Origin of the sequence: Bacillus sp. CDB3 (genome assembly GCF_002081505.1) — a bacterium.
Lineage (GTDB): Bacteria > Bacillota > Bacilli > Bacillales > Bacillaceae_G > Bacillus_A > Bacillus_A cereus_AT.
In genome coordinates this window covers 1-57671 of sequence record NZ_ALBR01000015.1, presented here as the reverse complement: position 1 = coordinate 57671, position 57671 = coordinate 1, and the positions used below count along the sequence as shown (strand labels likewise).

Genomic DNA, 57671 nt, shown 5'->3' with positions numbered 1-57671 from the left:
AGGAAGACGATCTTTTTGCCCTATTACTCGGACTTGTACGTTTTCTTCAATCAATTCTGGTAAAAATGTACCTAAAAATTCTTCTGGAAGCCTCATTAAATAGTCAACTTCCTTTTTCGGTCTTTTCCAGTTCTCAGTTGAAAAAGCATAAAGAGTTAACACTTTCACATTAAGCTTACTTGCAAATTTTGTAATTTTCTTTACAACTTGCATGCCTTCATGATGTCCCGCAATACGAGGCATAGCTCTCCTCTTTGCCCATCTTCCATTGCCATCCATAATGATGGCAATATGTTCTGGTATATATCCTTTTTTCACTTCTTCAACGAGATGATCAAACGATGCGTCCTTTTACTTTTTAAAAAAGGAAAGTTTTTAAACATCATTCATACCCTCCAGCAAGCAGACGTATGCCTAAAAGTGTAAAAAGACCCCCTTAAGAAGAGGGTCATATTTGCGAAGTTATCGCTATTACACTTCCATGATTTCTTTTTCTTTGTTTTTTGCGATTTCGTCAACTTTTGCAATATATTTATCTGTTTCTTTTTGGATATCTTCAGTATATCCTCTTAAATCATCTTCCGTAATATCGCCAGCTTTTTCAAGCTTCTTAAGATCATCGTTACCGTCACGACGTACGTTACGAACCGCAACTTTTGCTTCTTCAGCATATTTTTTCACAACTTTTACAAGATCACGACGACGCTCTTCTGTTAATGCAGGGAATGCAATACGAATTACAGTTCCGTCATTAGAAGGGTTTAATCCTAAATCTGCTTTTAAAATTGCTTTTTCAATATCACCGATAGAAGTTTTATCATAAGGTTGAATTACAAGCAAACGTGCTTCTGGAACTGTAATGTTCGCTAATTGCACAACTGGTGTTGGTGCACCGTAGTAATCAACTTGTACCTTATCTAATACAGACGAGCTTGCACGACCAGCGCGAACTGTTGCTAATTCACGAGAATAAGCAGCAACTGCTTTTTCCATTTTTTCATTTGAAGACTTCAATACTTGTTGTCCCATATTTATTTCCCCCTTACAACTGTTCCAATATTTTCGCCTAAAACGGCACGTTTAATGTTACCTTTTTCCATAACTGAGAATACAATTAATGGAATATCATTGTCCATACATAAAGAAGAAGCTGTAGAATCCATTACACCTAAACCTTCTTTTAATACATCTAAGTAAGTAAGTGTTTCGTACTTCGTAGCAGTTGGATCAATAGATGGATCTGCACTATATACGCCATCTACATTATTTTTTGCCATTAAAATAACGTCCGCTTCGATTTCCGCTGCACGTAATGCTGCTGTCGTATCTGTAGAGAAGTATGGGTTACCAGTACCTGCGGCAAAGATAACAACACGTTTTTTCTCTAAGTGACGAATTGCTTTACGTCGAATGTAAGGCTCTGCCACTTGACGCATTTCAATTGAAGTTTGAACGCGAGTTTGAATTCCAATATTCTCTAAACTATCTTGAAGAGCTAGTGAATTCATAACTGTTGCTAACATGCCCATGTAATCTGCTCCTGCACGATCCATACCCATTTCGCTTCCAATTTTCCCACGCCAAATGTTACCGCCACCAACAACAACAGCAACCTCTACATCAAGTTCTGCAATTTCTTTCACTTGTTCCGCAACTGACTTAATAACAGCTGGGTTAATTCCAAATCCTTGCTCGCCAGCTAAAGCTTCTCCGCTCAGCTTTAAAACGACACGATTATATTTCGGTTTACTCATAATGAACCTCCAATTGCTTACATCTTTATTTTAAAAAAGGGAACACAATGTGTTCCCTAATCTGTATTAGTTGTTACCTTTTACTTGGTTCATTACTTCTTCAGCAAAGTTGTCTTCGCGTTTTTCGATACCTTCACCAACAGCGTAGCGAACGAATCCTTTTAATGTTCCGCCTTTAGACTCAACGAACTGACGAACTTTCATATCAGGGTTTTTAACGAATGCTTGGTCCAGTAAGCAAATCTCTTCGAAGAATTTGCCTAGACGGCCTTCAACCATTTTTGCAACGATTTTTTCAGGCTTGCCTTCGTTTAAAGCTTGTTGTGTTAATACTTGACGCTCATGCTCAACTTCTTCAGCAGTTACAGCATCGCGGTCGATGTATTTTGGGTTAACTGCTGCGATGTGCATTGCTACATCTTTAGCAGCAGCTTCGTCAGTAGAACCTTCAAGAACTGTTAATACACCAATACGTCCACCCATGTGTAGGTAAGCGCCGAATGCATCAGCATCAGTTTTTGATACGATTTCGAAACGACGAAGTGTAAGTTTTTCACCAATTTTAGCGATTGCTTCGTTGATGTGCTCTTCTACTGTTTTACCGCCTTCAATTGTTTGAGCCATAGCTTCTTCAACATTAGCTGGTTTGTTAGTTAATAAGTGAGCAGCTAATTCTTTAATTAAAGCTTGGAAACCTTCGTTTTTCGCAACGAAATCAGTTTCAGAGTTTAATTCTAAGATTAAACCGTCGTTACCGTTTGTTTCGATGAAAGTTAAACCTTCAGCAGCAATGCGGTCTGCTTTTTTAGCAGCTTTTGCAATACCCTTTTCACGTAAGAAGTCAATTGCCTTCTCCATGTCGCCATTTGTTTCAGTTAAAGCTTTTTTGCAGTCCATCATACCTGCGCCTGTTTTTTCACGAAGTTCTTTTACCATTTGTGCAGTGATTGCCATATTTTTCATCCTCCTAAAAATATGTATTTATACCTTTTTAAAAAAGGTGTTTATACCTTAAAAAAGGTGATAAAAGGCCGAACCCCTTATCACCTTTCCAAATTTGTTACGCAGTAACAGTTTCTTCACCTTGTTTTGCTTCAAGGATCGCGTCTGCCATTTTAGATGTAAGAAGTTTTACAGCACGAATTGCATCATCGTTTGCTGGGATAACGTGATCGATTTCGTCTGGATCACAGTTTGTATCAACGATACCGATGATTGGAATGTGTAATTTGCGTGCTTCAGCAACTGCAATACGCTCTTTACGAGGGTCTACTACGAATAATGCACTTGGAAGACCTTTCATATCTTTAATACCGCCTAAGAATTTCTCAAGACGCTCTAACTCTTTTTTAAGTTGAACAACTTCTTTCTTAGGAAGTACTTCGAAAGTACCATCTTCTTGCATTCTTTCGATGTCTTTAAGGCGCTTGATACGCTTTTGGATTGTTTGGAAGTTTGTTAAAGTTCCACCTAACCAACGTTGGTTAACGAAGTACATACCAGCACGAGTTGCTTCTTCTTTAATAGCTTCTTGTGCTTGTTTTTTAGTACCTACGAATAAAATGTCTCCACCTTCAGCAGCGATGTCGCGCATCGTTCTGTAAGCTTCCTCAACTTTTTTCACAGTTTTTTGTAAGTCGATGATGTAGATACCGTTACGCTCTGTGAAAATGTAACGCTTCATTTTTGGGTTCCAACGACGAGTTTGATGTCCGAAATGAACACCAGCTTCAAGCAATTGCTTCATAGAAATTACTGACATAATTTAGTTCCTCCTAAATGGTTTTTGATATCCTCCGTTTACTTCATCTCTAAGCGAAACTACAAACGTAGCACCAACACTTAAATCAGTAAACGTGTGTACTTTGTACTGACACCACTGCTTACTATATCATACTGAAATATTACAATCAAGTCGAAAATGCGAACAATGTAAAACTTTCTTTTTTTCACGCTCAAATTCTAGTATTCCCAACCTCCACTTCCTTTAAGCAAGGAGGTGAAGGCTAATTAATAGTTTTCTAATGGACGTTGTCATGACGCCTTACGTAAGCAAAATCATTCTCTTAAAAAACAAAAAAACTCTCCTCAGCCGAGGAGAGTTTTTATATAAATTAGTTTGTTTTTAATTTAGCAAGTTCCTGTAGAAACTTGTCGTTTAGTACTTTAATGTATGTTCCTTTCATACCTAAAGAACGAGACTCAATAACACCAGCACTTTCTAATTTACGTAGTGCATTTACGATTACAGAACGAGTAATTCCTACACGATCAGCAATTTTACTTGCAACAAGTAAACCTTCTGTTCCATTTAATTCTTCGAAGATATGCTCGATTGCTTCTAACTCACTGTAAGATAATGAGCTAATCGCCATTTGAACAACAGCTTTACTACGTGCTTCCTCTTCGATTTCTTCTGCTTTTTCACGTAAGATTTCCATACCTACTACAGTTGAACTGTATTCAGCAAGGATTAAATCATCGTCTAAGAACTCTTGACCAAGACGAGCTAACACTAATGTGCCTAGACGCTCACCGCCACCAACGATTGGTACGATTGTAGTTAAACCTTGACCGAATAATTCTCTATTTTCTACTGGGAATGCTGTGTAAGCACTGTTTACATCTAAGTTAGAAGATGTTTCTGTAATGTTGAATAAGCTTTGTGTGTATTCTTCCGGGAATTGACGCTCTGCAAGCATTTGTTTCATACGCTCATTCTCAATTTGTTGGTGAATTGCATAACCTAGTAATTTACCACGACGGCTTACTACGAATACGTTCGCTTCGATTACTTCACACATTGTGTCAGACATTTCTCTAAAGTTTACAGGCTTTCCTGCTGCGCTCTGTAATAACGCATTTAATTTTCTTGTTTTTGCTAATAATTCCATTTCAAAAGTTCCTCCTACATATTACTCACATATTTTTTCATCACTTGGAAACTAGGGCGAGTCACCTGATGACACAATTACAAAATAAACTGGCTCACATCTTTATTTTTAGCAATCGTTGCTAATTTCTCCTCAACGTATTGAGGTGTTATCGTTATTTTCTCTAACGTAATTTCAGATGCTTCAAACGATAAATCTTCAAGGAGCTTCTCCATAATCGTATGAAGTCTTCTTGCTCCAATATTATCTGTATCCTGATTAACTTGATAAGCAATCTCAGCAATCTTACGAATAGCTTCGTCTGAAAATTCAATTTCTATACCTTCAGTCGCTAATAAAGCCATATATTGTTTAATTAACGCATTGTCAGGCTCGATTAATATTTTAACAAAATCATCTGTCGATAATTTTGTTAATTCTACTCGAATCGGAAATCTCCCTTGCAATTCCGGAATTAAATCCGACGGTTTAGACATATGAAACGCTCCAGCTGCAACGAATAAAATATAATCCGTTTTTACTGATCCGTATTTTGTCGCAACATTCGATCCTTCTACAATTGGTAAAATGTCACGTTGCACACCTTCGCGTGATACATCTACGCTATTCGACTGCTTACCAGCAATTTTGTCAATTTCATCGATAAAAATAATCCCGAGCTGTTCAGCACGATAAACAGCCTCTTGTGTAACTTCATCCATATCAATTAAGCGCTGTGCTTCCTCATTTGTCAAGAGTTTTCTTGCTTCTTTTACAGAAAGTTTACGTTTTTTGTTTTTTTCGGCATAAAACTTCCTAATGCATCTTGGAAATTCATTCCCATTTGTTCCATGCCAGTTCCTTGTAACATATCGAACATGGAAGACTGTTGCTCAGTCACTTCAATCGATACAATTTCATCTTCAAGAAGTCCTGCAGCAAGCTTTCTTTCCACGTCTTGACGTTTCTTTTCGATTTCAACATCTTCCTGTGCATCAGATGTTTGATTCGAACTTTGAGCACCGCCAAATAGCATTTCTAATGGATTTTTAAATCCAGATTGTTTCTCCGGACTCGGCACTAAAATTTCAACAAGACGTTGGTTCGCTTGTTCTTCTGCTTTGTCTTGCACTTTAATTACCATTTCTTCTTTCACGATACGAACTGACGTTTCCACAAGGTCACGTACCATCGATTCTACATCTCTACCCACATATCCAACTTCTGTAAATTTCGTAGCTTCAACCTTAATAAAAGGTGCTCCAACGAGTTTCGCCATTCGTCGTGCTACCTCTGTTTTACCAACACCTGTCGGTCCAATCATTAAAATATTTTTAGGCGCAATTTCATCACGTAGATTTTCAGCTAATTTACTTCGACGATATCGATTTCTTAAAGCTACAGCAACCGCTTTCTTCGCATCTTTTTGACCGATAATGTATTGATCTAATTTTTCCACAATTTGACGCGGAGTAAAATGTAAATGCATATAAAATGCCTCCCTTACGATTCTACAATTCTTCCACAATTATATTGTGGTTCGTATAAACACAAATATCGCCAGCAATGTCTAAACTCGCTTTCGCAATTTCCTTCGCTGTTAAATGTTCACTTGCATATTGCTTTAAAGCACGACCTGCAGAAAGCGCATAATTCCCGCCAGATCCAATTGCTAAAATACCATCATCCGGTTCAATCACTTCTCCTGTACCTGAAACAAGAAGCATAGTTGTTTTATCCATGACAATGAGCATCGCTTCCAGCTGACGTAACATTTTGTCGCCACGCCATTGTTTTGCCATCTCAACTGCAGCACGCTGCAAATTGCCATTGTACTCTTCTAATTTCCCTTCAAACATTTCAAAAAGAGTAAATGCATCTGCAACTGAACCTGCAAAACCAGCTAAAACTTTCCCTTGGAAAAGTTTGCGGACTTTGCGAGCTGTATGCTTCATTACAACAGCATTTCCCATCGTCACTTGACCATCTCCAGCCATTGCACATTCTCCATTATGATGAACTGCAAATATCGTTGTAGCGTGGAAATTTCCCATAGAAAAAACTCCTTTATATGTTTTTATAGCTCTTAAAGCAATTTATGCCCTTGGGTGATGCTTCATGTAAACAGAACGCAATCTTTCTTTAGAGACATGCGTATAAATTTGTGTCGTCGACAAATTCTCATGGCCTAATAGCTCCTGGACAGTACGTAAATCCGCCCCTTCATCTAACATATGTGTAGCAAATGTATGCCTTAACATATGGGGACTTATCCGCATTGTCAGCGAAGCCTTTTTAATGAGTTCGTTTAAAACATAACGAACTCCACGACTTGTTAGCGGCGTACCTTTCGCATTTAAAAATACCATATGAGAGTCTTCATCAGTCTTATTAACTAACTGTTTTCTCCCATTCTCTATATAAGTAACTAAAGAATCTTGCGCATAGCTTCCGAACGGAATATACCTTTGTTTTTTTCCTTTTCCCATTACTAAAACTGTTCCCACCGCAAAGTCAATATCGGTAAGTTGTAAATTGACACATTCACTCACACGGATACCAGTCGCATACATCAACTCTAATAATGCTTGATTCCTTTGACCTAATGGTGTTTCCGCGTCAGAAACTTCAAATAATTCCTCTAATTCTTCAGCATATAAAAACTTTGGGATTGACAATTCTTTTTTGGGGAGTGACGCAAGTGCAAACGGATTATCTTTTTGATAACCTTCTCGCATCAAAAAACGATATAAACTTCGTAAGCTTGATACTTTTCTTGCGACAGATTTACGGGCTAACTTTTCATCGTGCAACGTCGTTAAGTATAAACGCACATCCGCGTATGTAACATCTAAAAAAGAGGATATGCCTTCTCGCTCCATAAATTGCACAAAATGTTCTAAATCATTTTGATAACTTGCAATTGTATATTTTGAATAATTTCTTTCAATTTGTAAATATCCTACGAATAATTGTAACAATTTCTTCACATTCACATAACTCACCTCAATAAAGGCTACTAAATCGTATCACAACTCAGTAGCCTTTGCAAGAAATTTAACTAAATATTTACAAAATTTTGAATTGTTTCTAAAGCGCGTGTAGCATACGCTTCATTTCGCTCTTGTTTCTTTTAATTTTCTTCTCTAACGGTGCAAATAGACCGAAGTTTGCATTCATTGGTTGGAAGTTTTTCGCATTAGTCGCTGTAATATAATTTGCCATACTTCCCATTGCCGTTACAGATGGTAGTACAACTGGCTCTTCACCTTTTACAAGTCGAGCAGCGTTAATACCTGCCAATAATCCTGATGCTGCTGATTCAACATATCCCTCTACTCCAGTCATTTGACCGGCGAAGAATAAATCATCGCGTTGTTTATATTGATATGTTGGACGAAGTAAGTTAGGCGAATTAATAAACGTATTACGATGCATTACACCATAACGTACAATTTCTGCGTTTTCTAGTCCTGGAATTAGCTGTAATACTTCTTTTTGTGGCCCCCACTTTAAATGTGTTTGGAAGCCTACAATATTGTATAACGTTCCTGCTGCATCATCTTGACGTAGCTGAACAACTGCATATGGTGTTTTTCCTGTTTTCGGATCTTCTAAACCAACAGGTTTCATCGGTCCAAATACTAACGTCTGTCTTCCTCTACTTGCCATAACTTCTACTGGCATACAACCTTCAAAGAAAATTTCTTTTTCAAATTCTTTTAAAGGCACTGTCTCAGCAGCAATTAATGCTTCATAAAAGCGATCAAATTCTTCTTCTGTCATTGGACAGTTTAAATATGCAGCTTCACCTTTATCATAACGAGATTTTAAATATACTTTATTCATATCAATGCTGTCTTTCTCAACAATTGGTGCTGCAGCATCATAGAAATAAAAATAATCTTCACCTGTTAATTCTTTTAATTGTGCAGCAAGATCAGGAGACGTAAGTGGACCTGTCGCGATAACAGTAGGTCCTTCTGGAATTTCAGTGATTTCTTCATTCATCACAGTTACGTTTGGATGATTTTTCACATACTCGGTTACCTTTGCCGCAAATTCATGACGATCTACAGCTAAAGCTCCTCCTGCTGGTACAGAGCACTCATCAGCTGCACGAATAATAACAGAGTCCATTAGGCGCATCTCTTCTTTAATAACACCAACAGCATTTGTTAATGTGTTTGCGCGAAGCGAGTTACTGCATACTAGCTCTGCAAATTTATCTGTGTGATGAGCTGGCGTTTGCCTTACTGGTCTCATTTCATATAATCTTACTTGGACACCACGTTTTGCAATTTGATAAGCTGCTTCGCTTCCTGCAAGACCTGCGCCAATGACGTTTACTACTTGTGTTGTCATATATATCACCTTTCCTTTTCTTCCCGAAAAAAATGTGAGCAGTTACGCTCACATTTGTTGTTCTTCTTCATAATCACACGAAATACATTGTACTTGCACGCCTTTTTTCAACTTCTTCTCTACAAGCATACCTTCGCACTTCGGACATTTACGGCCAATTGGCTTATCCCAAGATACAAAGTCACACTCTGGATACGTACCGCACCCATAGAAAAGACGTTTCTTTTTATTACTTCGACGTTCAATAATCTGTCCTTTATCACACTTCGGACAAGTAACACCGATTTCTTTCACAATCGGCTTTGTATTACGACAATCAGGGAAATTCGAACATGCCATAAACTTCCCGTATTTACCCATTTTAAAGACCATTGGGTGCTCACATAATTCACAGTCTTCCCCAGCTGGTTCATCTTTAATTTCCACTTCACGCATTTCTTTTTCCGCTTTCTCTAAGCGCGGTTCAAATTCTACGTAGAAATCATCAACAATTTTCACCCAATTCGCATTTCCTTCTTCTACTTCATCAAGGCTTTGCTCCATATTGGCAGTAAATTCAATGTTAATAATTTCCGGGAAAAACTCTAAAATAAGTTCGATTACTATTCCACCAAGTTCAGTCGGAACGAAGCGTTTATTATCTAAACCAACGTATCCACGTTTTTGAATCGTTTCAAGTGTCGGTACATATGTAGAAGGTCTCCCAATTCCAAGTTCCTCAAGTGTTCTTACTAGACGAGCCTCTGTATAACGCGGCGGAGGTTGTGTGAAATGTTGCTTCGGTTCTATATCTTTTGAAAATACAGTTTCCCCTACTTCTAAAAGTGGCAACATTTTATCTTTTTCTTCCGCACCATCATCTTTCGACTCTACATACACTTTCATAAATCCTGGAAACTTTACAACCGATCCACTTGCACGGAACTGAACATTGTTATTAATGAGTTTCGCTGTAACAGTATCCATTATAGCAGATGCCATTTGACTTGCAACAAATCGCTCCCAAATCAGTTTATACAAACGTAATTGATCACGACCTAAGAAACTTTTTAGTTCCTCTGGCTTTCTCATTACCGAAGTAGGACGAATCGCCTCATGCGCATCTTGTGCATTCGACTTTTTCGTTTCTTTCTTCTTCTCTGTCCCTATGTATTCCGCACCAAACGAGTCTGTAATATAAGCACGAGCCTCTGTTTGAGCTGTTTCTGAGATCCTTGTTGAATCGGTTCTCATATACGTAATAAGACCTACAGTCCCTTGCTTTCCAAGATCTATCCCTTCATACAATTGCTGCGCAAGCATCATTGTTTTCTTTGCTCGCATATTTAATTTACGTGCAGCTTCTTGTTGCAAGGAAGATGTTGTAAACGGTAATGCCGGATTACGCTTTCGCTCTTTTCGCGTTACATTTTCAACCGAAAACGCATTATCTTTCATCTTTTCGATTATTTCGTTCACTTGTTCTTCGTTCGTTAATTGAACTTTTTCACCATCTACACCGTAAAAGCTTGCTTCAAATGTGTCTTTACCTTTCACAAATTCTGTTTTAATTGTCCAGAATTCTTCAGGTTCAAAGTTTTGAATTTCTTTTTCACGTTCGATAATTAGACGAACTGCTACAGATTGTACACGTCCTGCACTTAATCCTTTTTTTACTTTCTTCCATAATAAAGGACTAATATTGTAACCAACAAGACGATCGAGTATACGCCTTGCTTGTTGCGCATCTACTAAATCCATATTAATTGCCCGAGGATGTTTAAATGATTCTTTTATTGCATCTTTTGTAATCTCATTAAATACCACTCGACAATCTGATTCAACGTCCACATTTAACGTATTCGCTAAATGCCAAGCAATTGCTTCCCCTTCGCGGTCTGGATCGGCCGCGAGATAGACTTTCTTTGCTTTTTTTGCCGCTGATTTTAAATCTTTTAAAACGGGACCTTTACCACGAATGGTAATATACTTCGGGGTGAAGTTATTCTTTACTTCTATCCCCATTTGGCTTTTAGGTAAATCGCGAACATGTCCCATGGACGCAACGACTTTGTATTTTTTCCCTAAATATTTCTCAATGGTCTTCGCCTTAGAAGGCGACTCCACGATTACGAGGTAATCTGACATGCTAGTGCCTCCTTAAGAGGTGGATTCAAGTCTTCATCAATCTTATTGATTTCTCTTGTTTTTGTCAATCAAGAATGAATATACCATACAGTGACAATCTACCATTTGTCAATAATTGTTTAATAAAAACATAAAAATATAAGGCTAATTTATAATTTCCTCCAGGATATCTTCTGCATTTCGTACTAATTTTGCACCTTGTTGAATAAGATAATTCGTTCCTGATGCACTATCTATAAATATTGGTCCAGGAAGGGCAAATACCTCTCTATTTTGCTCTAATGCAAGGTCTGCAGTAATAAGTGATCCACTTCTCGATTTTGCTTCTACAACTAAAACCCCTTTACTTATTCCACTAATAATTCGATTTCTTTTTGGAAAATACCATTTTTTCGGTGCATAATGCGGAGGATACTCTGTCAATAACAATATATAGTCTTTCCACGTGTCATATAAACGTCTATTCTCTTTCGGATACATATAAGATAATCCATGTCCTAAGATTGCAATAGTCGGGCAATGCTGACTTACTGTAACTTCGTGAGCAATTGTATCTATCCCTCTTGCAAACCCACTAACAATAAGCCATTCCTTTTCAAGTAAAGGGTGTAAAATAAATTTCATACTCTTCTTTCCGTATAAAGACGGATCTCTCGTCCCAACAATCGCTAATTTATTTACTTTACTAAGAAAATCCCTCTCCCCTTTTCCATATAAAACAAAAGGGGGGTCTTGTATTTCTCGCAATAATTTTGGATAATCCTCATCCCATATAGTCATATAAAACATTCGATTTTTTTCTAAATAGGAGATATATTGCGGGAGACTTGCATTCTGAAGAAAATTTACTAGTTCTGAAGATTTTTTCGAGGATATTCCAGCGTAATGTTCAAATTGCTTTGCACTAAACGTGTACATCCTATTCAATTCCGGATCAACATATAGTATCCTCTCCATCGCTTTCCAATGATCTGCCAACACGTAATGTAGGTGCAATAATCGTTCTCTTTTCATCTTAATTCTCCTTACCCATAATTTTTATTATGTAAACAGGAAAAGTGTAAAAAGACACCCTCAAATAAGAAGGTGTCTTTCAAAAAGATTAATAGTTTTTACAAGTTTCAAATAATCCCTTTTCTTTTAAAACAGAGATTAATGTTTCACCCATAACAGCTGGCGTTTCAGCTACTTTAATACCACAAGCTTCCATTGTTTTAATCTTTTCCGCAGCAGTTCCTTTACCGCCAGAAATGATTGCACCGGCATGGCCCATACGTTTACCTTCAGGCGCAGTTTGGCCACCAATGAAGCCGACAACTGGTTTTGTCATATTAGCTTTTACCCACTCAGCTGCTTCTTCTTCTGCCGTACCGCCGATTTCACCAATCATAATTACAGCATGTGTTTCTTCATCTTCATTAAATGCTTTTAACGCATCAATAAAGTCTGTACCGTTAACAGGGTCCCCACCGATACCTACAGCAGTAGATTGGCCAATACCTTCTTGTGTTAACTGATGTACAGCTTCATACGTTAATGTACCAGAGCGAGATACGATACCCACATGACCTTTTTTATGAATGTATCCTGGCATAATACCAATTTTACATTCATCAGGTGTAATGACACCAGGACAGTTTGGTCCAAGTAAACGTGTATGTTTACCTGCCATATATCTCTTTACATTTACCATATCTAATACAGGGATTCCTTCAGTAATACATACTACTAAATCAATCTTTGCATCAACTGCTTCCATAATTGCATCAGCCGCAAAAGCGGGTGGAACGTATACAACTGAAGCATTTGCGCCTGTTGCTTTCACTGCATCTTCTACAGTATCAAATACTGGTACACCTTCAATATCAGTGCCACCTTTACCTGGCGTTACACCACCGACAATTTTCGTACCGTATTCAATCATTTGTTTTGTATGGAATAATCCTTGAGAACCTGTAATACCTTGAACAATAACTTTTGTATCTTTATTAACTAATACGCTCATTTTTCTCCCCCGCTTTCTATTAGCCCACTAGTGAAACAATTTTTTGTGCACCGTCTGCCATAGATTCTGCTGCAACAATATTTAAGCCAGACTCATTTAAAATCTTCTTACCTAACTCTACGTTTGTACCTTCAAGACGTACAACTAAAGGTAACTCAAGACCTACTTGCTTCGTTGCTTCAATAACACCTTCTGCAATAACATCACACTTCATAATGCCACCAAAAATGTTAACAAAGATACCTTTTACATTTTTGTCAGAAAGGATAATTTTGAATGCTTCTGTAACTTTTTCAGCTGTTGCGCCGCCACCAACATCTAAGAAGTTAGCTGGGTCACCATGGTAATGCTTAATGATATCCATTGTAGCCATTGCTAAACCTGCACCATTAACCATACAACCGATATTTCCATCTAAAGGAATGTAGTTTAAGTCATATTTAGAAGCTTCAATTTCTTTTGAATCTTCTTCATCAAGGTCACGAAGTTCTAAAATGTCTTTATGGCGATATAACGCATTAGAATCAAAGTTTAATTTCGCATCTAAAGCCATAACTTTACCGTCACCTGTTGTAACAAGTGGATTAATCTCAGCGATAGAGCAATCTTTTTCGATAAACGCACTATATAAGCCCATCATAAACTTCACAGCTTGTCCTACAAGCTCTTTTGGAATATTGATGTTAAACGCGATTCGACGTGCTTGGAAACCTTGTAAACCTACTGCTGGATCAATATATTCTTTAAAGATTTTTTCAGGTGTTTTTTCTGCTACTTCTTCAATTTCTGTTCCACCTTCTTCAGATGCCATTAAAACAACTTGAGAAGTTGCACGATCTAACACAAGACCTACATAATATTCTTTTTTAATATCGCAACCTTCTTCGATAAGTAAGCGTTTTACTTCCTTACCTTCAGGACCTGTTTGATGCGTCACAAGTGTAGTTCCTAAAATGCTTTCTGCATATGTACGAACTTCTTCTAAATTTTTCGCAACTTTTACTCCGCCAGCTTTGCCGCGTCCACCAGCGTGAATTTGCGCTTTAACTACACATACTTCCGTTCCTAATTCTTTAGCTGCTTCTACAGCTTCTTCTACTGTAAATGCAACCTTCCCGTTCGGAACGCTAACCCCATAGCTTCTAAGGACTGCCTTACCTTGGTACTCATGGATATTCATGGTCCCATCCTCCCCTGTTTTCCTGTTTTACTCGAAAAGTTTTTTAATGTTTAAAAAACATCACATTGCCATTGTATAAGATGATTGGCACGCTGTCTACAATAAAGTGTCAGAAAACTGAAATCGCTTTATTCTTTTTTAAAAATAATAATGTTCATATACCAAAATAAAAAAATAAGCTGTATATTCACAGCTTATTTTTAAATCATATCTTTAATTGGCGCAAATGATTTCCGATGTTCCTCTAACACTCCATGTGATTCAATCGCTTCTAAATGCTGTTTCGTCCCATATCCCATATGTTGTTCAAATCCATATGCAGGATACTTTTTACCTAACTCTTTCATCATACGATCTCTTGTCACTTTCGCAATAATAGATGCAGCTGAAATAGATATACTTTTCGCATCACCTTTAATAATTGATGTTTGCGGAATTGATGTAGGCAACTTCATCGCATCGATTAATAAATATTCTGGTGTACATGATAAATTGGCAACTGCATCTAACATCGCTTGCTTCGTTGCTTGATAAATATTGATTTCATCAATAATTTGTGGTGATACAATTCCAACTCCAATTGCAATTGCATGCTCTTTAATTTCATCATAAAAACGCTCTCGTTTCGCTTCACTCAACTTTTTCGAGTCATTTAACCCTGGAATATAAAACTCTTCTGGAAGGACAACAGCAGCCGTCACAACAGGTCCAGCTAACGGTCCTCGTCCCACTTCATCAATGCCAGCAATATACGTGATTCCTTTTTCACGCAAAGCATGTTCATACTTAGACATTTCTAGAAATTTTTCTTTTTCCTTGTGTGCTAACTCTTTTTGTTTATACCACTTCAAAATTAACTTTTGAACACCTTTTCTCTCGTCTTTCACTAACATTTGAAAACGCTCATCTTCTTCATTTATAATTTCTTGTAGCAAACATTCGGCTTCTTGTATAGTCATTTTTTGCATCTATCTATACTCCTTTTTAAACGTATCCAAAAAGAAAAGACGCACAAACGCACGTCTTATACTTCTTCTACTTTTTCCACATCTTCTACCTGCTCTGCAAACTCTTCTGGTGTTTCAAACGTCATTTTTCCAAGTTTACCACCACGAAGCTCACGAAGTATAAGTTCAGATGTTTTATCATAATCAATCATACCGCCACCCATTAGGCAACCTCTGTTTTTTCCGATTGCATCAAATAACTCCACAATATCTTCTGGAATGTCATTTAAATTATATCGCTCTTTTAATCGTTCTGGATAATGTTTCTCCATAAAACGTAATGCATAAACAGCTACATCTTGTAGATTCAAAATAGAGTCTTTAATTGCACCAGTCGTAGCTAGACGTAAACCAACTAATTGATCTTCAAATTTAGGCCACAAAATACCTGGTGTATCAAGTAGCTCCATTTCTTTTCCAACTTTAATCCACTGCTGAGCTGTAGTTACTCCAGGACGATCTCCTGTTTTCGCGATATTCTTCTTCGCTAATTTATTAATCAAAGTAGATTTTCCAACATTTGGAATACCCACAATTAAAGCACGAATCGCTCTCGGTCTAATACCTTTAGCAACCATTTTATCAAATTTTTCTTTAACAAGTATTTTACAAGCTGCTGCAATTTCTTTCATACCTTGTCCAGCTTGCGCGTTAATTGAAATTGCCTTATGGCCCTTTTCTTTAAAATACGCGATCCATTGTTTCGTTAAACGATCATCTGCCATATCCGCCTTATTTAAAACAACCAGTCTCGGTTTATGTGTAATAATTTCATCAATCATCGGATTTCGAGAAGATAAAGGTAATCGAGCATCTACAAGCTCAATTACAACATCGATTAACTTTAATTTTTCTGTTACTTGGCGTCTAGCCTTTGCCATATGTCCTGGGAACCATTGAATTGCCATGTTGCCACCTTCTTTTTCTGTTATTTCACAATACGTGCATCTTTTAACGGCCAATACAACATATTTGCATTACCAATTACTTGGTCCACTGAAATTGTACCAATTGTCCGGCTATCTTTACTAAAACGGCGATTATCACCTAAAACAAATAATTGACCTTCTGGGACAGTTTTCTTTCCAGTCATTTCTTCCAGAGTAAAATCATATGTAAGCGGTCCGTCAGAAATTTGTTTTTTCTGTTTGTCTAAGTATGGCTCCTCATAAGCTTTTCCATTAACGTATAGTTTATCATTACGATATTCGATTTCATCGCCTGGTAGGCCAATAATACGCTTAATATAATCTTTTTCTTCCGTCGCTCGAAATACAATAATATCAAAGCGCTTCGGATCACCTATGTGATAACCTATTTTATTAACAATCATTCGATCACGGTCATGTAAAGTTGGTGACATCGATACACCATCTACGAGAATTGGCGCAAAGAAAAACTGTCTAATAACGCCCGCTAATACAATTGCAATCAAAATTGCTTTGATCCATTCCCAAAGTGAACTCTTTTCTTTCTTCATGCATTTCCCCTCCACAGTTATGTAAGCTGCTCGTATTATATCAAAATTTTATATAGATTGGAAAAAGGGAGCTTGCGCATTTACAAGCTCCCATACATGTCTTATCGAATTTCTTTAATACGTGCTTTTTTACCGCGAAGGTTACGTAAGTAGTATAACTTAGCACGACGTACTTTACCACGGCGAAGTACTTCGATGTTCGCGATTCTTGGCGTGTGAACTGGGAATGTACGCTCAACACCTACGCCGTAAGAAATCTTACGAACTGTGAATGTTTCACTGATTCCGCCACCACGACGTTTGATTACAACACCTTCGAAAAGCTGAATTCTTTCACGAGTTCCCTCAACTACTTTTACGTGTACACGTAAAGTGTCTCCAGGACGGAATGAAGGAAGGTCAGTTTTTAATTGGCCTTTTGTAATTTCTGCGATTAATTGTTGCATATTAAATTCTCTCCTTTAAACAGATGCTCTTATAAAGTCTTAATAAATTACAGCGGAACATCGTTAATACGGCTACTGATTTCAGTAGCACAAATGTTATAATAGCATATTGCTAGGACTGTTGCAACAGAAAATATATCAAGCCCTTATTGGTCTTTTTTAATTTGCTCCAGCCATTTCTCTTCCTGCTTAGATAATTCTCGCTCTTCTAGTAAATCTGGTCTACGCGTATACGTACGACGCAAGGATTCTTTATGGCGCCATTCATCAATGTTTTTATGATTTCCTGACATTAATACATCCGGTACCTTCATACCACGAAAATCAGCAGGACGTGTATAATGTGGGTGTTCTAACAAACCTGTGCTAAAAGAATCTTCCACTTGTGACGTTTGATTCCCTAGTACTCCTGGCAGGAGACGTACAACACTATCAGTAATCACCATTGAGGCTAGTTCTCCACCCGTCAATACGTAATCACCAATAGAAATCTCATCTGTTACAAGATGTTCACGAATTCGTTCATCGTACCCTTCATAATGGCCACATACAAAAATAACATGCTCTTCTTCAGCAAGCTCTTCTGCCTTCCTCTGCGTAAAACGCTCTCCTTGTGGACACATTAAGACGATTCTCGGTTTACGGTCTGTTTCCTTCGTTAACTCTTCCACCGCATCAAAGATAGGCTGAGGGGTTAATACCATCCCAGCGCCCCCACCATACGGATAATCATCTACACTATTATGCTTACTAGTTGTATAATCACGGAAATTGACAACACGAAGCTCTACCGCTTCTTTTTCTTGTGCTTTCTTTAAAATTGAAGACCCAAACACACCCGTAAACATATCTGGAAACAATGTTAAAATGTCAATCTTCATTATAGCAATCCTTCCATTACATGAATGGTTACTAATTTATTCTCAATGTTAACTTGAAGTACAACGTCATCAATATAAGGAATTAAAAGATCTTGACCTTTTGGACGTTTAATCACCCATACATCATTCGCACCAGGAGATAAGATCTCTTTGATCGTTCCTAACGCTTCTCCTTCTTCCGTTACAACACTGCAACCAATAATTTCATGATAGTAGTATTCACCTTCAGCTAGTTCGCCTAACTGCTCTTCTGGTACTTTTATTAAAGAACCTTTCAACTTCTCTACTTCATCTACATTGTTGTATCCTTCAAGTGTTAATAAATCAAATGTCTTATGTTGACGATGAGAAGTTACCTTCACTGGAAGATAGTCTGTACCTTTCTCATTACATATGTATAACGTGTTTCCTACTTTATATCGCTCTTCCGGAAAATCAGTACGAGAAATCACACGAATTTCTCCTCTTACGCCATGAGTATTTACAATTTTCCCTACGTTAAACCATTTTGTCATAAATAGTATGTCACCCCTGGTTTCTATATAAATTAAGCATCTCCATTTCATATATGGAACATGCAACTTCTCTTTAAATGTTAAAAAAGGGAGAGGAATTAACTCCTCGCCCTTTTTACGTTTATTGAATTTCCAGTGTTACTTTTTCATCATTATGATGTCCCACTGAATACAAGAGCATTCGAATTGCTTTCGCAACCTTCCCTTGCTTTCCAATGACTTTTCCAACATCCTCAGGATGTACAGTTAATCGATACTTTATCTCTCCGTTGCAAAGTTCCTGTGTAACTTTTACATCTTCAGGATAATCGACAAGAGGCTTGACAATCGTCTCGACTAACTTCTTCATAGTCATTGCCTCAATTACTTACCTTGTTTAGATAAGTGGAATTTCTCCATGATACCTTGGTTAGAGAATAGGTTACGAACTGTATCAGATGGTTTAGCACCGTTTCCTAACCATTTTAATGCTGCTTCTTCGTTGATCTTAACTTCAGCTGGTTGAGCAACCGGATTGTAAGTACCGATTTCCTCAATGAAACGTCCGTCACGAGGAGAACGAGAATCTGCAACAACTACACGATAGAAAGGAGTTTTTTTAGCTCCCATACGTTTTAAACGAATTTTAACTGCCATTTATAAAGCACCTCCGAATTTATTTCACACAGATAATTATATTAGCAAAAAGACTATTGCTTTGTAAAGTATTTTTTCTTAACAGAGCCATCTTTTTTTCCTTACATGAATGGAAACTTCAATCCACCTAGTCCTTTTTTCTTACCTTTTTGCATTCCAGTCATCGTCTTCATCATTTTTTTCATATCATCAAATTGCTTGATTAGACGATTAATTTCTTGTACGGTTGTACCGCTACCTTTGGCAATGCGTTTTTTACGACTAGCATTGATTATTTCCGGTTGTTCTCGCTCTAATTTAGTCATAGAACGAATAATTGCCTCAATATGCCCAATTTGTTTTTCATCAACTTGTGCATTTTTCAGCCCTTTAATTTTATTTGCACCAGGAAGCATTCCTAACAATTCGTCAAGCGGTCCAAGTTGACGCACTTGTCCAAGTTGTTCTAGGAAATCGTCAAGCGTAAACGAAAGCGTACGCATTTTTTGCTCAAGTTCTTTTGCTTTCTCTTCATCAACTGTAGCTTGCGCTTTTTCAATTAATGTTAAGACGTCACCCATCCCTAAAATACGGGATGCCATACGTTCTGGATGGAACGCTTCAATCGCATCTAGCTTTTCACCCATACCAGCAAATTTAATTGGTGTGTTTGTTACAGCCTTAATAGATAATGCCGCACCACCGCGCGTGTCACCATCTAATTTCGTTAATACAACACCTGTTAAACCTAACTGCTCATGGAAACTTTGTGCTACATTTACCGCGTCTTGTCCTGTCATCGCATCGACAACAAGGAAAATTTCATCCGGTTTCGCAACTTCTTTAACTTTCGCTAATTCATCCATTAGTTCTTCATCAATATGCAGGCGACCCGCTGTATCAATTAAAACATAATCGTGATGATCTTCTTTTGCTTTTGCAATCGCTTGTTTCGCAATTTCAACTGGACTTACTTGATCTCCTAAAGAGAAAACAGGCATGTCCAATTGCTTCCCTAATGTTTCAAGCTGTTTAATCGCTGCTGGACGGTAAATATCTGCTGCAACAAGCATCGGTTTACGATTATACTTTTTACGAAGTAAATTCGCAAGCTTACCTGTTGTCGTTGTTTTACCCGCACCTTGCAGACCAACCATCATAATAACAGTCGGTGGCTTATTAGCAACAGCAATTTTGCTTTGCTCTCCGCCCATAAGTTCTGTAAGTTCTTCCTGCACGATTTTAATTACTTGTTGTCCAGGTGTCAAACTTTTCATTACATCTTGTCCGACAGCACGCTCAGACACACGCTTTATAAAATCTTTTACTACTTTAAAGTTAACATCTGCTTCTAAAAGAGCTAGACGAACTTCTCTCATCATTTCTTTCACATCGGCTTCAGAAACTTTTCCTTTGCCGCGGATTTTTTGCATTGTCTGTTGAAGTCGGTCGGCTAATCCTTCAAATGCCATATTGCCGCCCTCCTAATCTAATTTTTCGATAGCTTCAACAACTTGTTTCATTTCTTCATTCACATGCTCTTCTTCGCTGATTAGCTGTTTTAGCTTTGCAACAAGTCGCTGTCGCTCTTGAAACTTTTGAAGTAATACTAATTTATCTTCATATTCTTCAAGCATCGCTTCAGTCCGTTTAATGTTATCATACACGGCTTGGCGGCTTACATCAAATTCTTCCGCAATTTCACCAAGAGATAAATCATCTAGATAATAAAGCGACATATAACTTCTTTGTTTTTGCGTTAACAACGATTGATAAAAATCAAATAAATAGTTCATTCTCGTTGTTTTTTCGAGCATGTTGGATCATCCTTTGTTAAGTGATTTCCCTTTACATGAATTAGTTTACATGGAGTATAAAAGAGTGTCAAGTTTTTTTCTTAACATCACATATTTTTTATAGAAAAAAAAGCGGAAATACCGCTTCTTTCACTTACACTTCTTCAGTTTCTACCAAGTTCGCGAATAAACCATACACATATTGTTCTGGATCAAATTGCTGCAGATCATCCATTTGCTCTCCTAGTCCAACAAACTTCACCGGTACATCCATTTCGTTACGAATTGCTAATACGATACCACCTTTAGCAGTTCCGTCTAACTTCGTTAAAACAATACCAGTAACATTCGTTGCTTCACGGAATGTTTTCGCTTGACTTAAACCATTTTGTCCTGTTGTTGCATCAATAACAAGTAATACTTCATGAGGAGCTCCTGGTACTTCACGCTCAATTACACGCTTCACTTTCTCTAACTCTTTCATTAAGTTGACTTTGTTTTGCAAGCGTCCTGCTGTATCACATAGCAACACATCCACTTTACGAGCCTTCGCTGCCTGTACAGCATCGTACATAACAGCCGCTGGGTCAGACCCTGATCCTTGTTTAATTACTTCTACACCAACACGATCGCCCCATACTTCTAATTGTTCAATCGCCCCAGCACGGAATGTATCTCCTGCCGCCAATAGGACAGACTTACCTTCCGATTTAAATTTATGTGCAAGCTTACCAATTGTCGTCGTTTTTCCTACACCATTAACACCAACAAATAAAACAACTGTTAATTGACCCTCTTGTATATTAACTTCATTACTAAAGTCGCTATCACCTTTGTAAATTCCCACTAACTTCTCAGAAATCACAGCCTGTACTTCTTTTGGATCTTGAATGTTACGACGTTGCACTTCTTCTTTCAACTGATCAATTAATTCCATCACTGTCGAAACTCCAACATCTGCACTAATTAATATTTCTTCTAATTCCTCAAAGAAGTCTTCGTCTATTTTACGGTAACGATACACTAAATCATTTACTTTATCAGCAAATGAATTTCTTGTTTTTTCCAATCCTTGTTTAAACTTCTCTGTTACTGTATCCGTTTGTTTTGAAATCTTTTCTTTTAATTTTTTAAAAAAGCTCATACTTCCCATCCTTCCTATTTACTTGCTACAAGTTCTTCGCCATCACCTAAACGAACAGAAACAAGCTTAGATACCCCTGATTCTTGCATTGTTACACCGTACAATACATCAGACTCTTCCATTGTACCTTTTCGGTGTGTAATTACAATAAACTGCGTTTCATCACTAAATTTCTTTAAATACTGCGCAAAACGAGCAACATTAGCCTCATCAAGAGCCGCTTCTACTTCATCTAGCACACAGAATGGGACTGGGCGTACTTTTAAAATACCAAATAAGAGCGCAATTGCCGTCAAAGCACGCTCTCCACCTGAAAGTAAACCTAAGTTTTGTAGTTTCTTCCCTGGCGGTTGCGCCACAATATCAATACCAGTATTTAATAAATCTTCTGGATTTGTCATTACTAAATCCGCTCTTCCGCCTCCGAATAATTCAGAGAATACAGATTGAAACTCCGTTCGAATTCCTTCGAATGTAGTAGAAAAGCGTTTTTTCATCTCTTCATCCATTTCCGTAATAAGTTGATGTAACGTCGATTTCGCTTCTTCCAGGTCGTCTCTTTGCTCTAGTAAGAATGTATGACGTTCTGCTACACGTTCGTATTCATCAATTGCCCCTAAATTTACTGCGCCTAACTCTTCAATGGATAGTTTAATTAATTTCACCTTTTTACGCGCATCTTCTGCAGGCATCGTCATTGTATACTTCAGTTTTGCTGCTTCAAATGAAATAGTATATGTTTCACGTAAATGTTGCAATCTATTTTCCAACTCTACATCAAGTCGGTTAATTTTCACTTCTTGATCTTTCAACATCTCAAGAATATATTTATGTTTACCTATTGTTTCTTTCACACCGCGTTCTAAATGCTCCACTCTCTCTTGCAATGATACGCGTTGTTCACGACGCGAACGAATTAAATCCGAAGTTTGATTACGATCATACGCTTTCTTCTCTATCATATTCGTAATTTGGTCTTCGCCACTTGAATTAGACGTCATCTCTTGTTTTAAGAACGCTAAATCTTCTTTCGTTTTTACAAGTGTCGTATCAGTCTCTTCTTTTTCCTTCGTTAATCGTTCAACTTTTTCTTTTTGATTAGATAAACGTTGTTGTTGTTCAGCTGCTTGTACTTTTAGCTCAGTCATTTCCTTTTGAACTTTTTCTTTTGAAGAATGTTGCTCACTTTTTTGTTTCGTTAATGCGACGATTTTGCCATCTAATTCCGAAATCTCCGCTTGAAGAGTTGCTAAAATCTTTTCTAACTCTCCTTTACGCCCTTGCATTTTCACTTGATCTTGTAAAAATCCTTCTATCTCTAAATCGTATATAAATAAACGATCGTTAATTCGATGTTCTTCTAATTCTAATCGATTAATTTCTTCTCTTAATTTCTGTTCATCTAAACGCTCAGTTTCTACGCCTTGGCGTAGTTCGCGTATTTGTACTTCTTTTTCTTGAATCTCTTGCTTTACTGCTTTAACAAAGTTTTCTAGCTTCGTTGTTTTTTCTTCCATATCAGCTAGCTTTTTAGTCCATTCTTCAAGTTCACGCTGGCGCCCTAATAAAGAAGATTTCGCCTGTTTTACAGCTCCACCAGTCATAGAACCACCAGGATTCACTACGTCACCTTCAAGCGTTACAATACGATAGCGATATTGTAATTGTTTCGCTAATTCATTTGCACCGCGTAAATCTTTCGCAACAATAACAGTACCTAATAGGCTTGAAACTACATTCTCATATTTATTGTTGTACTGCACAAGTTCTGCCGCCACACCGACAAACGCTGGATGTTGATTCACAATACGTAATTGTTCAAATGATAACGATCTACTTTTAATAACAGCTTGAGGTAAAAACGTTGCACGACCATGTTTATTTTGCTTTAAAAATGCAATTGCATTACGAGCATGTTCTTCTGTTTGTACTACGATATGTTGCATCGCTGCCCCAAGGGCGATTTCCATTGCAATTTCATATTCTTTCGGCACAGTCAGAAGTTCTGCAACAGCTCCCTCGATACCTTGCAATCTATTTTCTCTAGCCTTTAATACTTCACGTACCCCTTGATAGAAACCAGAATAGTCCTCTTGCATTTCTTCTAGCATTTCTTTTCGAGAACGCGCCTGTTGCACAAATTGATACGCTTGATACAGTTTCGTTTCATTTTCACTATACTGAGACTTACATTTCCCAAGTGCCGTTTCTGTCTTCTGTATGTTAGAAATAATGCCAGCTACTTTCTCCTTCACTTGCTCATAACTTTCTACAAGTTTCGCTTTTTTCGCTGTAATTTCCATACGCATCTGTACATATTTTTCATTTTCTTCATCAAGGCGTTCATTTTTAGAATTTTGCTGTTTAGATTGTTCTTCAATCATAGATAATTCATTACGAAGACTTGCTTGTTGATTTAAAAGTTCAATATAATCACCTTTTAAATTCTCAATCTGTTCCTCTAGATTCACGGCAAAAGTTGCAAGTAGTTGCTCATTATCATGCAATTTCTTCTCCAACTCTTTTACTTGATTCACAAATTGCATTAACGCTTCGGTACTTGTTTCAATTTCGCCATCATAACTTTTAGCTTTCTCTACCAATTCAACAATTAGCTTTTCAAGCTGCGCACAATGTGTCGTCGCATTTTGCTTTCTTTCCTTTAACAACTCACGCTGCCCTTCTAGCTTTTCTAGCTCTTTACTAGAAAGAAGAAGAACTTCTTGTAAAGAGTTTACAGATTCATCAACCGCTTGTAATTGTCCGCGTAATTCCTCAAGCTCTTCTTCACTTTTTTGTAAATTCGTCGACATTTTAACTTCTTCATCTTTATTATGCCCAAATTGATTTCGAAGCGCTTCCCACTTTTCATGTAATTCTTCAATTTCATGTACAATAAGCGCCGCTTCTACTTTTTCTAATTCTTCTTTTTTCTCAAGAAAATCTTTCGCTATAGAAGCTTGTCTTTCTAGCGGTTCTACTTGACTACTCAATTCATGTATAATATCTTGCACACGATTTAAGTTTTCTTGTGTTTCTGCTAATTTCCCTTCGGCTTTCTTTTTACGAAGTTTGTATTTCAGCACACCCGCAGCTTCCTCAAATACCCCTCGACGTTCTTCCGATTTACTACTTAAAATCTCTTCGACTTTCCCCTGGCTAATAATTGAAAAAGCTTCTCTTCCCATACCAGAGTCCATAAATAAATCAATAATATCTTTCAGTCTACAAGATTGTTTATTAATATAAAAATCACTATCACCCGAACGAGATACACGACGTGTTACACACACCTCGTTATATTCAATCGGTAATCGTTGGTCTTCATTATTTAAAGTTAATGTTACTTCAGCAATATTAACCGCTCTTCTCGTATCACTACCTGCAAAAATAATATCCTCCATTTTTGCACCACGTAATGACTTTGCAGATTGTTCACCAAGTACCCAGCGAATCGCATCAGTAATATTACTTTTCCCGCTCCCGTTAGGTCCTACTACAGAAGTTACACCTGGAACAAAATCGACAGATACACGCTCAGCAAAAGATTTAAATCCTGCTATTTCTAATCTTTTTAAAAACACGAAAGGCCTTCCTCCTATTCTCCGTTGTTGTAAACATTGTCTGTACGAAAACAAGCTACTATACGGATTTCCCACTCCTTTTATTTATAAACAAAAGGAAAGTTTCATTCTATGCATAAGGAATCCCCCTCATTCAAAGGGGGATTCCTTATAATTGTTCTTTTAATTTTTTCAATGCTTCTGCAGCAGCTTGTTGCTCTGCCTCTTTTTTTGACTTACCACTCCCAAGACCTAATGCCTCATTATTTAAAGTTACACGTGACACAAATTCTCGGTTATGGGCCGGTCCTTTTTCTTGCAAAATTTGATACTCAATGTTCCCACTACCATCACGCTGAATCAATTCTTGCAATTGACTCTTATAATCCATCACATGAGAAAAAGCACCTTCATTAATTTTCGGATATACAACTTCTTTTAAGAATCCCCAAACTGTTTCAAGCCCTTGATCAAGATAAAGGGCACCAATAAACGCTTCAAAGACATCCGCTAATAAAGCTGGTCGTTCACGTCCACCCGTCATTTCCTCACCTTTCCCTAATAAAACAAGGCTACCAAATGACAATTCGTTTGCAAAACGAACAAGAGATGGTTCACATACAATAGCTGCACGTAGTTTTGTTAACTCTCCTTCGCTCATTGTCGGATATTTTTGAAACAGATACTGTGATACAGTGAGTTCCAATACAGCATCACCAAGAAATTCAAGACGCTCATTGTCCTCATGCGGTTTTTTTCGATGCTCATTCACATACGATGAATGCGTAAATGCTTGAATCAATAATTTTTCATCTGAAAACGTAATACCTATCTCTTCTTGAAATACTTTAAACGCTTCACGATATTTTATTTCGTATTTTTTTTCTCTATGTTTTCGGTACGGCATAGGTCCCTCCAGATATAAGCCGAGAAGCCCCGCTAAAAAACGGGACTTCACTTAAGCATTATAGATGACTCTCTATGTAAGTCACAGCATCGCCAACAGTAGCAATCTTTTCAGCATCTTCATCAGAAATTTCCATTTCGAATTCATCTTCCAATTGCATTACAAGTTCTACTACATCTAGGGAGTCTGCGCCTAAATCTTCTTTAAAGCTAGCAGCCGGTACTACTTCAGTTTCTTCTACACCTAAACGATCAACGATGATTTTTGTTACACGCTCTAAAACATCTGCCATTCCATTCACCTCCCCTCAAATATTATATAAAATATTGTCCAAAAAAACTAGGTGAAATCGATTCTTTTATTACATTACCATTCCGCCATCAACATTTAACGTTTGTCCTGTAATATATTTGCTTTGATCAGCAGCAAAAAACGTTACAGTATTTGCGATATCTTGCGCTTCACCAAACTGAGCTGCAGGAATTAACTTTAACATTTCGGCTTTTATATTTTCATCTAATACATCCGTCATATCAGTCGCAATAAAGCCTGGAGCAATTGCATTTACAGTAATATTTCGGCTCGCTAATTCTTTTGCTGATGTTTTTGTTAATCCAATTACACCAGCTTTAGCAGCAACATAGTTTGCTTGTCCTGGGTTTCCTGTTACTCCGACAACAGAAGCGATATTAATAATACGTCCATGACGTTGACGCATCATATAACGAGATACTGCCTTCGTACATAAGAAAACACCTTTTAAGTTTGTATTAATAACTGTATCCCATTCTTCTTCTTTCATACGCATTAATAAATTATCTTTTGTTACACCAGCGTTATTTACAAGAATATCTACTTGTCCAAACGTATCTACAGTTTGTTTCACCATACTCGTAACATCTTCAGCATTTGCAACATCTGCTCTTACTGCAATAGCATCTGAACCTAATTTCTTTATTTCATCGACTACTTCATTCGCCTTTTGCTCATTACCAGCATAATTTACTACAACATTTGCCCCTTGTTTTGCTAAATCAATCGCAATCGCACGACCAATTCCACGTGAAGCGCCAGTTACTAATGCTACTTTCCCTTTTAACATCAGTTTTCTCCTCTCAAATTTGAAATGGTATCTTTTAATGTCTCTTCGTCATATATCGCATATGCTTTCACAGAAGAGTCAATCGACTTCATAAGACCAGCAAGTACTTTTCCAGGGCCGATTTCAATAAATGTATCTACCCCTTGATTCACCATATACTCAATGGATGGATACCATAATACAGGCGAATAGAGCTGTTCAATCAGCTTTTCTTTAATATCTGTACCACGTGTAATAACGTCCGCTGTAACATTTGCAATAACAGGAATATTCGTGTCTTGAATTGTAATTTCATTTAAAACACTTTGGAATCTCTCAGCAGCTGGCTTCATAAGTGAGGAATGAAATGGTCCGCTTACTTTAAGAGGAATTGCTCTTTTAGCGCCATTTTCTTTCGCTCTTTGAGAAGCAAGTTCTACTCCTTGATTTGTTCCAGAAATAACAATTTGCTTCGTGCTATTCATATTAGCAATTTGCACCGCATATCCTTCACTTGTTACTTCTTCTGTAACTTGTTTCAGCATTTCCGGATCAGCACCTAAAATAGCTGCCATTGCACCTTCCCCGCCCGGAACTGCTTCTTCCATATATTCCCCGCGTTTCCTTACAGCGTATACAGCATCTTCAAAAGTTAATGCACCTGCTGCTACAAGAGCGCTATATTCACCTAAACTATGTCCCGCGACAAAATCCGGTATAATATCATATTCCTTCAAAGCCGTTAAAATTGCAAAACTCGTTGTTAATAAAGCAGGTTGTGCATTTGTCGTTAATGTTAGTTTTTCCTGTGGCCCCTCAAAAATCACTTCTGAAAGTGAATCTTGCAGCACCTCATCCGCTTTTGCAAACACTTTCGCAACCTCGTTATTATTCTCCGCTAACTGTCTACCCATTCCAACTGCCTGTGAACCTTGGCCCGGAAAAAGAAATGCTAGTTTTCCCATTTCAAATCCTCCTCTTATTGAAGCGGCTCTTTCTCCATTACATTTGAAATTGTAGGAATTACTTCTTTCGCTACCATTTCTCTTGTTTGACGAATCGCACTAAATATCGATTGGTCATTTGAAGAACCGTGAGCCTTAATGACAGGAGCTTTTAACCCAAACAATGCCGCTCCTCCATACTCCGAATAATCCATTTTATCTTTTAATACCATAAGTTTTGGTTTTAATACCGCTGCTGCTAATTTGCTCGTAAACGAACTCATTAATTGCTCTTTTAACATAGAGAATAATGCAAGTGCTGTTCCTTCTAATGATTTTAGAGCTACGTTACCTGTAAAACCATCACATACAACAACATCTGCTACACCTTGCAATAAGTCTCTTGATTCAACGTTTCCAACAAAATTAATTGGTGCATCCTTGAGCATAGCAAAGACTTGTTTTGAAAGCTCGTTTCCTTTGCCATCCTCTGTTCCAACGTTTAAAAGTCCAACGCGAGGATTTTTAATTCCTCTTACCTTCTCTGCATAAACAGAGCCCATTACTGCATATTGATATAAATGGATTGGTTTTGCATCAACGTTTGCTCCAACATCTAACATCACAAAACCTTCTCCATCAACAGTTGGCATTGTAGGTGATAAAGCTGGTCGTTCAATTCCTTCCATACGGCCAACAACAAATAATCCAGCTGCCATTAAAGCTCCTGTACTTCCTGCTGATATACAAGCATCTGCTACGCCGTTCTTTACTTGCTCTGCTGCCAGTACCATTGAAGCTTGTTTTTTTCGGCGAACCGCTCTTACTGGTTCATCTGTCGATTCGATTTTTTCGTCTGTATGAAGTATAGTAATTCGCTCTTCACTCGTTAAGTATTGACGAATTCCCTCTTCTTTCCCTACTAACGTAATATGTAAATCTGGGTATTCCTTAATAGCTTTCATTGCTCCTAATACTACAGCCTTTGGAGCATGATCGCCGCCCATTGCATCTATTGCGATTTTCATAAGTTGTTACCTTCCTCACTATAATTACTAGATCGATACATTTCAAAAGTGCCTGTGAAAACAAGTTCTTCTCCAACAAAGCTACGCACTTTGACAACCGTCCGTCCTTTATCATTCTCTACATCTTCAACACGTGCTTTTGCAACAACACGCTCTCCTAATTTTACAGGACGAATGTATCGAATGGTAGACTTTGCAGTTAAAGCTAATTCTTCATCAATAACTGCAACAGCTAGTGAGTTTGCTTGTGCAAACAAATGATGCCCACGAGCAATTTGATTTCTTTTAAATACATGTTCTACCTTTACTTCAAAGATAGAAATCGCATGTCTATCTAATTCTATATCGATAATTTCTCCGACAACCTCTTCTAACGGTAAAGATTTCACATCTTCTTCATGTTGTTTTGTAGCCACATGCTTAATTCGTTCTCTTAATTCAGGAATAGATAATTCCATACGATCAAGACGAACAGTTTGTATGCTCACTTGAAATTTTTCCGCTAAATCTTCATCCGTTATAAAAGGATTCGTTTCTATTGTTTGTTGTAATAATTCTTGTCTTTCTTTTTTACTTCTTCTTTTTTTCATACCGCACCATCCATTTTTATGACTAGGTACTAACAGTAGTATATAATCATTAAAAGTAGAATGCAACAAAAACTTTTGCACACTACTCTTAGTCGAGCTTCTCTCCCTGGAACACACCTGTTCCGTCAAGATAAGTACGCAACGAAGCATACTGATCATTGTGCCAAAACGCTTCTGAATCAACTAGTATCGCCGCATCTTGTCTCGCTGTTTCTAACGCTCGATAATCATGTACCATATCAGCAACCTTAAACTCTGGTAGACCACTTTGCTTACTTCCAAAGAAATCTCCAGGACCTCGTAACTCTAAATCTTTTTCTGACAATACAAATCCATCATTTGTTTCAGTCATAATGCGCATTCTTTCTTTTCCCGTTTCTGATTTCGGGTCCGCAATTAATAAACAATATGATTGTTCACTACCACGCCCAACGCGCCCCCTGAGCTGATGAAGCTGCGATAAACCGAAACGCTCCGCGTCATAAATAACCATAACAGTCGCATTCGGTACATTCACACCTACTTCAACAACTGTTGTCGATACAAGAATTTGCACTTTATTTTCACTAAACTGTCCCATTATCTCTTCTTTTTCTTGAGATGATAGTCTCCCATGCATTAATCCAACTTGGCATTTCCCTTGATAATGATGAGTCAGCATACTATGTAAGTCGATAGCATTTTGTACATCAAGCTTCTCAGACTCTTCAATTAGAGGACAAATAACATATGCCTGTCTTCCTTTTTTTATCTCTTTCTCCACAAAACCGAGAACACGATCTAACATATCATGTTTTGCCCAGTACGTTTCGATCACCTTTCTACCAGCTGGCATTTCATCGATAATAGAAACGTCCATCTCTCCAAATGCAGTGATAGCTAACGTACGCGGGATTGGGGTCGCCGTCATAAACAACACATCTGGACTTTCACCTTTCTCACGTAAAACCCGGCGCTGCGCTACACCAAATCGATGCTGTTCATCAGTAATAACGAGACCTAACCTATGAAATATAACTTCATCTTGAATTAAAGCGTGCGTCCCAACAAGGATATCTACTTCCCCTTGCTCTAATCTCGCCAAAATTTCTCGACGTCTCGCACCTTTAACAGAACTTGTTAGCAGTTCAACCTTCATACCGAAATGTGAAAACGTCTCAGCGAGCGACTGATAATGCTGTTCAGCTAAAATTTCCGTAGGAACCATCATAGCACCTTGATAATGAGCTAATTTCGCTCCATAAAGGGCAATCGCAGCAACAACTGTTTTCCCAGAGCCTACATCCCCTTGCAATAATCGATTCATGCGATAGGGAGATGTCATATCTTTCATTATTTCATCTACAACCCGGCTTTGTGCGCCAGTTAACGGAAACGGAAGTGCATCAGTAAACTCTTGCAATTCTACTGACGAAATTTCTTTTTTCGTGCCCTTTGAATTTTCCCTTTCCATTTTCCGTAACGTTTGCATTTTCAACTGGAACAAGAAAAACTCCTCATATACAAAACGGCGCCGTGCTTGCTTTAAGTCTTCCTGTCCCACTGGAAAATGTAACGCCCTGAGCGCTTCATAACGTGGTAATAATTTATACCTACTTAACAAACCGTCAGGTAACACTTCAATTATAGAGTCTCCATATTCCTTTAAAGCCTGGGCAATAAAACGGCGCATCTGCTTTACTGTCAACTTCCCTTTCACTGAATATACTGGCTCTACTTCTTGTTGACGCACAACCGGTCCAAAGTGAAGTTCTGATACAGCGATCGTTTGGCGATGCTGATCCCATTTACCAGTAATCGTTACCGTTTCATCTAGCTTTAACTTTTGTTTATAATATGGTCTATTAAAACATACGGCTGTAATTAAATAACGCCCGACAAGAACACGAACTGTAAGACGCGACTTTTTCTTTCCATAATATTGAAGTAAAGGAGCACTATGCACTTTCCCTTCAACCGTCACACGCTCATCATGCTTCACTTCAGCAAGATCTTTCATCGCATAGTCTTCATAACGGTACGGAAAATGTTCTAATAGATGAGAAACTGTATAAATTCCCATCTCGTGTAATAACTCAGATGTTTCTCCTCCGATTCCCTTTACATCCGTAACAGGAACTTGTACAACTTCATTCAAGATTCTCACGCTCCGTCACATTATTTTCTTCGATTCATTCTATTGATTCTCCATTAACATCATCGACATCTATAATCGCTCTCTTTCACCCTATATATTCTATCATAGGCATTCTAAGAGAAACTACTCTAATCCCTCTATATAAAGTGAAACTATAATCAGTAAGGGTTTTGTTCATCCCCCACTGATTATTAGCCCTCACCAATCGGGCTTTTACGGGCAGTTAATCTCCCACCTAACTTCTTTGCTCCAGCCGAATTTAGGGGTGGAAATTTTACTGCCCACAAATAGAGGGACAAAACAAAGATATACAACACGTAAGAAAAGAGCCTCACTATTAGCAGCAAGGCTCTTTTCTATCATCAATATGCTAGCCTTTTGAATAAAAACTAGTAATAAATTTCATATCACTACTTTTCATCCATTAGCAAGTAAGTAATCCATTTATTTTTAAAACGAATCTTTTCTTATTCTACAGAGAAGATGAAAGAATACACCGGTTGGTTCCCTGCATGTACTTCTACTTCTGCATCTTCAAAGTTCTCTTCAACAAACGCAACCAATTCAGCCACTTCTTCGTCTGTTGCATCTTCACCTTGTAGAATCGTTACGATTTCAGAATCCTCATCAATTAGTGCTTCTAGTAATTGCTTCGCAGCCCCTACTTTTTCAGCGTTTGTTGATACGATTTTTCCATCTGCAATACACATGAAATCATCTTTTTGAATTGCCACACCGTCAATTTCCGTATCACGAACAGCATACGTAATTTGACCTGTTTTCACATGAGATAAAGCTTCGTTCATGTTTTCTTTATTCTCTTCTAACGTTCCAACTGGATTAAATGCTAACATTGCAGCCATACCTTGAGGAACTGTTTTCGAACGAACAACAATCACTTCTTGATCTACTACTGAAGCTGCTTGTTCTGCTGCCATTACGATATTCCCATTATTCGGTAAAATGATGATCTTTTCAGCATTCGCCTCTTCAATCGCCTTCACGATATCCTCCGTACTTGGATTCATCGTTTGGCCACCTTCGATAACTTTCGTTGCGCCAATGCTCTCAAATAAAGTTTTAATACCAGATCCCATAGCTACAGTCACAATACCATACGGTTGTTTCTCTTTTGGTTGATTCGTTTGTTCAGGCACCATAGTAGGTTCATCTAATAAAGCCGTATGCTGTTCACGCATATTTTCTACTTTAATCTTAATTAGACTACCGTAGCGTTGTCCATAGTTCATAGGATCTCCAGGATGTTCCGCATGAATATGAACCTTAACAACCTCATCATCTGATACAACAAGTAGTGAATCTCCGTACACACTAATATCTTCACGGAATTTTTGTTCAGAGAAATTATGTTCCTTCATTTTTTCAGGCTCTAATTTCACCATGAATTCCGTACAATATCCATACTTAATATCTTCTGTACTCAATTGGCTTTGTACACTACGGTGATGTTCTGCGCGTACCATGTCATTCATAGATGGTTGCGTCTGCACATTAGAAGAAATCGTTTCTCCTTTTAAGTCAGCTAAAAATCCTTCATATACAACAACTAGACCTTTACCACCGCTATCTACAACGCCAACTTGTTTTAATACAGGTAATAAATCTGGCGTACGATTTAACGATGCATTCGCTTCTTTTACAACGTCTTCCATAAACAAAACAAAGTCGCGCTGTTTTTTCGCAACTGTCACTGCATATTTACCCGTTTCTCTTGCAACCGTTAAAATCGTTCCTTCAATTGGTTTCATAACCGCTTTATATGCTGCCTCTACTCCAGCTTCTAAAGCTGCAGCAAAATCAACTGTTGTTAATTCTTCTTTTTGTTCAATGGATTTAGAAAAACCACGGAATAACTGAGATAAAATAACCCCAGAGTTACCACGAGCTCCCATTAATAATCCTTTGGCTAAACTTACGCCGACTTTACCAGCATGCTGTGAAGGATTTTCTTTCACTTCACGTGCGCCTGAAGTCATTGATAAGTTCATGTTTGTACCGGTATCGCCATCTGGAACTGGAAATACGTTTAATGCATCAACAAGCTGAACATTATTTGTTAAATTATTTGCTCCTTGAATGATCATTTGTGATAAACGTTTTCCATCAATTTTTTGAATTGACACAGATTTTCCTCCTTAATGCACATTACAAGTTTATTACTTTAACTCCTTGTACGTAGATGTTTACAGAATCTACTGCTAGTCCTACAGTTTGATCTAATGTATATTTCACTTTAGTCTGCACGTTATGTGCTACTTCTGAAATTTTCGTACCATAGCTCACAATAATATACATATCAATATGTACTTCATCTTCATCTTTACGAACAATAACACCTCTAGTGAAGTTTTCTTTTCGTAAAATGTCTGTTAATCCATCTTTTAACTGATTTTTTGATGCCATACCTACGATACCGTAGCAATCTACTGCGGCACCTCCAGCAATTGTTGCAATTACATCTGTACTAATATCAATTTGACCGTACTTCGTTTTAATTTCAATTGACATCTCGTTTCCCCCTTCATAAATGGTGAAAGTGAGCTAGACTACTTTAGTTACTATCATATAATCTTTTTAAAGAAAATTCCATCGTTCTTTCTTTTCACTCTCATATTTTATGTTTATACTACACTTTTCTATGATGAGCAAAATAGTCCATTGTTATTATACAACATGTACCACTATAATATGTCAAGCAATTTTTCTTGATTTCAGCTTTTCTTCATTGATATATGGTGTCAAGTAATTTTTCTTGATTTCTTTTTTCTACGGTGTTGCATTCTCTTTTTAGTTGTGTTAAATTATAGTAGTGTTTTTAGCATCGCAAAAAAGACTAACATTGAAAAATTACGCATGGTAAGGTATCAAGGGAGGGAAATATAAATGGCTCGTGTTTGTGCTATCACTGGAAGAAAAGCTCGTTCTGGTAACTCTCGTTCTCACGCAATGAACGCTACAAAACGTAAATGGGGCGCTAACCTTCAAAAAGTTCGCGTACGCATCGACGGAAAAGTTCAACGTGTTTACGTTTCTGCTAGAGCATTAAAATCTGGCAAAATCGAACGTGTTTAATAATAAAAAAAGAGCCGCTAGGCTCTTTTTTTATTATACCAATGGAAAAAGCACCGGTAATAGGTGCTTTTTTTAGTCTTTTTTGAAGGTATTTAACATCGCACGTACAATTCCACCAAGAAATTTAGGTAACTTAATTGTATAAAATCTCATGGTTTCCCTCCTAATCCCCATTACTCCACTTGTTTACTATATGATGCAAGGAGCAAAATTGTTTCTTCAATCAGTGCTTCTTATCATCATTAATATGCCAGAAGTAAATGAAAAATTACCTTTTTCCACAATGAGTTCATTACTAATACAAAGTGTCGATCCCCACTCTATTGTTTTGTTAGTAAGTGAGTACTTAAATCCACGTAATGTAATACCTTCAACTGTTTCAGTAACCGGTACAAAGGATACATAAGGAAAGTTTTCATTTTCTTCAATTATATGTTTACCAACTTTTTTTACTGTTATTTCATTTTTATTGTCTACAATACACATTTCTATCTCTGCCGCTAAACCTTTTAAAAGCATTTGTATATTTGCCAAACCATGATCAAGCCTTCCACCAGTCGCGCCAAAAATACGAATGAATTTCGGTTTTTGTTCTAAAGCCCAGCTAATTGCAATTTCTAAATCTGTTTGATCTTTTTCTCGCGGAACAATATGTAACTCATTTGTTTGCTGCCTCATCCATGCTAACTCATCCTCAGTAACCGAATCGTAATCCCCAAATGCAACGGCCGGAGTGATTCCACTTTTTAACAAACGGTACACTCCCCTATCAACCGCCGCCCACACTACTTCTTCATTTTCATATCGAGAAAAATCTGCGCAGTATTCTACAGGTCCTCCTGCCAAAATATGAATAATCATTTTTTCTTCCCTTTCTATTGTAAAAAGGCAATCTGCCATTCGGTAGATTGCCTTTCTCCTTATTTTTCGCTCTATCCTGTATAAAATAGTGAAGTCTTAATTAACTAGATGCTTCACTAGAATAAAGGCCATTCATTCTTTATCCACGAATTATACGAATTGCTTCACCGCGGTCTTTTTGATTGTATACTGCTGATCCTGCCACAAGAACATTCGCTCCTGCTTCAACACAAAGTCTTGCCGTTTCAGCGTTTACACCACCATCAACTTCAATTTCTACTTCTAGATTTCGCTCTTTAACCATTTCTGCAACTTCTTTAATCTTCGGTAATACAGAATGAATAAACTTCTGTCCACCAAATCCAGGATTTACTGTCATTAGTAATACCATATCTATATCTTCTAATACATGTTCAATCACCGAAACTGGCGTATGCGGATTCAATACAACCCCTGCTTTAATGCCATGAGATTTAATTAACTGAATTGTACGATGCAGATGAGGACACGCCTCTACATGAACAGTAATAATATCCGCTCCCGCTTTTGCGAAAGTCGGGATATAGTTATCAGGATTTTCAATCATTAAATGTACATCTAATGGTAATGATGTAATCGGACGGATAGCTTCTACAATTAATGGTCCAATCGTAATATTTGGTACGAAATGTCCATCCATTACATCGACGTGAATGTAATCCGCTCCACCTTTTTCTACATCTTTAATTTCTTCCCCTAATTTTGAAAAATCTGCTGATAAAATCGATGGCGCAATTTTAATCATGACTAATACCTCGGCTTTCTCTCTCTAATTTCTTCTACGAATTGTTTGTAATTCTTATAACGATACTCGGTTATCTTTCCTTCTTCAACCGCAACTTTCACCGCACATTTCGGCTCAGAAAGATGTGTACACCCTCTAAATTTACAGTATTGGCTCGCTTCTTTCAACTCTGGAAAACAATATGTAAGATCTTCTACCTCTATATCTATGAAATCAAGCGAACTAAAACCAGGTGTATCCGCAACAAGTCCGCTCCCAACTGTAATTAATTCCACGTGTCTTGTCGTATGTTTCCCGCGCCCTAAATGTGAAGAAATATCATTTGTTTTCAATTCTAAATCTGGACGTAAAACGTTTAACATTGAAGATTTTCCAACACCAGATTGTCCTGCAACGACAGAAACACAGCCTTCTAAGAATGGTTTCAAAATATCGATACTTTCCGATGTATTTATAGAAGTAAATAATACATCATAACCCATTTCACGATAATCATTTGCAAAAGCTTCAACAGTTTCCTTCATTTTTTCATTCACTAAATCCATCTTACTAATACAAATAATCGGCTTAATATTATGATATTCAATCTGTACTAAAAATCGATCTAACAGTCCGGGATTAAAATCTGGTTCTACTGCAGAGAAAACGAGAATCGCTTGATCAACATTAGCAATAGGAGGTCTAACAAGTTCGTTTTTTCGATCAAATACTTCTAACACATATCCTTCACTCGGATTATCTGCTTGAAAAACGACTTGGTCTCCTACAAGTGGCGTAATTTTATTCTTTCTAAATACACCACGCCCGCGACATTGTGTAATTCCTTCTTCATGCTGCACATAATAAAACCCACTTAGAGCTTTTACAATTTTTCCTTCTGGCATATAATTCTCCTTTATTTTGTATAAAGTGAAACTGTAATTAATAATGAATTGACTAGAGTTCTTTAAACAATTATTTAAAAACTAACTAAATATACACCCAGTTAATATATTTAAACTACCATCACATTCAAAATATTATTCACAATCATATCACCTTTATAGCTTTTGAATCATATATTTTTGCCTGCTATACCATCCATTATATAGACAGATAACAGGCAAAAGTAATAAAGTGAAACTTTAATCATTGGGGTTTATCGATCCCCTCTGATTAGTAAAAGCCCTCACCAATCGGGCTTTTACGGCAGTCAATTCCTGTCTACCTTCTTTGCTTTACAGCCGAATTTTGAGGCGGGAGTCTTACTACCAACAGATAGCAAGACAAATTCCATCCTCTATTAAACAAGAATGGAATCCATTATTATTGAGCTGGATATGGTACTTCTTTTTCTATAATCGTTACTCCATCTCGAACAATTTTATAATGTCCCTTTGAACCTTCTTGAATTACAAATTCTAAAGAAATAGTCGCTGACTCAGTAATCGTTCTCGTTTCAACTGGTCTATCCATTTTTTGCTGCATATCTTCTTTATAAATTTCTATTGTTTGCGGTTTTTTCTCACCTGTTGCAGAAGCTTCATACGGGATGGAAATATTATCCACTTTTACTGTTTTCGTCACTTTGGGCTTCGGACCATCAGAGATAACAATCGTTACTTTATCTCCTTCTTTTAAAGGTGTCCCAGGTTTTGGAAATTGAGAAATAACAAGTCCCTTTTCAACAGTATCTGAATACTCCCTTTTTATATCAGAAACAAGCTTTCTTTCATTTAAGTAACCTTTTACACTATTTTCAGTCCATCCTGAAAAATCACCTGGCCTAATTTGATAAGGCCCTTTACTTACCCAAATCTTCAGTTCTTGTTCTGCCTCTATAACCATTTGATCAGGCGTTGGTATTTGCTCTACGATTTCACCTTTCGGCTTATCATTTTCAATAAAATTAATGGTAACCTGTTTATATTTTTCTTCTAACTCAGCTCTTATACTCTCGAAATCTTTTCCTGTGAAGTCACTCATTTTACTTTTCTTTTTTCCACCTGATTGATAGATAGTGATTTTAGAGCTTTCTTTCACTACTCTTCCGGCTATTGGATCTGTTTTTATCACTTTTCCCACTTCAACATTATCTGTATATACAATGTTAGGTTCTGTAACTTCAAAGCCTTTTTCAACTAATGTATTTACAGCTGTCGTATACTTCATACCAGCCACATCAGGAACCTTCACATCTTTCGGAATAAAGAAGCCTGGAATAACAGTAAGCGCTAATGTTATCCCTATCGCTAAAAGTAAAAATGTTGTAATTAAAACCTTCAGCCATTTGTTACTGCGCTTTTTCTTCTTACCTGGTTCGGTCTCTTCTTTTCTTGCTTGTTCATCCACTTTACTTCCTTTTAGCACAATTGTTTCATCACTCACATTTTGGAATAATTGTTCTTGTTGAATGATTGGAATCGCTTTCGTTGCTTCCATATCTTCTGGTATGTAAAATGGTTGTTCATTTATTCTTTCTGGATATAGCGCTGTTTCAATATCCCGTTTCATCGCGTTAGCAGATTGATATCGATGGAACGGATCTTTCGCAGTTGCCTTTAATATAATATTTTCAACACTTTGTGGAATATTTTCATTCCATCTTTTTGGAGATGGTATTTCATTTTGTAGATGCTTTAAAGCTATTGCAACAGCAGATTCACCCGAAAACGGTTGTCTTCCTGTTAACAATTCAAACATAACAATCCCAAGTGAATAAATATCTGATTGTTTATTCGCTATACCACCACGTGCTTGTTCTGGTGATAAATAATGTACAGAACCGAGCACCGAATTTGTATGTGTAATTGTTGTTGCACTTGTAGCTGTCGCAATTCCAAAGTCTGTGACTTTTATCACTCCATCATCTCGAATCAAAATATTGTGCGGCTTTATATCACGATGCACAATCTCAAAATGATGGGCGTGTGCCATGGCGGACGTTAACTGCTCCATTATATCAAGAGCTTCTCCTATCGGTAACATCCCTCGATCAATTATGTATTGCTTCAATGTTCGTCCAGGTACATATTCCATTACAAGATAATATATACCATCCTCTTCCCCAACATCATACATATTCACAATATTTGGATGCGACAACGTTGTAACAGATTGCGCTTCTCGATGGAAACGTTTAATAAACTCTTCATTATTTGAATAGTCGAGTCTTAATATTTTTACCGCTACATCTCGGCCAAGTATTTCATCATGAGCTAAATATACATTGGCCATTCCTCCACCGCCAATCATTTTCAGCAGCTTATAACGGTCATTTAAGCGTTTTCCAATCAGCACGTTGCACTTCACCTACTTTCGTTTGCCGAATCCGCATAATCAATAATAACGAGGGTGATATTATCTTCTCCACCACGATCATTTGCTAATTGAATGAAATGCTCTCCCTTCGCCTCGAGCTGTTCATTCAATTGTAAAATTTGTTGCATATCAGCCATAGGGACTTTGTTAGACAATCCATCAGAGCAAAGAAGCAATTGATCATCTTCTTCGAGAACTAATGTTTTAACATCTAATCCGACTGTTTCTTCTGTACCTAACGCTCTTAATAGAACATTCTTTTTCGGGTGATATTCTGCATCTTCTTTTGAAATTTCACCGTGCCTAACAAGTTCATTTACAAGTGAGTGATCTTCCGTTATAAGCGATATTTCTCCCTCTGATACCATATAACAACGACTATCTCCTATATGACCTATTGTTACAAAACTAGGTGTACAAATCGCTACGATAACCGTTGTTCCCATGCCATTACATTCTACATGCTGCTTAGAGTAAGCATATATACGCTCATTAATAATTCCAACGTTAGTATGTAACCACTTTTCTACTTTTTTAGGCTCATTCATATTATGCGTTTGCTTCCAATAATCATGGAATAATTGAATAGCCATCGAGCTAGCTACATCGCCAGCTCGATGACCTCCCATTCCATCTGCTACTACCGCTAAAATATTTCCATCTAAATTGTGAAAAACTCCTGCACTATCTTCATTATGTTGACGAACTTTCCCTTTATCCGATAGAAACACGGCTTTCATCTCGTCACCTCGTCTCTTCTTTGCGCTCCTTTGCACGCAACTGACCGCAGGCTGCATCAATATCATGACCTTGTTCACGGCGAATTGTTACATTCACTCCACGATCTTTTAGCGTCTTTTCAAATAAGAAAATTTGCTCTCGTGGCGTACGTACATAATCACGTTCTGGCACGTAGTTTACCGGAATTAAGTTTACATGACATTTTACACCTTTTAAGAGCGCAGCAAGTTCTTCAGCTTGCTCAACTTGGTCATTTTCCCCTCCAAATAAGCCATATTCAAACGTAATACGACGCCCTGTTCTATTTACATAGTATTTAACAGCTTCCATTAAATCTGGTAGCTTATAAGCACGGTTAATCGGCATTAATTTTGAACGTAACTCTGTATTTGCAGAATGCAATGAAATCGCAAAATTGATTTGCATATCTTCTTCAGCGAACTTATAAATTTTTGGAACAATTCCACTTGTTGAAACTGTCATATGCCTTGCACCAATATGAATTCCTTTTTCATGATTTACAATGCGTAAGAATGACATTAAGTTGTCATAATTATCAAACGGCTCTCCAATTCCCATAACAACAAGAGAACTTACACGCTCTTCTGTTTCATCAAGCGCACGCTGAACTTCTACTACTTGCGCTACAATTTCTCCAGCTTCTAGGTTTCGTTTTAGCCCACCAAGTGTAGAAGCACAGAACGTACAGCCAATTCGACAACCAACCTGTGTTGTTACACAAATCGAATTTCCATATTCATGTCGCATTAATACCGTTTCAATAGAGTATCCATCGTATAACTGGAATAAGAATTTAATTGTTCCATCCGAAGACGTTTGTTTTACTAATGTATTTAAAGTAGTAATATCAAAGGAATTCGACAATTTATCGCGCAATCCTTTAGAAAGGTTTGACATATCCTCATAATTTTTTACACGTTTTTTATATAACCAATCAAAAATTTGCCCTGCACGGAATTTAGGTTCCCCTTGTTCCTTTAACCAATCTTGCATTTCATGAAGTTGTAAAGAGTAAATTGACGGTTTCTTTGTTTCTAGATTTTTCTTTTGTTTTTTTACAGTTGTTTCCATGATGCTACACCTTCTTTCTTAAACAAGCAATATAAAAGCCATCTGTTACAAAATAATGCGGTAAAATTTGTACTTGACCTTCATCAATGTACGGACTTAATTTTTCTGGCATACGTTCTTTTATCGTAGTATCCCACTCAAATTCAGGATGCTCTTGTAAAAACCGTTCTATTACTTGTTCATTTTCTATTTTTTCAATTGTACACGTACTATAAACAAGGCGACCACCTTGTTTTAATAATGGTGCTATTTTTTCTAATATCGCAAATTGAATCGTTGATAATCGTTCACTATCGCCCTTATCTTTCCCTAACTTAATATCAGGTTTACGTCTTATAACACCGAATCCTGAACATGGCGCATCTACTAATATTTTATCAAAGGTTTCATTTTCAAAATGCTCTTGAACTTTTCTAGCATCTAATGCCTTTGTTTCTACATTTTCTAGACCAAGTCGATCTGCTTGTTGTCTAATTAAACGCACTTTATGTGCATGTAAATCAAGGGACATTACCTTACCAGTTCCCTTTAATCGCTCTGCAATATGCGTTGTTTTCCCGCCTGGGGCAGCACAACTATCAAGGACTGCATCGCCCTCATTTGGTTCTAAAGCACGTGCCACCAGCATAGAGCTTTCATCTTGAATAGAGAGAAATCCTTTTTTAAACGCTTCTGTATGCGCTACATTCCCTCTTTCAATTTGAATTGCATCATCTGACAAATCGCCACGTTTCGCTTCTATACCCTCGTTTGCTAATAGCTCAATCGCTTCTTCCACCGTAACTTTATCAACATTCACACGTGCTGTCGGTACAGGTGGTAACATATTTACTTCACACATTTTCCCTGCTGTCTCTAAACCGTATTCAGATACCCAGTCTTGTACAAGCCAAGCTGGATGACTCGTTGTAATCGCAAGACGTTCTACCGGATCCTTGATTTCTTCTAACGACGGTACACCTTCTCGCTGAATTGAACGTAATACTCCGTTCACCATGCCTGAAATCCCTTTATGCCCACGACGTTTCGCAATCTCAACAGCTTCATGAATAGCCGCTCTTTCTGGAACTCGGTCTAAATATAGCATTTGATATAAAGATAGGCGAAGCAACACCCTTACCCAAGCCTCAACCTTCTTTTTTAAAAATGGTTGTAAATAGTAGTCTAATGTGTCACGACGTTGAATTGTTCCATATACAATTTCAGTTAATAAGCCTATATCTTTTCTATCAATTGCACTTTTTTCAATCAGGTTATTTAAAAGTAAGTTGCTATATGCGCCACTTTTTTCTACTTGAATTAAACCATCAAGAGCTAACTCACGAACATTTTGTCTCATTCATTTTCTCCTAACTTCGTGCCAATTTCAGGTTTTGTTCCACGTAAAAACTGTGAACAACTCATGCGCTTTTTACCAGACGGTTGTAATTCAGTAATTTTAACACCTGTCTCATTACCTGTTGCAACAACAAATCCATCTTCTTCATGAGCGATTATTGTACCTGGTTCAGCTTTCTCTGCCATAGAAACTTTCTCTCCCCACCATACTTTTACAACTTGTCCTGCTAAAGTTGTATAAGCAACTGGCCATGGATTCAATCCGCGAATGTGATTGTATACTTCTTCACCTGTTTTTGTCCAATCAATTTTCTCTTGCTCACGTTTTATATTATATGCGAACGTTACTTCATCTTCATTTTGTTTAATTGGTTCTAGCTTACCTTGGATTAATAAAGGTACTGTTTTAGATAGAAGATGTGCACCTGCTTCACTTAACTTATCGAATAACGAGCCCGTCGTTTCACGCTCGTCAATTTCCACTTCTACTTGCGTTAAGATATCACCAGCATCTAATTTTTCTACCATATACATAATTGTAATGCCTGTTTTCGCTTTTCCTTCCATGATCGCATAATGAATCGGTGCACCACCGCGAAGCTCTGGAAGTAATGATGCATGGACATTAATACATCCGTACTTTGGTGCTTCTAAAATTTCGTTTGGTACAATCTGACCGAACGCAGCTGTTACAATTAAATCTGCCTCTAGTGCTAATACTTTTTCATATTCGTCTTTTTCACGAATTTTCAGTGGCTGTAGCACCGGAATACCATGTTTCTCTGCTTCAACTTTAACTGGAGTAGGCGTTAAAACCTTTTTTCTACCTACTGGACGATCAGGTTGTGTTACAACACCCACTACGTCATATCCATCCTCGATAAGACGACGAAGCACCGGTACAGAAAAGTCCGGTGTTCCCATAAATACTACTTTTATCATTCAAAAACCGCTCCTTTTAACACCTATTCTAATTCGTTTTCTTCATAATATCTCGTCACTTTAGATGTAAATAAAACACCATGTAAATGATCGATTTCATGCTGAATCGCACGCGCTAAGAAGTCTTTTGCTTCTAATAAGAATATTTTCCCACGACGATTTTGCGCACGCACTTTAATGTAATCTGCACGCTCCACTTCACCATAAAGTCCCGGAAAGCTTAAGCAGCCTTCGGGACCTACTTGTTCACCACGTTTTTCTAAAATAACCGGATTTATTAATTCTATTTTACCCGTATCATCACCGATATCAACAACAGCAACTTGTAAGCTCACACCTACTTGTGGCGCAGCTAAACCAACGCCGTCTGCAATTAACATTGTTTCATGCATATCTTTTAACAATTTCACTAACTTTTTATCAAAGTTAATTACTCTTTCGCATGGTGTTTCTAATACTTCATTTGGATGCTTTACAATTTCTAAAACTGCCATATTTCCCTCCGCTACATTAACATTGTTGGATTAAAATCAATTGAGATTTGTAGCTCTTTTTGCATTTCTGCTTGATAATGTTCATTTACCATTTTGAGCACGTTCTTTAAGTTTGGTTCCCGTTTGTATTTTATCATGCATTGGTAACGATATCTATCTTTTATCCTTGGAATCGCTGAAGCAACTGGGCCTAACACCATTGTTTGCTGTGAGCAATGCGTTCGTAAATGACCGACAATTTTTTCCGTCACTTGGACTGCCTTTAATAATTCTGGATGAGATACGGTTACAAGCACAACGTAATAATACGGCGGATATTGTCTTGTTCGTCTCATTTGCATTTCATGTTCAAAAAACACATCATATTGCTGATTCTTTGCTAATTCTATACTGTAATGTTCCGGTGTATACGTTTGAATTACAACTTCCCCTGGCAATTCATGCCTTCCAGCACGTCCACTCACTTGCGTCAATAGCTGATAGGTCTTTTCACTCGCTCGAAAATCAGGTAAGTGCAGCATCGTATCTGCCGTTAATACACCTACAAGCGTCACTTTCGGAAAATCAAGTCCTTTTGCAATCATTTGTGTTCCCAGTAATATATCTGCTTTCTCTTCCCCAAATGCCTTTAGTAATTTTTCATGCATTCCTTTACGGCTTGTTGTATCTACGTCCATTCGAATGACTCGCGCCTGTGGAAATAGTTTTGTGATTTCTTCTTCTACCTTTTGTGTACCAGTACCAAAGAAACGAATATATGTACTATTACAAGCCGGACACTCTGTTGGCATATTTTCCTCATGGCTACAATAATGACATTTTAAACGATGATTCATTTTGTGGTATGTCAACGAAATATCACAATGCGGACATTGTACGACATATCCACAATCACGGCACATCACAAACGTAGAATGTCCCCTTCTATTTAAAAAGAGAACCATTTGTTCTTTCTTTTCTAATCGATCTGCTATTTTCTCATGTAGTGCCTTTGAAAACATTGAGCGATTTCCATCACGAAGTTCTTCACGCATATCTACAATTTCTACGGTCGGCAAAGCTTGTTCATTCATACGTTTCTCCATCGTCAGCAGCTCATAGACACCCTTTTTTGCTCTAGCAAATGATTCAAGTGTTGGGGTTGCACTTCCAAGAACGATTGGGCACTTATGATATTGCCCTCTCCACACCGCTACATCTCTTGCATGATATCTCGGATTATCTTCTTGCTTATAACTCGATTCATGCTCTTCATCTATAATGATAATTCCTAAATTTTCAAAAGGAGCAAAAATAGCTGAACGTGCACCAACTACAACTTTCACTTCTTTTCTTAAAATCTTTCGCCATTCATCATATTTTTCACCAACTGAAAGCGCACTATGAAGAACCGCAACTTGCGAACCGAACCTACCTTTGAAACGATCTACCATCTGAGGCGTTAACGCGATTTCCGGAACAAGTACAATAGCTTCTTTTCCCTTTTTCAACACCGCTGCTATAGATTGTAAATATACTTCTGTCTTCCCACTTCCTGTAACACCATATAGTAAAAATGGATTATAAGTTTCATTTGCAATTGATGATAAGATCGGTGTAATAACTTGCTTTTGCTCCTCAGTAAGCGGAAATGGTTTCGTTTGTTCAAAATCATCATCGTCATATGGATTCCGATATACTTCCACATACTTTTCTGAGATTAGTCCCTTTTTAACAAGTGCTTTTATTGGAGCATCTGTTATTTGCAACTCTTCTGTTATCACTTTCAACGGTACACTTTTATAATTTTCCACAAAATAATAGAGTACATCTTGTTGTTTTTTACTTTTCAGTTCAAATGCCGCTAATTCTAATTTATCTTCTGGCAACTCCGGCTGTACTACTCTTTGTTTTTTCTTTTGCACTTTATCCTTTACCTGATAAACAACTTCAATCGTGCCATTTTTAATTTCTTGTTGAATAGTGCGGTATAGATGTGGCTGCGTCTCAATCGCTTCCCAATCTATCGCCTCTTTGTTTTGAAATAAAAACAGTAGTTCAGGTGCTACTTCTTCTTGTTTACGAAGTTGTATCCGTTTTTTATACGTCGCTTTTATCGCTGTCGGAAGCATCACTTGAAAAGCTGAAATCATATAACATAACGTTTCACTTGTAAGCCAATATCCAAGCCTTAATAATTCCTCATTTAAAACCGGAGTAACATCTAATATTTCATGGAGTGCCTTTAATTTTTTACTTTCTACCTCAGCCGAGTCCTTTATGCCAATAATAAAGCCTTGCAATTTTCTTGGACCGAATGGAACTACTACACGCATTCCTGTTTGCACGATATCTTCCCATTTTTTAGGGATGATATAATCAAACGGCCGATCTGTTTGACGTGCTGGTACATCAACAATTACACTTGCAAACTTCATACACAATCATCTTCTAACATCATTTCGATTTGCTTTAATATTTCACGAGCCACTTCTTTCTTTGTTAAAAGTGGTAACTCAATAATCTCTCCATCTTTTCTATACATTGTTACAATATTCGTATCTGTACCAAAGCCAGCTCCTTGCGCCTTCACATCGTTCGCAACAATCATATTTGCATTTTTCTCGCGTAATTTTTTCGTCGCATATTCTTCTATATTCGTCGTTTCAGCTGCAAATCCGATAAGTAACTGTCGCTCTTTTTTCTCACCTAATGTTCTTAAAATATCTACTGTTCTTTCCAATTCAATAACAGCATCGCCATTTTTCTTTTTCATTTTATTATCGTGAACATATTTTGGGCGATAATCTGCAACTGCCGCTGTCTTGATAACAACATCTACATTCTGATAATGTTGAAGAACTGCCTCTAACATATCTTGTGCAGATTCTACTTGTATTGTTGTTACATGTAATGGCGGATTTAATGCTGTCGGTCCTGACACAAGTATGACATCAGCACCTAAGCTTGCTGCAACTTCTGCAATCGCATACCCCATCTTTCCAGAAGAAAAATTCGTCATAAAACGGACTGGGTCAATCTTTTCACGTGTCGGGCCAGCCGTTATTAATATTCGCTTTCCTTGCAATGGTTTTTGTTCTGAGAAAACCTCTTCTAACCTTCCAATAATCACCTCAGGTTCTTCCAGTCTTCCCTTAGCTACATAACCGCATGCTAAAAAGCCTTCGCCAGGCTCAATAAATGTATATCCTAACGCTTTTAACGTCATCATATTTTTTTGAACAATTTTATTTTCATACATATGCACATTCATAGCAGGCGCAATCCAAACTGGAGCTGTAGTAGCCAACAACGTAGTCGTTATCATATCATCCGCAATACCATTCGCTAACTTCCCAATGCAATTCGCTGTAGCAGGTGCCACAAGTACAACATCTGCCCAATCCGCTAAATCAATGTGAGCGATAACCGCTGAGTCTTTTTCATCAAACGTATCCGTATATACATCGTGGCGAGAAAGCGCTTGAAATGTAAGAGGTGTAACAAACTTCATTGCCGATTCACTCATCATTACTTTTACAGTAGCACCCGCTTGTGTCAATTTACTCGTTAACGCAGCTGCCTTAAAAACCGCAATGCCTCCTGTTACACATAGAAGTATCTTTTTCCCTTTTAGCATATGACTCGTCCTCTTTCTTTTTCAAACTTATTCTACTGAAATAGAATTTTCAGCTCGTCAGTACCAATATGTCGTTCCACCTTTTTACGATTATTTCTTCCCTATCGTAAAAAAATAACAACCTACTTGTAAATAGGTTGTTACCGTTACATAGAAAATTATAAAGTCTATGTTTTAATTTGTCGAAAAGAATGTCTTAATCGATGATTTTGTCTTCGCTTGGTACATATTTTAATACTTCTGCATCGATTTCTTCTAATGATTTACCTACACATTTATGAGAAACAGGTTGCTCAATAACACAATTGTTCGCAAGTTGCATTTCACGCGCACGCTTTGCAGCTACTGTTACAAGCGTATATTTAGAATCGATTTTTGTTAATAATGAATCAATTGATGGATTTAACATAATTATAGACCCTCCGTCATTTCTTTATAATATTTTGCTACTCTTTCGCGGCGGCAATGTTCGCCAACCACAATTGCTTTAATTCTGTCGCAAGCTAATTCAACTTGATCGTTTTCTACAACATAGTCATAAGCATCCATCATTTCGATTTCTTCTTTCGCTACAGTTAAACGATTTTCAATAACATCTTCAGTTTCTGTACCACGACCGACAATTCGGTTCTTTAGTTCAGATAAACTTGGAGGTGCTAAGAAAATAAATACACCTTCAGGGAAGGCTTTCTTAACTTGAATTGCTCCTTGTACTTCAATTTCTAGGAACACGTCTTTTCCTTCTTGTAATGTTTTTTCAACATAATCAATTGGTGTTCCGTAATAATTACCAACAAACTCAGCCCATTCAAGTAACTTTTCATTACGAATCATTTCTTCAAATTCTTCTCTCTCTTTAAAGAAATAATCCACACCATCTACTTCACCTTCACGCGGTTTACGCGTCGTTACTGAAATAGAATACTGAAAACGTGTATCCTCATGGCTAAATAGCTCTTTTCGAACCGTTCCTTTTCCAACCCCAGAAGGTCCTGAAAGAACGATGAGCAATCCTCTTCTACTTCTCATAAATATGTAAAACCTACCCTTCCTCACTTAAATCTTCTTTATTATTCAAACGATGTGCAATCGTCTCTGGCTGAATTGGACTTAATACTACATGCCCATCATCCATAACAATAACCGCCCTTGTTTTTCTCCCATACGTAGCATCAAGCAAAGCATTATGTTCACGTGCTTCCTGTACTGTTCGTTTAATAGGAGCTGACTCCGGACTTACAATAGCAATAATTCGATGAGCAGATACAATATTTCCGTATCCAATATTTAAAAACCGCATGGCCATAGTTTGCGCCTCCTAGTAAGTCTATCCGATTTCTCCACCACGTATAACTTTATATATTTTTTGAAAGCTACTCAATATTTTGTACTTGTTCACGAATTTTTTCAAGGTTATTTTTCATTTCTACAACATATTTTGAAATTGTTAAGTCATTTGCCTTAGAACCAATCGTATTAATTTCTCTATGCAGCTCTTGCACGATGAAGTCCATTTTCCTTCCAACAGGCTCTTCAATCTGCAGTGTTTCACGAAATTGATCTAAATGACTTTGTAAACGAACTAACTCCTCGTGAATATCACAACGCTCTGCAAACATTGCGACTTCTGTTAGCAATCTTTGTTCATCTAAATCTTGATTATGTAATTCTTTTAAGCGATTTTCTAATCGTTCACGATATTTTTGTGTAACAATTGGTGCATGTGGAATAATTGCATTTACACAATTGTGAATCTCTTGCAAACGATACGCTATATCTTTATGTAATCGTTCTCCTTCGCCATCTCTCATCGTTTTTAACATATGAGTAGCTTGGCGAACAGCCTCATATAAACTGTTTTCAAATTGTTCATTTACATTTTCTATTTCTTCAATTGCCGTTACTTCTGGCATTCCCATTAGTTGCCCGAGTGTAATAGAATCTTGTAATTGAAATTTCCCTTTTATATCTTCCATAATGGATTGGTACTGCTTGAGAAGCTCCCAATTCACACTTAATTTTCTTTCAACAAGCCCTTCACCTGTTATACTAATAGACACTTCAATACGTCCACGGCGAACTTGTTCTGCAATTATTTTACGAATTCTGTCTTCAAACACCATCATTTGCTTCGGAAGTCGAATACTCATTTCTAAAAAGCGATGGTTCACCGACTTCATTTCTACTGTTATTTGAAAAGTATCATTTTCTACTCTCGACCTTCCAAATCCTGTCATACTACAAATCATCTTTATCACATCCAAGCCATGAAATAACTCAATGAAAAAGGTAATAGAGACAAGGCTCTACTACCTTCTGTAAATTATATCATATTTTCATATCATTGACTATTTCAAGTTTAGTCCCTTCTTATATAACAGTGGCTTTTTCTTTTTATCCTTCGTTCTTGTTAATAAAGATCCTACTAATAAGAAAGTCGGAATAGATGATAATCCTCCAATTAACAACCAATCTCGTGCTTGTATCGGCATTGTGCTAAAAATCGGCTGTAATGGTGGATAATATATAACTACAAGCATTAACAGTAAAGAAATAATAACCGCCCCTACTAAATATATATTTCCAAACGGGTTACGATGAAATATAGAATGTTCACTACGACAATCAAATACATGAATAAGCTGAGCAAGTACTAATGTTGCGAAGGCTACCGTTTGTGCATACTTTAATTCATTTGGATGCTGGTTAAATGCAATAATAAACGCTACTAACGTCACTGCTCCGATTAGAAAACCACGACTTATAATTTTCCACGCAAGCCCTCTAGCGAACACCCCTTCTTTCGGATGGCGTGGTGTTCTCTTCATGACATCTCCTTCAGGCTTATCCAAACCTAATGCCATCGCTGGTAAACCGTCAGTAACTAAGTTCACCCATAAAATCTGAATTGGAACCATCGGCAATGGCAGTGCAAGTAACATCGCAAATAACATAACTAAAATTTCACCAACGTTAGATGCTAGCAAATATCGAATAAACTTCCGAATATTTTCATATATGTTTCTACCTTCTTTAATCGCCGATTTAATCGTAGCGAAGTTATCATCTAACAAAACAAGTGAAGAAGCTTCTTTTGCAACATCTGTCCCTGTAATCCCCATCGCAATCCCTATATCAGCTGTTTTAATAGCTGGAGCATCGTTCACTCCATCACCTGTCATAGCTACTATATGCCCCTTATTTTGCAGCGCCTTAACGATTTTCAATTTATGCTCAGGAGACACTCGAGCGAATACATACGTATCTTCTACAATATCTTCTAATGCCTCTACATCCATATTCGCAAGTTCTACACCTTCAACAACGCGTCCACCCGCTGGTAAAACCCCTAACTGTTCCGCAATTGCCATTGCTGTCACTTTATGATCTCCCGTAATCATTACCGTTCTAATACCAGCTTCCTTACACTCCTTCACCGCTTGCGCCACTTCTGGTCTTGGCGGATCTATCATTCCTTGTATTCCAACAAGCATAAAATCCTGCTCTACTTCTCTTTCATGCTCAATTGAATCTGTAGCTTTTAACGGTTTAAATGCCACCGCAATCGTTCGTAAAGCTTGACTTCCTAGACTATGAATCGCTGCCTGCACTTCTTTTCGATACATTTCACTTAAAGGCTGCTGTTTATTCCCCCATAAAATCGTTTGGCTCATTTGCAATAGAACATCTGGCGCTCCTTTTGTAATAACAAATTTTTCCCCTTCACGATCACGAACGATAACGCTCATCATTTTTCTAGTTGAATCAAAAGGAAATTCACGAATGACTTCAAATTTTCCTTTAAGAGCTTCACGTGATATTCCCGCCTTCATTGCAGCAGCTACGAGAGCTCCCTCTGTTGGATCTCCATCTAACACATACGTCTTTTTCTTTTGAATAACATTCGCATTATTACATAAACAGCCAAATGTGAGTAGTTGATACAGTGATTTCGTCTTAGTAGGGTCAATTACTTCTTCACCTTTCATAAACGAACCCGTTGGCTCATAGCCTTGACCTGTTACTTTCCACAATTCTCCGCCTGACCACATATGTGTTACCATCATTTTGTTTTGTGTCATTGTTCCTGTTTTATCTGAGCAAATAACAGAAGCACACCCTAACGTTTCTACAGCTGGCAACTTTCGCACAATTGCTCTCTTTTTAATCATGCGCTGTACACCAAGTGATAGCGCAACTGTAACGATAGCTGGTAATCCTTCCGGAATAGCCGCAACTGCGAGCGAAACCCCAGCCAAAAACATGTGATACACTTCATTCCCCTGATATACACCAGCTAATACTACAAGAGCTGTCAAAATAAGAGCGACAATAATTAAAATTTTCCCTAGCTGTTCTAACCTTCTTTGTAATGGTGTTTCCATTTGCTCAGCATTTTGCAACATATTTGCAATTTGGCCCATAGCTGTATTCATTCCAGTCGCTATGACTACCCCTGTTCCAGCACCTCTCGTTATCATCGTCCCCATAAATGCCATGTTTTTTTGATCACCAATTGAAACATCTTGGCCTTGTAATGCTTCTACCTTCTTTTGTACCGGTACTGACTCCCCTGTAAGAGCAGACTCTTCGATATATAAACTTGAAGATTCCACAAGACGAACATCCGCGCCAATACGATCACCACTAGAAAACTTAATAATATCACCTAAGACAAGCGCTTTAGACGGTGCTTTTACCCACTTCCCATTTCTTAGCACCGTAACTTGAGGAGCTGCCAACTCTTTTAAAGCTTCCAACGATTTTTCAGCTTTCCTTTCCTGAAAGAAACCAAGGATACCATTGATAATAACGATTGCAACAATTGCAATTGAATCGATATATTCTCCTAAAAAAGCTGAAATAATTGTTGCACCAAATAAAACAAGTACCATAAAATCTTTAAATTGCGCTAAAAACACCATAAGTGCAGAAGGCCGCTTTGCTTCTTGCAATTCATTTGTACCAAATTTCCTTAATCGCCCCTCTGCTTCTTGTTCTGTAAGACCTACCTCCACATTCGTATTCGTTCTTTCCTCCACTTCATGTGCTCGCATTTCATACCAATTCATCCTGCCATCGACCTCCTGATTCCAGACATACTCTAATGAAAGCTTATTCAGCCTCGTCCAAAAAAATGCTATAATTAACTTTTAGTTAGAAAGGAGTGTTCATTTATGGCATTCGATGGATTATTTACAAGAGCGATTACACATGAAATTGCAAATTCTCTTTACACGGGAAGAATTTCCAAAATATATCAACCTTCAAAATACGAGGTTTTATTACATATTCGCGCAAACGGAAAGAATCAAAAACTGATTCTCTCCGCTCATCCGACATATGCACGTTTACACTTAACAAACCAAAATTACGATTCACCCGCACTTCCACCAATGTTTTGTATGCTTCTCCGCAAGCATTTAGAAGGTGGTTTCATTGAAAAGATTGAACAAATTGATTTAGAGCGCATTATTCAAATTACAGTTCGCAGCAGAAATGAAATTGGTGATGAATCGCTAAAGACATTAGTCATTGAAATCATGGGACGACATAGTAACATCATTTTAGTAGACACAAAAACAAACAATATTTTAGATAGCTTAAAACACGTTTCTTTAGCAGTAAACCGACATCGAACTGTATACGCTGGAGCTGAATATATTGCACCACCAGCACAACATAAAATTAACCCGCTTCAGATTGAAACAGATGATGAATTTATTAGACCGCTAGACTTTCTATCTGGAAACATGGATAAACAGCTTGTCGGCACCTTTACGGGAATATCACCGTTATTCGCAAAAGAAGTAGTGAAAAAAGCAGGTATGGTAAATGAAAAAGCATTGTCTGAAGCATTTTTCTCCATACAAAAGCCATTACTAACTCATACATATTCACCAACAATGAGTACTGCAAACGGGAAAGAATTCTTTTATCTTTTCCCTCTTACGCACTTACAAGGAAAAGAAAAAACATTCTCATCAGTAAGCGAATTGTTAGATCGCTTCTTCTTCGGTAAAGCAGAGCGCGATCGTGTAAAACAACAGGCGCATGATTTAGAGCGCTTTATGCAAAATGAAAAAAATAAAAATGAGAAAAAACTCATTAAACTAGAAAAAACATTACAAGATGCCGGGAAAGCAGATAAATATCAACTTTTTGGAGAGCTACTTACAGCCAATATGTATGCTTTGAAAAAAGGTGACAAAGATATTGAAGTCGTTAACTATTACGACGAAAATGGTGGGACTGTAAAAATCACATTAGATCCTTTAAAAACACCATCCGACAATGCACAACGCTATTTCCAAAAATATCAAAAAGCAAAAAATTCAGTTGTTGTTGTAGAAGAACAAATCGAAAAAACAAATGAAGAAATTCTTTATTTTGATAGCTTACTTCAACAAATGGAAGCTGCTTCTTCAAAAGACATCGAAGAAATTCGCGAGGAATTAGCCGAAGAAGGTTATATGCGCAATCGCAAAGCAAAAAATGCTAAGAAGAAACCAACTAAACCGGTATTGGACAAATATTTAGCTAGTGATGGAACAGAAATTTTCGTTGGCAAAAACAATAAACAAAATGATTATTTAACAACGAAATTTGCCCGTCGTGATGAAATTTGGTTACATACGAAAGACATACCTGGCTCTCATGTTGTCATTCGTTCTTTGGAACCCGCTGAAGAAACTTTACTAGAGGCTGCAAAAATCGCCGCTTATTACAGTAAAGCAAAAGAGTCTAGCTCTGTACCTGTTGATTTCACGAAAATACGCCATGTCAAAAAACCGAGTGGTGCAAAACTTGGCTTTGTTACATATGACAATCAGCAAACTGTATATGTAACACCGGATGCTGATACTGTAATGAAATTAAAAGCATAAATATTAAAAAATGCGTTGCTTGCAAGCGACGCATTTTTTATATGGTTTCAATTCAGTTCATATATCCATTCACTAATTCATAACATCTTTCTTCCCTTCAATATTGTCAAAAAAATTGACAGTGTCATTTCACATCTGTATAAATTTTTTTACAATATGTATATAAAGTGCACCTCCAATCAATACTTTTTCATCCCCCCACTGATTATTGAAGTAATCTTGACTTTATGAACAAACCGCCTCCCACAAATAGCGGGCTAATTTTTTATCTCCCCTAAAACACATGTAGTTCCTACTATCTTTTCTTCAAATATACATTTTGGCACGCTATTTGCTTTATTCAATACTGTGAAAAGGGGGAAATTAACATGACTTTAAGAATTAATAAAATCCAAAATCAACTACAAAAATATGAAATTGACGGATTACTTATTACAAAAAAAGAAAATCGTCAATATGCAACAGGCTTTACAGGCAGCGCTGGCGCCGTCTTAATCTCTGCGGATAAAGCGGTTTTTATAACTGATTTTCGCTACGTAGATCAAGCGAAATCACAAATAAAAGACGCTGAAATTGTTATGCATAAAGGAAATTTAGAGAAAGAAGTTGCAAATCAAGTATCGAAATTAAACATTCAAAAACTTGGAATTGAAGAAAATAACATGACATTACAACAATATAAAAACTTACAAAAATACATACATGCGGAAATGGTGCAAGTGTGTGAAATTATCGAAGATATTCGTATTATTAAAGACACACCTGAAATAGAAACAATGAAAATTGCGGCTAATATTGCTGACGAAGCATTTCACCACATCCTTAAGTTTCTAAAACCGGGAATAAGTGAAAATGATGTACGAGATGAGTTAGAATTTTTCATGCGAAAAAAAGGTGCTACATCCTCATCATTTCAAATTATTGTAGCTTCTGGCGTTCGTTCTTCACTTCCCCATGGAGTTGCATCAAATAAAATAATCGAACGAGGCGACATCGTTACATTAGATTTCGGTGCACTTTACGACGGATATTGTTCCGATATTACACGTACTGTAGCAATAGGGGAACCATCAGAAGAATTCAAAAAGATATACAACGTTGTACGAGAAGCGTTAAAACGTGGGACTGAAGCGATTAAGCCTGGAGAAACTGCGAAAAGTATCGATGATATAACGAGAGATTACATTACAGAACATGGATACGGTCAATATTTCGGTCACTCTACTGGTCATGGTCTTGGGTTAGAAATACATGAACCGCTTCGCCTATCCCAAGAAAGTACGGCTACTTTAGAAGAAGGTATGGTTGTTACAGTTGAACCAGGTATTTACATACCAAACTGGGGCGGTTGTAGAATTGAAGATGATATCGTCATTACAAAAGACGGATATGAAGTTATTACAAAATCAAATAGAGAACTAATTGTTATTCCTTGTTAAAAATCATGAACTTTTTAACAGGAGTTTGTTCTTTACACATAGAATTCCTTCTCTGGAGTAATTGTTTAAAGAGGGGGAATTTTAATTGAACTTTGTAATCGATAAGATAGATGGTTTACAGCTTGAGTTTTCAAAAATTGTTTCCATGATGAATTACGCTCGCTATACAACAATGCAGGCTGTCGAAGGCTTAACAATTGAAGAACTTGATTATTTATATGATGATGAAGCAAATTCAATTGGCATGTTATTGTACCATATGGCTGCTATTGAATTTTACTACCAAATTCATACCTTTGAAGATCGTGAACCTACAGATACTGAATTAGAACGCTGGTTACCTGCTGTTGAGTTAGGAAATCTTGGACGTGAGAAAATAAAAGGAAACTCAATAGAATTTTACATAAATATGTTACAAGAAGTACGTTCCAAAACGATTGAAACTTTTCAATCGTTACCTGATGAATGGCTATTTAAAACGACAGACTTTTGGCATGACAAACCAGCAAATAACTACTTTAAGTGGTTTCACGTATTTGAAGATGAGATCAACCATCGCGGACAAATTCGTTTAATTAAAAAGATGCAAAAAGCTCATTCAGTAAAGTAAGAAAATGCCACCGAATAAGGTGGCATTTTCTTC

At 37.3% G+C, this 57671-nt stretch carries 53 protein-coding genes and 3 pseudogenes (1 of these 56 running past the window's edge); 4 read left to right on the top strand and 52 right to left on the bottom strand.

Going from position 1 to position 57671, the window contains the following annotated elements; all coding sequences use genetic code 11:
- The 35 genes and pseudogenes from uppS to CDB3_RS05240 form a co-directional block, all read right to left on the bottom strand.
- Positions 1-386, bottom strand: a pseudogene (gene uppS / locus CDB3_RS05410) (isoprenyl transferase) (it extends 390 nt beyond the left edge of the window).
- An 85-nt stretch (positions 387-471) separates the two neighbouring features.
- Complete coding sequence (frr, locus tag CDB3_RS05405) at positions 472-1029, bottom strand: ribosome recycling factor (RefSeq protein ID WP_000531504.1); 558 nt, start codon at positions 1027-1029, stop codon at positions 472-474.
- 2 nt (positions 1030-1031) lie between these two features.
- Positions 1032-1754, bottom strand: coding sequence for a UMP kinase (pyrH, locus tag CDB3_RS05400; protein WP_000042662.1), 723 nt, complete (start codon positions 1752-1754; stop codon positions 1032-1034).
- A gap of 66 nt (positions 1755-1820) precedes the next feature.
- Positions 1821-2708 (bottom strand): translation elongation factor Ts, encoded by an 888-nt coding sequence (gene tsf / locus CDB3_RS05395; RefSeq protein ID WP_097830965.1) that lies wholly within the window; start codon positions 2706-2708, stop codon positions 1821-1823.
- A 106-nt stretch (positions 2709-2814) separates the two neighbouring features.
- Positions 2815-3516 (bottom strand): 30S ribosomal protein S2, encoded by a 702-nt coding sequence (rpsB, locus tag CDB3_RS05390; RefSeq protein ID WP_000111485.1) that lies wholly within the window; start codon positions 3514-3516, stop codon positions 2815-2817.
- 352 nt (positions 3517-3868) lie between these two features.
- On the bottom strand, positions 3869-4648 hold the full coding sequence (gene codY / locus CDB3_RS05385) for a GTP-sensing pleiotropic transcriptional regulator CodY (protein ID WP_000421290.1): 780 nt from the start codon (positions 4646-4648) through the stop codon (positions 3869-3871).
- A gap of 77 nt (positions 4649-4725) precedes the next feature.
- Positions 4726-6116: pseudogene (hslU, locus tag CDB3_RS05380) on the bottom strand (ATP-dependent protease ATPase subunit HslU).
- A gap of 22 nt (positions 6117-6138) precedes the next feature.
- Positions 6139-6681, bottom strand: a complete 543-nt coding sequence (hslV, locus tag CDB3_RS05375) for an ATP-dependent protease proteolytic subunit HslV (RefSeq protein ID WP_000526270.1) — start codon at positions 6679-6681, stop codon at positions 6139-6141.
- A 42-nt stretch (positions 6682-6723) separates the two neighbouring features.
- Positions 6724-7623 (bottom strand): tyrosine recombinase XerC, encoded by a 900-nt coding sequence (gene xerC / locus CDB3_RS05370; RefSeq protein WP_097830964.1) that lies wholly within the window; start codon positions 7621-7623, stop codon positions 6724-6726.
- 65 nt (positions 7624-7688) lie between these two features.
- Positions 7689-8992: pseudogene (gene trmFO, locus CDB3_RS05365) on the bottom strand (FADH(2)-oxidizing methylenetetrahydrofolate--tRNA-(uracil(54)-C(5))-methyltransferase TrmFO).
- 48 nt (positions 8993-9040) lie between these two features.
- Positions 9041-11119 (bottom strand): type I DNA topoisomerase, encoded by a 2079-nt coding sequence (gene topA / locus CDB3_RS05360; protein ID WP_128853690.1) that lies wholly within the window; start codon positions 11117-11119, stop codon positions 9041-9043.
- Between the two features lie 144 nt (positions 11120-11263).
- The gene (gene dprA / locus CDB3_RS05355; RefSeq protein ID WP_128853689.1) at positions 11264-12133 is read right to left on the bottom strand and encodes a DNA-processing protein DprA; all 870 of its coding nucleotides are present in this window, start codon (positions 12131-12133) and stop codon (positions 11264-11266) included.
- A gap of 88 nt (positions 12134-12221) precedes the next feature.
- Complete coding sequence (gene sucD, locus CDB3_RS05350; RefSeq protein ID WP_000115185.1) at positions 12222-13124, bottom strand: succinate--CoA ligase subunit alpha; 903 nt, start codon at positions 13122-13124, stop codon at positions 12222-12224.
- 19 nt (positions 13125-13143) lie between these two features.
- Positions 13144-14304, bottom strand: coding sequence for an ADP-forming succinate--CoA ligase subunit beta (sucC, locus tag CDB3_RS05345; protein ID WP_001020797.1), 1161 nt, complete (start codon positions 14302-14304; stop codon positions 13144-13146).
- A 200-nt stretch (positions 14305-14504) separates the two neighbouring features.
- Positions 14505-15272, bottom strand: a complete 768-nt coding sequence (locus CDB3_RS05340) for a ribonuclease HII (protein ID WP_128853688.1) — start codon at positions 15270-15272, stop codon at positions 14505-14507.
- Between the two features lie 56 nt (positions 15273-15328).
- The gene (gene ylqF / locus CDB3_RS05335) at positions 15329-16219 is read right to left on the bottom strand and encodes a ribosome biogenesis GTPase YlqF (protein WP_001007645.1); all 891 of its coding nucleotides are present in this window, start codon (positions 16217-16219) and stop codon (positions 15329-15331) included.
- A gap of 20 nt (positions 16220-16239) precedes the next feature.
- Positions 16240-16791: a signal peptidase I gene (lepB, locus tag CDB3_RS05330; protein ID WP_000711850.1), complete on the bottom strand. Its 552-nt coding sequence runs from the start codon at positions 16789-16791 to the stop codon at positions 16240-16242.
- A gap of 101 nt (positions 16792-16892) precedes the next feature.
- Positions 16893-17237: a 50S ribosomal protein L19 gene (gene rplS / locus CDB3_RS05325; protein ID WP_001186517.1), complete on the bottom strand. Its 345-nt coding sequence runs from the start codon at positions 17235-17237 to the stop codon at positions 16893-16895.
- 146 nt (positions 17238-17383) lie between these two features.
- Positions 17384-18118: a tRNA (guanosine(37)-N1)-methyltransferase TrmD gene (gene trmD, locus CDB3_RS05320; RefSeq protein WP_000686893.1), complete on the bottom strand. Its 735-nt coding sequence runs from the start codon at positions 18116-18118 to the stop codon at positions 17384-17386.
- A complete protein-coding gene (rimM, locus tag CDB3_RS05315) occupies positions 18118-18633 on the bottom strand; it encodes a ribosome maturation factor RimM (protein WP_000170271.1) in 516 nt (171 codons plus the stop codon). Before rimM ends, trmD begins: the two co-directional genes overlap by 1 nt.
- A 121-nt stretch (positions 18634-18754) precedes the next feature.
- Positions 18755-18982: a KH domain-containing protein gene (locus CDB3_RS05310; RefSeq protein ID WP_128853687.1), complete on the bottom strand. Its 228-nt coding sequence runs from the start codon at positions 18980-18982 to the stop codon at positions 18755-18757.
- 14 nt (positions 18983-18996) lie between these two features.
- Positions 18997-19269 carry a 30S ribosomal protein S16 gene (gene rpsP / locus CDB3_RS05305; RefSeq protein WP_000268750.1) on the bottom strand — a complete coding sequence of 91 codons (273 nt, stop codon included), beginning with the start codon at positions 19267-19269 and terminating at the stop codon, positions 18997-18999.
- Positions 19270-19370: 101 nt separating this feature from the next.
- The gene (ffh, locus tag CDB3_RS05300) at positions 19371-20720 is read right to left on the bottom strand and encodes a signal recognition particle protein (protein WP_098500628.1); all 1350 of its coding nucleotides are present in this window, start codon (positions 20718-20720) and stop codon (positions 19371-19373) included.
- A gap of 12 nt (positions 20721-20732) precedes the next feature.
- Complete coding sequence (locus CDB3_RS05295; RefSeq protein WP_000891061.1) at positions 20733-21065, bottom strand: putative DNA-binding protein; 333 nt, start codon at positions 21063-21065, stop codon at positions 20733-20735.
- Positions 21066-21198: 133 nt separating this feature from the next.
- A complete protein-coding gene (gene ftsY / locus CDB3_RS05290; protein WP_128853686.1) occupies positions 21199-22188 on the bottom strand; it encodes a signal recognition particle-docking protein FtsY in 990 nt (329 codons plus the stop codon).
- Between the two features lie 14 nt (positions 22189-22202).
- A complete protein-coding gene (smc, locus tag CDB3_RS05285; RefSeq protein ID WP_128853685.1) occupies positions 22203-25772 on the bottom strand; it encodes a chromosome segregation protein SMC in 3570 nt (1189 codons plus the stop codon).
- Positions 25773-25920: 148 nt separating this feature from the next.
- Positions 25921-26658: a ribonuclease III gene (rncS, locus tag CDB3_RS05280; protein ID WP_097830954.1), complete on the bottom strand. Its 738-nt coding sequence runs from the start codon at positions 26656-26658 to the stop codon at positions 25921-25923.
- 58 nt (positions 26659-26716) lie between these two features.
- The gene (acpP, locus tag CDB3_RS05275) at positions 26717-26950 is read right to left on the bottom strand and encodes an acyl carrier protein (protein ID WP_000786062.1); all 234 of its coding nucleotides are present in this window, start codon (positions 26948-26950) and stop codon (positions 26717-26719) included.
- Positions 26951-27019: 69 nt separating this feature from the next.
- On the bottom strand, positions 27020-27760 hold the full coding sequence (gene fabG, locus CDB3_RS05270) for a 3-oxoacyl-[acyl-carrier-protein] reductase (RefSeq protein ID WP_097830953.1): 741 nt from the start codon (positions 27758-27760) through the stop codon (positions 27020-27022).
- Complete coding sequence (gene fabD, locus CDB3_RS05265; RefSeq protein ID WP_097830952.1) at positions 27760-28704, bottom strand: ACP S-malonyltransferase; 945 nt, start codon at positions 28702-28704, stop codon at positions 27760-27762. Before fabD ends, fabG begins: the two co-directional genes overlap by 1 nt.
- A 14-nt stretch (positions 28705-28718) precedes the next feature.
- The gene (plsX, locus tag CDB3_RS05260; RefSeq protein WP_128853684.1) at positions 28719-29711 is read right to left on the bottom strand and encodes a phosphate acyltransferase PlsX; all 993 of its coding nucleotides are present in this window, start codon (positions 29709-29711) and stop codon (positions 28719-28721) included.
- Positions 29708-30301 carry a transcription factor FapR gene (gene fapR, locus CDB3_RS05255; RefSeq protein ID WP_000747352.1) on the bottom strand — a complete coding sequence of 198 codons (594 nt, stop codon included), beginning with the start codon at positions 30299-30301 and terminating at the stop codon, positions 29708-29710. The genes plsX and fapR overlap by 4 nt, the downstream gene beginning before the upstream one ends.
- A gap of 88 nt (positions 30302-30389) precedes the next feature.
- Positions 30390-32438: an ATP-dependent DNA helicase RecG gene (recG, locus tag CDB3_RS05250; RefSeq protein WP_071771507.1), complete on the bottom strand. Its 2049-nt coding sequence runs from the start codon at positions 32436-32438 to the stop codon at positions 30390-30392.
- A 467-nt stretch (positions 32439-32905) separates the two neighbouring features.
- The gene (locus tag CDB3_RS05245; protein ID WP_000027116.1) at positions 32906-34582 is read right to left on the bottom strand and encodes a DAK2 domain-containing protein; all 1677 of its coding nucleotides are present in this window, start codon (positions 34580-34582) and stop codon (positions 32906-32908) included.
- Positions 34583-34604: 22 nt separating this feature from the next.
- Positions 34605-34967: an Asp23/Gls24 family envelope stress response protein gene (locus CDB3_RS05240; RefSeq protein WP_000021109.1), complete on the bottom strand. Its 363-nt coding sequence runs from the start codon at positions 34965-34967 to the stop codon at positions 34605-34607.
- A gap of 375 nt (positions 34968-35342) precedes the next feature.
- On the opposite strand from CDB3_RS05240, the gene rpmB reads away from it, so the two are divergent.
- Positions 35343-35531 (top strand): 50S ribosomal protein L28, encoded by a 189-nt coding sequence (gene rpmB, locus CDB3_RS05235; RefSeq protein WP_000124776.1) that lies wholly within the window; start codon positions 35343-35345, stop codon positions 35529-35531.
- Between the two features lie 72 nt (positions 35532-35603).
- Here rpmB and spoVM read toward each other — a convergent pair whose 3' ends face one another.
- From spoVM to CDB3_RS05150, 17 genes are all read right to left on the bottom strand, one after another.
- A complete protein-coding gene (spoVM, locus tag CDB3_RS05230) occupies positions 35604-35684 on the bottom strand; it encodes a stage V sporulation protein SpoVM (RefSeq protein ID WP_001213599.1) in 81 nt (26 codons plus the stop codon).
- A gap of 66 nt (positions 35685-35750) precedes the next feature.
- A complete protein-coding gene (locus tag CDB3_RS05225) occupies positions 35751-36431 on the bottom strand; it encodes a thiamine diphosphokinase (RefSeq protein WP_128853683.1) in 681 nt (226 codons plus the stop codon).
- Between the two features lie 100 nt (positions 36432-36531).
- Positions 36532-37176, bottom strand: a complete 645-nt coding sequence (rpe, locus tag CDB3_RS05220; protein ID WP_000589964.1) for a ribulose-phosphate 3-epimerase — start codon at positions 37174-37176, stop codon at positions 36532-36534.
- Positions 37177-37178: 2 nt separating this feature from the next.
- Positions 37179-38060: a ribosome small subunit-dependent GTPase A gene (gene rsgA, locus CDB3_RS05215; protein ID WP_097830948.1), complete on the bottom strand. Its 882-nt coding sequence runs from the start codon at positions 38058-38060 to the stop codon at positions 37179-37181.
- 421 nt (positions 38061-38481) lie between these two features.
- A complete protein-coding gene (gene pknB / locus CDB3_RS05210; RefSeq protein WP_128853682.1) occupies positions 38482-40455 on the bottom strand; it encodes a Stk1 family PASTA domain-containing Ser/Thr kinase in 1974 nt (657 codons plus the stop codon).
- A gap of 8 nt (positions 40456-40463) precedes the next feature.
- Positions 40464-41216: a Stp1/IreP family PP2C-type Ser/Thr phosphatase gene (locus CDB3_RS05205; protein WP_000648692.1), complete on the bottom strand. Its 753-nt coding sequence runs from the start codon at positions 41214-41216 to the stop codon at positions 40464-40466.
- Positions 41217-41220: 4 nt separating this feature from the next.
- Positions 41221-42309 carry a dual-specificity RNA methyltransferase RlmN gene (gene rlmN, locus CDB3_RS05200; RefSeq protein ID WP_000450535.1) on the bottom strand — a complete coding sequence of 363 codons (1089 nt, stop codon included), beginning with the start codon at positions 42307-42309 and terminating at the stop codon, positions 41221-41223.
- A 4-nt stretch (positions 42310-42313) separates the two neighbouring features.
- Positions 42314-43648: a 16S rRNA (cytosine(967)-C(5))-methyltransferase RsmB gene (rsmB, locus tag CDB3_RS05195; RefSeq protein ID WP_128853681.1), complete on the bottom strand. Its 1335-nt coding sequence runs from the start codon at positions 43646-43648 to the stop codon at positions 42314-42316.
- Positions 43645-44589 carry a methionyl-tRNA formyltransferase gene (gene fmt, locus CDB3_RS05190; protein WP_128853680.1) on the bottom strand — a complete coding sequence of 315 codons (945 nt, stop codon included), beginning with the start codon at positions 44587-44589 and terminating at the stop codon, positions 43645-43647. Before fmt ends, rsmB begins: the two co-directional genes overlap by 4 nt.
- Positions 44590-44612: 23 nt before the next feature.
- On the bottom strand, positions 44613-45083 hold the full coding sequence (gene def / locus CDB3_RS05185; protein WP_002173124.1) for a peptide deformylase: 471 nt from the start codon (positions 45081-45083) through the stop codon (positions 44613-44615).
- 11 nt (positions 45084-45094) lie between these two features.
- The gene (gene priA, locus CDB3_RS05180; RefSeq protein WP_128853679.1) at positions 45095-47500 is read right to left on the bottom strand and encodes a primosomal protein N'; all 2406 of its coding nucleotides are present in this window, start codon (positions 47498-47500) and stop codon (positions 45095-45097) included.
- Positions 47497-48702 carry a bifunctional phosphopantothenoylcysteine decarboxylase/phosphopantothenate--cysteine ligase CoaBC gene (gene coaBC, locus CDB3_RS05175; protein ID WP_128853678.1) on the bottom strand — a complete coding sequence of 402 codons (1206 nt, stop codon included), beginning with the start codon at positions 48700-48702 and terminating at the stop codon, positions 47497-47499. Before coaBC ends, priA begins: the two co-directional genes overlap by 4 nt.
- Before the next feature lie 196 nt (positions 48703-48898).
- Positions 48899-49111, bottom strand: a complete 213-nt coding sequence (gene rpoZ, locus CDB3_RS05170) for a DNA-directed RNA polymerase subunit omega (RefSeq protein WP_000933968.1) — start codon at positions 49109-49111, stop codon at positions 48899-48901.
- Positions 49112-49113: 2 nt separating this feature from the next.
- Complete coding sequence (gene gmk, locus CDB3_RS05165; RefSeq protein WP_001257739.1) at positions 49114-49731, bottom strand: guanylate kinase; 618 nt, start codon at positions 49729-49731, stop codon at positions 49114-49116.
- A gap of 13 nt (positions 49732-49744) precedes the next feature.
- Positions 49745-50008 (bottom strand): extracellular matrix/biofilm regulator RemA, encoded by a 264-nt coding sequence (gene remA / locus CDB3_RS05160; RefSeq protein ID WP_001251456.1) that lies wholly within the window; start codon positions 50006-50008, stop codon positions 49745-49747.
- Between the two features lie 67 nt (positions 50009-50075).
- Complete coding sequence (locus CDB3_RS05155; RefSeq protein WP_128853747.1) at positions 50076-50951, bottom strand: YicC/YloC family endoribonuclease; 876 nt, start codon at positions 50949-50951, stop codon at positions 50076-50078.
- Positions 50952-51050: 99 nt separating this feature from the next.
- Entirely contained in the window at positions 51051-53774 is a 2724-nt protein-coding gene (locus tag CDB3_RS05150; RefSeq protein WP_128853677.1) for a calcium-translocating P-type ATPase, SERCA-type, read from the bottom strand.
- 105 nt (positions 53775-53879) lie between these two features.
- Here CDB3_RS05150 and CDB3_RS05145 point away from each other — a divergent pair, with 105 nt between their 5' ends.
- The 3 genes from CDB3_RS05145 (at position 53880) to CDB3_RS05135 (ending at position 57638) form a co-directional block, all read left to right on the top strand.
- Positions 53880-55589 (top strand): Rqc2 family fibronectin-binding protein, encoded by a 1710-nt coding sequence (locus CDB3_RS05145; RefSeq protein WP_128853676.1) that lies wholly within the window; start codon positions 53880-53882, stop codon positions 55587-55589.
- A 368-nt stretch (positions 55590-55957) separates the two neighbouring features.
- The gene (locus tag CDB3_RS05140) at positions 55958-57028 is read left to right on the top strand and encodes a M24 family metallopeptidase (RefSeq protein WP_128853675.1); all 1071 of its coding nucleotides are present in this window, start codon (positions 55958-55960) and stop codon (positions 57026-57028) included.
- Between the two features lie 85 nt (positions 57029-57113).
- A complete protein-coding gene (locus CDB3_RS05135; protein ID WP_128853674.1) occupies positions 57114-57638 on the top strand; it encodes a DinB family protein in 525 nt (174 codons plus the stop codon).
- Positions 57639-57671 lie beyond the last annotated feature (33 nt).

Coding starts and splice junctions, on each gene's coding strand:
- frr (WP_000531504.1), bottom strand. CDS start 1,029: ATGGGACAACAAGTATTGAAGTCTTCAAATGAAAAAATGGAAAAAGCA.
- pyrH (WP_000042662.1), bottom strand. CDS start 1,754: ATGAGTAAACCGAAATATAATCGTGTCGTTTTAAAGCTGAGCGGAGAA.
- tsf (WP_097830965.1), bottom strand. CDS start 2,708: ATGGCAATCACTGCACAAATGGTAAAAGAACTTCGTGAAAAAACAGGC.
- rpsB (WP_000111485.1), bottom strand. CDS start 3,516: ATGTCAGTAATTTCTATGAAGCAATTGCTTGAAGCTGGTGTTCATTTC.
- codY (WP_000421290.1), bottom strand. CDS start 4,648: ATGGAATTATTAGCAAAAACAAGAAAATTAAATGCGTTATTACAGAGC.
- hslV (WP_000526270.1), bottom strand. CDS start 6,681: ATGGGAAATTTCCACGCTACAACGATATTTGCAGTTCATCATAATGGA.
- topA (WP_128853690.1), bottom strand. CDS start 11,119: ATGTCAGATTACCTCGTAATCGTGGAGTCGCCTTCTAAGGCGAAGACC.
- dprA (WP_128853689.1), bottom strand. CDS start 12,133: ATGAAAAGAGAACGATTATTGCACCTACATTACGTGTTGGCAGATCAT.
- sucD (WP_000115185.1), bottom strand. CDS start 13,124: ATGAGCGTATTAGTTAATAAAGATACAAAAGTTATTGTTCAAGGTATT.
- sucC (WP_001020797.1), bottom strand. CDS start 14,304: ATGAATATCCATGAGTACCAAGGTAAGGCAGTCCTTAGAAGCTATGGG.
- CDB3_RS05340 (WP_128853688.1), bottom strand. CDS start 15,272: ATGCAAAAAATGACTATACAAGAAGCCGAATGTTTGCTACAAGAAATT.
- ylqF (WP_001007645.1), bottom strand. CDS start 16,219: ATGGCAATTCAATGGTTCCCAGGACATATGGCAAAGGCTAGACGCCAA.
- lepB (WP_000711850.1), bottom strand. CDS start 16,791: ATGAAGAAAGAAAAGAGTTCACTTTGGGAATGGATCAAAGCAATTTTG.
- rplS (WP_001186517.1), bottom strand. CDS start 17,237: ATGCAACAATTAATCGCAGAAATTACAAAAGGCCAATTAAAAACTGAC.
- trmD (WP_000686893.1), bottom strand. CDS start 18,118: ATGAAGATTGACATTTTAACATTGTTTCCAGATATGTTTACGGGTGTG.
- rimM (WP_000170271.1), bottom strand. CDS start 18,633: ATGACAAAATGGTTTAACGTAGGGAAAATTGTAAATACTCATGGCGTA.
- CDB3_RS05310 (WP_128853687.1), bottom strand. CDS start 18,982: ATGAAGAAGTTAGTCGAGACGATTGTCAAGCCTCTTGTCGATTATCCT.
- rpsP (WP_000268750.1), bottom strand. CDS start 19,269: ATGGCAGTTAAAATTCGTTTAAAACGTATGGGAGCTAAAAAAACTCCT.
- ffh (WP_098500628.1), bottom strand. CDS start 20,720: ATGGCATTTGAAGGATTAGCCGACCGACTTCAACAGACAATGCAAAAA.
- CDB3_RS05295 (WP_000891061.1), bottom strand. CDS start 21,065: ATGCTCGAAAAAACAACGAGAATGAACTATTTATTTGATTTTTATCAA.
- ftsY (WP_128853686.1), bottom strand. CDS start 22,188: ATGAGCTTTTTTAAAAAATTAAAAGAAAAGATTTCAAAACAAACGGAT.
- rncS (WP_097830954.1), bottom strand. CDS start 26,658: ATGCCGTACCGAAAACATAGAGAAAAAAAATACGAAATAAAATATCGT.
- acpP (WP_000786062.1), bottom strand. CDS start 26,950: ATGGCAGATGTTTTAGAGCGTGTAACAAAAATCATCGTTGATCGTTTA.
- fabG (WP_097830953.1), bottom strand. CDS start 27,760: ATGTTAAAAGGGAAAGTAGCATTAGTAACTGGCGCTTCACGTGGAATT.
- fabD (WP_097830952.1), bottom strand. CDS start 28,704: ATGGGAAAACTAGCATTTCTTTTTCCGGGCCAAGGTTCACAGGCAGTT.
- plsX (WP_128853684.1), bottom strand. CDS start 29,711: ATGAAAATCGCAATAGATGCAATGGGCGGCGATCATGCTCCAAAGGCT.
- fapR (WP_000747352.1), bottom strand. CDS start 30,301: ATGAAAAAAAGAAGAAGTAAAAAAGAAAGACAAGAATTATTACAACAA.
- CDB3_RS05240 (WP_000021109.1), bottom strand. CDS start 34,967: ATGTCAATTGAAATTAAAACGAAGTACGGTCAAATTGATATTAGTACA.
- rpmB (WP_000124776.1), top strand. CDS start 35,343: ATGGCTCGTGTTTGTGCTATCACTGGAAGAAAAGCTCGTTCTGGTAAC.
- spoVM (WP_001213599.1), bottom strand. CDS start 35,684: ATGAGATTTTATACAATTAAGTTACCTAAATTTCTTGGTGGAATTGTA.
- CDB3_RS05225 (WP_128853683.1), bottom strand. CDS start 36,431: ATGGCAGATTGCCTTTTTACAATAGAAAGGGAAGAAAAAATGATTATT.
- rpe (WP_000589964.1), bottom strand. CDS start 37,176: ATGATTAAAATTGCGCCATCGATTTTATCAGCAGATTTTTCAAAATTA.
- rsgA (WP_097830948.1), bottom strand. CDS start 38,060: ATGCCAGAAGGAAAAATTGTAAAAGCTCTAAGTGGGTTTTATTATGTG.
- CDB3_RS05205 (WP_000648692.1), bottom strand. CDS start 41,216: ATGAAAGCCGTGTTTCTATCGGATAAAGGGAAAGTTCGTCAACATAAT.
- rlmN (WP_000450535.1), bottom strand. CDS start 42,309: ATGGAAACAACTGTAAAAAAACAAAAGAAAAATCTAGAAACAAAGAAA.
- rsmB (WP_128853681.1), bottom strand. CDS start 43,648: ATGAGACAAAATGTTCGTGAGTTAGCTCTTGATGGTTTAATTCAAGTA.
- fmt (WP_128853680.1), bottom strand. CDS start 44,589: ATGATAAAAGTAGTATTTATGGGAACACCGGACTTTTCTGTACCGGTG.
- def (WP_002173124.1), bottom strand. CDS start 45,083: ATGGCAGTTTTAGAAATTGTAAAGCATCCAAATGAAGTATTAGAAACA.
- priA (WP_128853679.1), bottom strand. CDS start 47,500: ATGAAGTTTGCAAGTGTAATTGTTGATGTACCAGCACGTCAAACAGAT.
- coaBC (WP_128853678.1), bottom strand. CDS start 48,702: ATGCTAAAAGGGAAAAAGATACTTCTATGTGTAACAGGAGGCATTGCG.
- rpoZ (WP_000933968.1), bottom strand. CDS start 49,111: ATGTTAAATCCATCAATTGATTCATTATTAACAAAAATCGATTCTAAA.
- gmk (WP_001257739.1), bottom strand. CDS start 49,731: ATGAGAAGTAGAAGAGGATTGCTCATCGTTCTTTCAGGACCTTCTGGG.
- remA (WP_001251456.1), bottom strand. CDS start 50,008: ATGGCCATGCGGTTTTTAAATATTGGATACGGAAATATTGTATCTGCT.
- CDB3_RS05155 (WP_128853747.1), bottom strand. CDS start 50,951: ATGATTTGTAGTATGACAGGATTTGGAAGGTCGAGAGTAGAAAATGAT.
- CDB3_RS05150 (WP_128853677.1), bottom strand. CDS start 53,774: ATGAATTGGTATGAAATGCGAGCACATGAAGTGGAGGAAAGAACGAAT.
- CDB3_RS05145 (WP_128853676.1), top strand. CDS start 53,880: ATGGCATTCGATGGATTATTTACAAGAGCGATTACACATGAAATTGCA.
- CDB3_RS05140 (WP_128853675.1), top strand. CDS start 55,958: ATGACTTTAAGAATTAATAAAATCCAAAATCAACTACAAAAATATGAA.